This window comes from Pseudarthrobacter sp. CC4, from assembly GCF_048957775.1.
In the GTDB taxonomy this organism is placed as follows: Bacteria; Actinomycetota; Actinomycetes; order Actinomycetales; family Micrococcaceae; genus Arthrobacter.
Window position 1 is genome coordinate 113,945 of sequence record NZ_JARCCZ010000005.1, and the last position, 57,062, is coordinate 171,006.

A 57,062-nucleotide genomic window follows, 5' to 3' on the forward strand; every position below is an offset into this window, starting at 1 on the left:
GTCGAAGTGCTCCGCCGGCCCGAGCTTGCGGGCAAGGCGGTGATTGTCGGCGGCCGCGGCGATCCCACCGAACGGGCGGTGGTGTCCACGGCATCCTACGAAGCCAGGGCGTACGGCGTCGGCTCGGGGATGCCGCTGCGCATCGCCGCGCGGAAACTGCCCGATGCCGTCATCCTGCCGGTCGACCATGAAGCCTACCTGGAGGCGTCCGAACAGGTCATGGCGGTGCTGCGCTCGCAGCCGGGCGCTACCGTCCAGGTGCTCGGCTGGGACGAGGCGTTTGTTGGCGTGCAGACGGATGATCCGGACGCCTACGCCCGGCAACTGCAGCAGGCCGTGCTCGGGGCGACCCGGCTGCACTGCAGCGTGGGTATCGGCGACACCCTTCTGCGCGCCAAGGTGGCGACGACGTTCGGCAAGCCGGCCGGCGTCTTCCGGCTCACGGCAGGCAATTGGCTGGACGTCATGGGGAGCCGGCCCACCATCGAGCTGTGGGGCGTGGGAACGAAAGTGTCCCAGCGGCTCGCCAAGCTTGGCATCCGGACGGTGGCCGAGCTGGCAGCGTCCAACCCTGACGACCTTGTCCCCGAGTTCGGCCCGAAGATGGGTCCCTGGTATGCGCAGCTGGGCCGCGGCGACGGCGGACGGACAGTTGATGACACACCCTGGGTGGCGCGCGGGCACAGCCGTGAAACCACCTTCCAGCGCGACCTGACCGGGCCGGGGCAGATTGACGATGCCGTCAGGGAGCTGGCGGCGCACGTGCTGGAGGATGTCGCGGCAGAGGGCCGGCCGGTGGTCGGGCTGACGCTCAAGGTCCGCTATGCACCGTTCATCACCAAGACGTATGCCCGGAAGATCCCCGAGACCTCGGACCCGGCGGAAGTGCTCGCCCGGGTCCTGGACCTGGTGGCGAAGATCGAGCCGGGCCGCCCCATCAGGCTCCTCGGGCTGCGGGCCGAAATGACGATGCCGGACGACTCCCGGCCGGGGCACACCCCCACCCGCAGCGGCTGGTGACGGGCCCCCGATCCCTCAAGTACCGCGCAAACAGGACGGCGGCGGATCCCGTAGGATCCACCGCCGTGTCGCTCTGTTGCAGCCGCCCGGTCCGGCCGGGCCTGCCCCAGGCAGGGGCTAGTCGCGCTTGAACTCGTCCTTGACGCTTTCGCCGACCTTCTTGGCGTCAGCCTTGACCTGGTCCGCCTGGCCTTCAGCCTTCAGGCGGTCATTGTCGGTGGCGTTGCCGGCCGCTTCCTTGGCCTTGCCGCCCATGTCTTCCGCTGCGTTACTGATCTTGTCTCCGAGGCCCATGGTGTGTGGCCTCCTTTCGTTTCCGTTGACCAAAACAATGCATTTTCACACTAACACGAAGCATGCTTACTACTTCAAGCCTTTGGGCGCCTGCTGCGGGCAGCGCCTGTTGATTCTCCGTACCCGCCGCTAGGCTCGAAACCATGGACCACAGCCTCAGCCTCACCCAGCACATCCAGGCGCCACCCGAGAAAGTCTGGTCCGTCATCACGGACATCCCGGGCTCCGCGGCCACCCTCTCCGGAGTGGACTCGATCCAGCTCCTGACAGATAGCCCCTACGGTGAGGGGACCCGCTGGAAGGAGACCCGGAAGATGCTGGGCAAAGCGGAAACGGTGGAGATGTGGGTGGCCGAGGCTGAGCGGAACCGCAGCACCACCGTCAAGGCAGTCCAGGGCGGGGCGGACTACACCACGCGGTTCAGCCTGGCCCCGCGCGACGGCGGAACGGACCTCACCCTCACCTTCGGGGCCGAGGTCATCAAGCCCACCCTGGCCAGCAGGATCATGATGCTGCTGTTCGGCAGGATGGGCATGGCTGCCACCCGCAAAGCCCTGGCCAAGGACCTCACGGAAATAGCGGCGAAGGCGGAAACGCTGTAGTGGCCGCGCGCATCCCGCGGAAGGGCGGCCCCGACGCGGCTGCGCCGCGGCTCACTCCCGTGCGGCTCGAGAACCTCACGGACGTCGCCGTGCCGGACTTCCGGCGCGGCGGGAGGTACGACGGCGAGCGGTACAGCCGCGTGGCTGCCGACGGGCTGGAGCTGGGCGGCACCGACTTTGCCGGATGCGAGTTCAGCGGCGCGTCATTCAATGAGGCACAGCTCCGCGGCTCCACCTTCCGTGACTGCATCCTCGCGGAGCTGTACGCCCCGGTTTTCCGGGCGGCGCGGTCAACCTGGCGGGAGGTGGAGATCCGCAATCCCCGGCTGGGGTCCGCCGAACTGCATGAGAGCGGCTGGCAGTCGGTCCACATCGACGGCGGCAAGCTGGATTTCCTCAACCTGCGGGGCGCAAAGCTCACGGACGTCCTGATCACCGGCTGCATCATCAACGAGCTGGACCTGGGCTCGGCCGCCGCAACCCGGGTGGCGCTGAAGGACTGCACCATCGGATCCCTGGATGTCAGCGGGGCCAGGCTGAAGGACTTTGACGTTCGCGGCACGGAATTCCGGAGCATCAGCGGACTCGGCAGCGTGGCCGGCATGGTCATAGATGAGTACCAGCTGGGCCTCCTCGCGCCGCTGCTGGCAGCCCATCTGGGCCTCACTGTCCGCTAGGCCTTATCCGGTATCCACGGATCAGCCCTCCCGTGTACTATTTACAGAACGAACGGTCGGTAAGTGGGGGAGCTGCCGGCTGCAGATGACAGTGCCGTTTATCGCGTGAAGGGTGTTTCCATGGCTGCAACCGCAGGTCCGCAGGCTTTCCTTGTTGGCGGGGTCCGAACGCCGGTGGGCAGATACGGCGGGGCGCTCTCGTCGGTCCGCCCCGATGACCTGGCAGCCCTGGTTCTCCGGGAGGCGGTGGCCCGGGCGGGACTGGATCCGGACAGCATTGACGAGGTCATCCTGGGCAATGCCAACGGGGCCGGCGAAGAGAACCGCAACGTGGCCCGCATGGCAACCCTGCTGGCCGGACTTCCCCTCCACATCCCCGGGATCACAGTGAACCGGCTCTGCGCCTCCGGCCTGAGCGCCATCATCCAGGCCAGCCACATGATCAAGGCCGGAGCCGCGGATATCGTGATCGCCGGCGGCGTGGAATCGATGAGCCGGGCGCCGTGGGTCCAGGAAAAGCCCACCGCCGCCTTCGCGAAGCCCGGGCAGATTTTCGACACCTCCATCGGCTGGCGCTTCACCAACCCGCTGTTCCACAAGGGCGGGCTGTCCCGGGACGGCAAGATGACCTACTCCATGCCGGAGACTGCCGAAGAGGTGGCCCGTGTGGACAACATTTCCCGTGAGGACGCCGACGCCTTCGCCGTCCGCTCCCACCAGCGGGCCCTGGACGCCATCGCAGCCGGGCGGTTCAAGGACGAAATCGTTCCCGTCACCGTCAGGACCCGCAAGTCCGAGAACGTCGTGGACACCGATGAAGGGCCCCGTGAGGGCACCACCCTGGACGTCCTCGCAGGACTGAAACCGGTAACCCACGGCGGGTCCGTGGTCACTGCAGGCAATTCCTCCTCCCTCAACGACGGCGCCTCAGCGATCATCGTCGCCTCGGAAGCAGCCATCGAGCGGCTGGGCCTGACGCCCCGCGCGCGGATCATCGACGGCGCCTCCGCAGGCTGTGAACCCGAGATCATGGGCATCGGCCCGGTGCCGGCCACGCAGAAGGTCCTCAAGCGCAGCGGACTCAGCGTAGGCGACCTTGCCGCCGTCGAACTTAACGAGGCCTTTGCCACGCAGTCCCTTGCCTGCATCCGGCGCCTTGGCCTGGAACAGGACATTGTGAACAACGACGGCGGCGCGATCGCCCTGGGGCACCCGCTCGGTTCCAGCGGGGCACGGATCGCCATCACCCTTCTGGGGCGCATGGAGCGCGAGGACGCCAGGATCGGCCTGGCCACCATGTGCATTGGCGTGGGCCAGGGCACTGCGATGCTGCTGGAGAAGGTCTGATGCCCGCGGCTGTGGACCTGGCCGCGGAGAAGTTCCACGCCCTCCTGGTGGAGGAACGCGGCGACCGGGTGGTGGTGCTGCTCAACCGGCCCGAGGTGCGCAACGCCATCGACCAGCAGATGGTGGACGAGCTGCATGTGGTCTGCACGGCGCTGGAACAGAACCCCAAGGTGCTGATCATTGCCGGCGTGGACGGGGTGTTTGCCTCCGGCGCGGACATCGGCCAGCTGCGCGAGCGGCGCCGGGTCGATGCCCTGCAGGGCATCAACTCCACCATCTTCGTCCGGATCGCCAAGCTGCCCATGCCGGTCATCGCGGCACTTGACGGCTACTGCCTGGGCGGCGGGGCGGAACTCGCGTACGCCGCCGACTTCCGGATCGGAACCCCCGGTGTCCGCATCGGCAACCCCGAAACCGGGCTGGGAATCCTCGCCGCTGCTGGCGCCAGCTGGCGGCTGAAGGAACTGGTGGGCGAACCGGTGGCCAAGCAGATCCTCCTGGCGGGCAGGATCCTGGGCGCCGACGAAGCCCTGGCCGTGAACCTCATTACCGAGGTCCACGAGCCGGCGGTGCTCCTGGACGCCGCGCACAACCTGGCGGACAGGATCGGACGGCAGGATCCGCTGGCCGTGCGCATCACCAAGTCCGTGTTCCACGCCCCTGCGGAAGCACACCCCCTGATCGACCAGCTGGCCCAGGGCATCCTCTTCGAATCCGAGGCCAAGTTCGACCGGATGCAGAAGTTCCTGGACAAGAACGCAGCCAAGAAGGCCCGGAAGACCGATAAGAACGCAGCCGGGAGCGCCGCTGCCGAGACCGGAGAAAAGAACTGATGAACACATCGCAACCTGCCCCCGGCCTGCCATCTGGTCTTCCCGTCTTCGTCGGTGTCCTGGGCGGCGGCCGCATGGGCGCCGGCATTGCCCATGCCTTCCTGGTCAAGGGTGCCGACGTGCTGGTGGTGGAGCGCGACGACGAGTCCGCGGAGGCTGCCCGGGAGCGGGTGGAATCTGCCGCTGTCAAGAGCATCGAGCGGGGCATGACGGACGCGAACCTCGATGAGATGGCGTCCCGGCTCACCGTGGGCGTGGACTACGACGCGTTCGCGGACCGGCAGCTGGTGGTGGAAGCCGTTCCCGAGGACTGGGACCTGAAAGTCACCTCACTGCGCGGAATCGAAGAGCGGCTGGCCGATGACGCCTATCTCGCCTCCAACACGTCATCGCTTTCCGTCAACGGACTGGCCGGTGAACTGAAGCGGCCAGGGAACTTCCTGGGCCTCCACTTCTTCAACCCGGTCCCGGCGTCCACCCTCATCGAAGTGGTGCTGGGGGAGCGCACGTCCCCCGAACTTGCCGCCGCCGCGAAAAGGTGGGTCGAGGCACTCGGCAAGACCGCCGTCGTGGTCAATGACGCCCCGGGATTCGCGTCCTCACGGCTGGGCGTGGCCATCGCCCTCGAGGCGATGCGCATGGTGGAGGAGGGCGTTGCCAGCGCCGAGGACATCGACAACGCCATGGTCCTGGGCTACAAGCACCCCACCGGACCGCTGCGGACCACGGACATCGTGGGGCTGGATGTCCGGCTGGGCATCGCCGAGTACCTGCACTCCACGCTCGGTGAGCGCTTCGCCCCGCCCCGGATCCTTATGGAGAAGGTGGCCCGGGGGGAGCTGGGACGGAAGTCCGGCAAGGGTTTCTTTGACTGGCCCAACCAGGGGACCGCGGGTTAGTCGAAAAGCCCGACGATATAGCCGATGAAGAACAGGAGGAACAGCAGCACGCCGGCTCCGATGGCTCCAAGCCAGAAGACCTGCTGTCCCTTCCCGGACCCCTTCTGCCGGGGCTCCTGGGTGCCTGCCACCGACCCTTCACCGGGAGGCGTTTCGCCCGGCGGCACGCCACCGCCGGGCTCCAGGCCTGTGATCTTGTCGTCCTCCGGGTCCGGATTGGTTCCTGACACGTAAACTCCCTTGCTCGCCGTCCTGGGTGTTTCCCCAGCGTAACCGTGGCGTGGTGGTTGCACCTAGGCTGGTGCCGTGACTTTCCTGGAACCCCTTACCCTCACTGGCAGGTATGTAACCCTGGAACCCTTGTCCGGGGATCACCACGACGGCCTGGTGGACGCGGCCCGGGACGGTGAGCTGTGGCGGCTCTGGTACACCTCGGTGCCGTCGCCGGAGCAGATGGCCGAGGAGATCGAGCGGCGGCTCGCCCTGCAGGAGCAGGGCTCCATGCTGCCCTTCACCACCCGGCTGACCGATCCGGCCACCGGAGGCCCCGGGCGGATCATCGGCATGACCACCTACATGAATATCGACGCCGGTACTCCCCGCGTGGAGATCGGCTCCACCTGGAACGCCGCGTCCGTCCACGGCACCGGCACGAACCCCGAGTCCAAGCTGTTGCTCCTGCGGCACGCGTTCGAGGCTGTTGGCTGCCCTGCCGTGGAGTTCCGGACGCACTGGCTCAACCACCAGTCGCGGGAGGCCATCGCCCGGCTCGGGGCCAAGCAGGACGGCGTGCTCCGCAGCCATTCCCGGACCCGCGACGGGCTCCTCCGTGACACGGTGGTGTACTCCATCCTGGAGCACGAATGGCCCATGGTCCGGGCCGGCCTCGAGTACAGGCTGGCCCAGCGTGGGCAGGGGCTTGGCTGAACTACGTTATGACGTGCGTCTCATGTGGCCAGTGTGATTAACTTTGCCAATGAGGAAACCGGGCGGATCCATGGACTGGCATGGTGCTGTCAACGCGTGGCATGTGGCCGGCGGGGTGTACCGGATGGGGCGGCGGGAATGGCTCACGGAAGCGGGCTGGCAGCAGGCGTACGACGACGGCATCCGCACCGTGATCGATCTCCGCAACGCTGCGGAGGCACGGCGCCGCAGCACGGACCCGGTGGTGGGCGGAGCGGCCTGGTCCGGCATGACAGTCGTTTCGGCGCCCACGGAGGAGCCGAACCATCCGCAGTTCACCGCGGTGGCCGGGCCCTACCTCAACGATCCTGCCCACTACGCGGAGAACGCCCGGCTCTTTCCGGGCAAGCTGGTGGGCGTCTTCAAGGAGCTGGCCGCCGCCTCCGTCCGGGGCGGCGCGGTGCTGCACTGCGCGGCCGGGCGTGACCGCAGCGGCATGGTGGCCGCCATGGTCCAGGACCTCGCGGGGGACTCCTGCCAGGACATTGCCGACGGCTACCGGCGCGCAGCCCGCGGCATCAACGAGCGCTACCGCACCCATGGGCCGCCCCATGCACGGGAACGCTATTTGCCCGAGGATGAACTTGGCCCCCTCCTCCAGTCGCGCGGAGAAGCCGTGGCCCACTTCGTGCGGACCCTGGACACGCGCGCTTTCCTGCTGGCCAACGGATTGAGTGTCCCCGAGCTGGATGCGGTGCTGTCCCTCTGCGGAGCCGCCCGCGTCAAGGAACCACAATGAGAACCGGTGCAGCGTTCCGCCGGGGAAAACGCGGTGTTGCCCTGGGCGCCGCCGCCGGCGTCCTCGCCGCATCCGTCCTGGGTTACGCTCCCGGCTGGGCCATGACGGAGGCGGAGGACGCGGCGCCGCCGGCTCCGGCTGCAACGTCCGGCCCTGCTGCCACTGCACCCGCCGCGGAAACGGGGAGCGCCGGGCTTTCGGAGGAGGGCCTCGCCGACGCGGTCCGGCGGGACCTGGGCCTCACCCCTGAGCAGTTCAATGCGGCAGGGGAGCTGGGCAGCCGGGCAGCTGCTGCCGCCAGCCGGCTGCGCGTCGTTCCCGGCTATACAGGCATCAGGCTGCAGGACAACAGAATCATCGTGAGTGGTACGGGGGCCGAGCTGCAGTCGGCCGTCGACCGGCTGTCCGGCAGCCTGGCTGGCCTCAACCTTGAAGCGCCCGGCAGTTCAGCGTCGCAGCCCGCACCTGCTCCGGTTCCTGCGGCGACGGCCGCTCCCGGATCCCAAATCGCCGTGAGCACCGAACAGCTGTTCCAGGCCTATCTGCGCGAGGTCGGAACCGCCGGCCTGCAGGCAGTGGTCTATTCCGGCGGCAAATTCGTCATCCGGACGGGCAGCATCGCCGCAGCCCAGGCAACGCAGGGCACGGGCGGGGCGCCCTCCACCCCGCCTGGCACGCTGGAAACCACTGCCGCCCCCGGCAAGATATCGCCGTCGGAATTCGTCGCGAGGTACGCCAACGTAGTGCTCGACGGCGGCGCGCCCCTTAAGCCTGAGGCGGACGTCCCGGGCGGGGTGGGTTACCAAACGGACAAAGGCGTCATCTGCTCCACGGGATTTTCCGCGTTTGATCCCTCGGGCCTGCCCGCGGTCCTCACGGCCGGGCACTGCACAGGTGACGGCGCGGCCACGACCGCGGACCTGTTGCTTCAGGGCGTGCCTGCCGGGCCCTTGGGTGCCTTCGAATTCAGCCAGCTGGGCGGGCCCGGCAACTCGAGGGTGCTGGACCCCAACATTCCCACGGACCAGGACGGCGTGGCACTCGAGGACCCCGGCAACGTGGGAACCGACATTGCGGTCGTCGGAGCGCTCAGCCCTGACCAGGACCCGGTGCCGGCCGCCAGCACGCATGGTGACACGCTGCAGCCGGGACCGGACGTCAAAATCATCGGCACCGCCAGTCCGGTGGTTGGCATGGAGGTCTGCCGTTCGGGCTGGCGGACGGGATGGTCCTGCGGAACCGTGAGCGCCGTGGGGATCTTTTTGGTGGGAGGACCCGCCTATCCCGCGGACCCTGCCGATGTCCGCGCCTTCAACGGTTTCCTGTCCTACGACGTGCAATCCAGCGGCGGTGACTCCGGCGGTCCGTGGATCAGCGGAAACTACGCGGTAGGGACGCACAGCGCCGGCGACGACCCCCAGCCCAACGAACCCCCGCCGCCCAACTTCGCCGTCGCGGCTACCTTGGAGGAATCCCTGAAGGTCCTGCCCGGCTACCAACTGGAGCTCTTCCTCAACAAGCCGCTGGTTTCCTCGCCCGCGCCCGGCGGCGCCTATGAACCCGGACAGGTCGTCAGCGGAACCGTTCCCGCCGCCCCGGCCTCGGCCGTTGCTGCCGGGTCCGCCGTGCGGATTACCCTCCAGGGGCAGGAGCCGTTCGAGGTCCCGGTGAATGCTGACGGAAGCTGGAGTTTTACGGCACCGGACGGCGGGCAGACGCTCCAGTTCACGGCGGAGACGGTCAACGGCTTCAGCGTCTCGGGCGCCGCGGATTTCGAGTTTGCCCCTGTTGCGCCGGCCCAACCCGCGCCGGCCCAACCCGCTCCGGCAGAACCCGTTCCGGCAGCGCCTGCCGACCCGGCTCCCGTCCCGGAGCCTCCGGCAGCCGCTGGTCCGGTACCGGCCGAACCTGCCCCTGCAAATCCAGTCCCGGCAAATCCAGCCCCGGCAAACCCGGCCCCGTCCCCAACAGCTCCAGCCGCGGCGGACGACGGCGCCGCCGTCGTCCCCGGTCCGGCGTCCACCCCTCCTGCTGGCCTGGCGGACACGGGCGGCAGCGCCAGGGACGCGGCGGACGGGGGCAACCTCGCCTATACCGGCGCCAATGCCCTCCCGGCGGCGGGCGCGGCCGCGGCGGCCATCGCGGCCGGCGCGGTGCTCATGCTGCTGGTCCGGCGCCGGAGGCAGCGCACCCGGGACTAGGCTTCGGCGGCGGGCTTCTTGTGCCGCCTCATCAGCAGGTTGGTGATGCGCAGGGTGCAGAGCCGCTGGCCGGCCTCGTTGGTGATCAGTACCTCGTGGGTGGTGAGCGTGCCGCCCAGGTGGATGGGCGTGGCGGTGATGGTGATCTGCCCCTCGCGTGCGGAGCGGTGGTGGGTGGCCGAGACGTCCACGCCCACCGCGGTCTTGCCCAGGGTGCTCGCGTGGATCACGGCCGCCCAGGACCCGACGGCCTCGCCCACGGCAAGGGAGGCGCCGCCGTGGAGCAGTCCGAACGACTGCCGGTTGCCCTCCACAGGCATGGTGGCCACCACGCGCTGGACGGACTCCTCGACGATCTTCACGCCCATCTTCTCGTCCAGCTCCCCGAGCGTGATCTTCCACAGCTCGTGCGCGGAGGGCTGGTTCTCGGCAGCATCCATGGGTGACGGGGCGCTCATACATTCTCCTTTGGGTGGCCGGATTCAGTCCCGGCCTTCTAGTGTGCAGCACGGCACTTCATGTATGGTGAATATATTACCGAACGGACGGTCAGTAATCATTGGCCGATTCTGCCTGCCCCCTTGTTGGAAGGACCCGTCAACGATGACCACCACCGCCACAGCTCCCCAGGCCACGGTCGACACCGTGGAGACAGTGCCCAGCTTCATCATGGATTCCTGGTGGACTCCCGACGCCGGATCGGCCGGGTCCGCGACGCCCGTCAGGGACGCGAGCACGGGGGAGATCCTGGCCAAGGTGAGCACTGAGGGGCTGGACCTGGCTGCGGTCGTGGGCTACGGCCGCACAACAGGCCAGCAGGAGCTCGGCCGGTTCACCTTCCACCAGCGTGCCCTGAAGCTGAAGGAGCTCGCCCAGTACCTCAATGCCCGGCGCGAGCACTTCTACACGTTCTCGGCCCAGACGGGCGCCACCAAGGTGGACTCCATGATCGATATCGACGGCGGCATCGGCGTGCTCTTCACGTTCGGTTCCAAGGGCCGGCGCGAACTGCCCAACTCGCAGGTGGTGGTGGACGGCCCCATGGAGGTCCTGTCCAAGGACGGCTCCTTCGCCGGCGAACACATCTACACCCGCATCCCCGGCGTCGCCGTGCAGATCAACGCCTTCAACTTCCCGGTCTGGGGCATGCTGGAAAAGTTCGCCCCGGCCTTCCTCGCCGGCGTCCCCACCATCGTCAAGCCCGCAACGCCCACCGGCTACGTGGCGGCCGCAGTGGTCAAGGCCATCGTCGAATCGAACATCCTGCCCAAGGGCTCGCTGCAGCTGATCTCCGGCTCCGTCCGCGGGCTGCTGGACGTCCTGGACTACCGCGACCTGGTGGCCTTCACCGGCTCCGCATCCACCGCGCTTTCCCTGAAGGCCCACCCCAATGTGGTCCAGGGCGGGGTCCGCTTCACTTCCGAAACGGACTCCCTGAACGCCGCCATCCTCGGCCCGGACGCGGTGGAAGGGACGCCTGAATTCGATGCCTTCGTAAAATCGGTGGTCACGGAAATGACGGCGAAGGCAGGGCAGAAGTGCACCGCCATCCGCCGCGCCATCGTGCCGCAGGAGCTGGTTGCCGCAGTCTCAGCGGCCATCGGCACGCGGATCTCCGAGCGCGTTGTCCTGGGCGATCCCCGGGCCGACGGCGTCACCATGGGTGCCCTCGCCTCGGTGGAGCAGCTGAACGATGTGCGCGCGGCCGTGCAGTCCATGCTCGACGCCGGCGGTGAGCTTGCGTACGGAACCCTCGATTCGCCGTCGGTCACTTCCGCCGACGGAACCACCGGCGTGGTGGACGGCGGGGCATTCATGGCGCCCGTCGTCTTGAACTGGCAGGACCCCGAGGCCGAGGAAGTGCACTCGCTCGAGGCGTTCGGTCCCGTTTCGTCCGTGATCGGGTACAAGGACATTCCCGACGCCGTCCGCCTCGCCGCCCGCGGCGGCGGCTCCCTGGTGGCCTCGGTGTGCACCAACGATCCGTCCGTGGCCCGCGAACTTGTCACCGGGATCGCGGCTCACCACGGACGTGTCCTGATGCTCAACCGCGAGGACGCACGTTCGTCAACGGGCCACGGTTCGCCCGTGCCGCACCTGGTCCACGGTGGTCCCGGCCGTGCGGGCGGCGGCGAGGAACTGGGCGGCATCCGGTCGGTGATGCACCACATGCAGCGCACGGCCATCCAGGGCTCGCCGAACATGCTCACCGCCGTCACCGGACTGTGGCACGCCGGCGCGGACCGCAACTTCACCCTGGAAACCGAGGGGACCCACCCGTTCCGGAAGTCGCTGGAGACGCTGCGGATCGGTGACGCCGTCCGCTCGGACCTGCGCCAGGTCACGCTGGAGGACATCACCGCGTTTGCCAACTCCACCGGCGACACGTTCTACGCCCACACCAACCAGGAGGCCGCGGAAGCCAACCCGTTCTTCCCGGGCATCGTGGCCCACGGCTACCTCCTGCTTGCCTGGGGCGCCGGACTGTTCGTGGAGCCTGCCCCGGGCCCGGTCCTGGCCAACTACGGACTGGAGAACCTGCGCTTCATCACCCCTGTGGCCGCAGGTGATTCGATCCGGGTGACCCTCACGGCCAAGAAGATCACCCCCCGCGAAACCGACGAATACGGCGAGGTGGCCTGGGACGCCGTGCTCACCAACCAGGACGACGAGATCGTGGCCACCTACGACGTCCTCACCCTCGTCGCCAAGTAGCCCACGCCCCCCGGACGCTCTATCACTTAACGCGGGTTTCCCCCGGACGCTCTATCACTTAACGCGGGTTTCCTCCGGACGCTCTATCACCTGCCGGCGACAGGTGATAGAGCGTTGGCGCTTAAGCCGCATTAAGTGAGAGAGGGTGTGGGTCTTCCTGCGGGAAGTGAGGGAGCGCGGGGATCTTTTTGGCTGGCGGAAGCGTAAAATTCTGCCCGTAGGAGGTGGCCCTTATGAGCCTAAGAATGAACACAGCCACGACGGTCCTGCCAGTCGACGATCCAGCACGCGCCCGTAGGTTCTACACCGAAAAGCTCGGACTCCCGCTCCGCGGCAAGGCAGACGATGGAAGCGAATTGCTCGGCAGCGACGGCGGCCCGATGCTGCAGTTGTTGCCGGTTTCGGACGGTAAGCACTCCGAGCACACCGCCCTGAGCTTTGAGGTGACGGACATCGAGAGGACAGTCCGGGACATGGAGGCCAGGGGCGTCAGGTTCCAGGATTATGACCTGCCGAACCTGAGGACCGAGAACCATATCTGCACAACCGACTCAGAAAAATGTGCCTGGTTCATGGACACCGAGCACAACATCCTCTGCGTCCACGAGAAGCTGGGCGTCCAGGCCGAGTACGAGCTCTAGCGGCACAGCGAACGCCCCCAAAACACAGAAGGGCGCCCCGGGTTTCCGGGGCGCCCTGCTGCCGTTTCGGCAGGAAGCGGGGTCAGGATTCGGCGCCGCCATGCAGGCCGTCGTCGCTGCTGTCATCCTCGCGGCCGGTGCCGTGCCCGCTTTCGCTTTGATCGGAAAGGTCCATGTTGCCCCGGGCCTCCGCCATAGTGGGGCCGCCGGAGGGGACGCTGTAGGTGTCCGGGCGGATGCCGTGGGACTGTTCCTCGATCAGTGCCTGCTCTTCGCTGAAGCGGATGGCGTTGGCTTCGTCTCCGGCGTCGCCGGTTAGGTCTTCGCGGATCTTTGAGGGGTCCGGAATGATGTATCCGGCCTCTGCGTCGTCCTTGGGGTGGCTCATGTTCTTACCTTCCTATCGGGTGTTACTTGTGGGCCGGGCGATGAGGTCCGCCTTGACGTCAAGGCTCTGACCTCCCCGCTTGACCTTGAAGCCTACGGTATCGCCGGGGTTGCGGCCGCGGAGTTCCGCCAGGAGCTTCTCCGGTGCGTTCAGTTCCACGCCTTCCATCGACTCCAGCACGTCGCCCGGCCGGATGCCCGCACGTGCCGCCGGACCGCCGTCGTCCACTGCCAGGACCACGACGCCGGTACTGGCGTCAATGCCCAGCTGCTCGGCGATCTGGGCCGTAAGTTCGCCGGGCGTGAGGCCCAGGTAGGCGTGCTCGGCAGTGCCGTCCGCCAGCAGCTCCTCGGCCACCTCCACGGCCGTCGCGGCGGGAATGGCGAATCCCAAAGCCACGGCGCCTGCAGACGGCGGGATGTAGGCCTCGCTGATGCCAATGATTTCGCCGCGCATGTTGATGACGGCGCCGCCGGAGTTGCCGGGGCTGATGGGGGCATCGGTCTGGATCAGGTCCACGAGGGACAGGCTGTTGGAGGCGGAGCCCGGGATGGAGCGGTGCAGTCCCGAGATGATGCCGGCCGTGGCGGTGTTCTCGAAGCCCAGGGGAGAGCCCAGCACCACGGCCACCTCACCAACGCGCGGCAGGTTGGCCTGGTAGACGGGTTTGGGCAGGCCGGTGCGCTTTGCCTGCACCAGGGCGAGGTCGGTGACAGGATCCGTGGCCTTGACCGTTCCCTCCACCCGCTGGCCGTCGGCAAAGGCAACTTCCACCGTGGTGTTGCCCCGGATCACGTGTTCGTTCGTGAGGATGAGGCCGTCCTCGGAATAGACAACGCCGCTGCCCAGGCCGCCCTCGGTGAAGATGGTCACCACGGACGGCGCGAGGTTCTCCACGAGCTGGGGGATGTCGCCTGCCGCGGCCGGTGCCGGGGCCGGCGAAGAGCTGCCCGGCGTGGCGGTGGAGGTGGAAGTGGGAGTGGCGGTTGTGGTGTCGCTGGGCGCCGGGGGACTTGGCGTCCCGGTGCAGCCGCTGAGGGCCAGTGCGGCCGCGAGGGCGGTGGTTCCAAGTACTGTCCGCAGGCGGCCTGTACGCTGCGGACCGCTGGCTTGGCTCATTGGTACCTCCCTGCGGATGCTGGTTTTCTACCACGGTAGCCGGGGAGCGGGCCAAATACCAAGCACGCTTATTATCCGCGTTCCGTCGCGTGCGGCGGCGCGCGGATAACGTCACCGGCGAGACGGGGCCGGGCCGGAGCCGGCGGATGCGGGGCTGCCCGGAAGGCACTGCCGAAGGGCCCTAGCTGCCCTCCTGGGGCGGTGCTAGCCTTCGGGCATCCAGCCCGGCCGGGAGGGACAATTAATCGGAAGAAGAGGCGCTTCATGCGTACTGCAAACTCAAATCCAAGAACCCGCATCGCAGCGATAGCGGGCCTGGCAGCTGCTTTGGGAAGCGCCTTGGTCGCAGCACCACCAGCACAGGCCGCTGACGTCTTCAGGATGCAGTACACCTCCGAGTACGCGCAGGCCTATACAAGCACAATGTCTGAGGACGGATGCGCCTTCAGCTCCATATCGGCTGCCGCGGGAACCGCATTCGGCGGCGGCACCACCATGTTCTACTCTTCGTCCAGCTTCAACGTCTGCACCGGGGAGGGCTACTCAGTCTACGGCGAAGCCCCGACAGAGGTGTTCACTTTCGAACGCACTTCGGTACATGCCACCGCCACAGTGCCGCTTTCCGACGGGACCGACATCGGCTTGGACCTCACGTGGCAGGGTACGGGAACGATCGAACGCGGCGGCAGCACGTCGAGGGACATCCTGCCCGGACAGTTCGTGCAGCGAACCACCAACCACGGCACTATCCAGGAGGCAGTGGTCAGCGGGACGCTCTCGTTCGAGAACGCCTACATCTCAGCCTCGAAGGGCTCTTCGATGACGGTGGTCATCGCCGGCCAGTGAGGGGGCGGCGTCGGCCGGTGCCGCGAGACCCGTACTGCAGGCTGCTAGGGTTCCGCGTGCAGGCCGTCGAACGCCATGGTGATCACGTCGTCCGCCAGCCGTTCGGGCGAGAGGGAGCCGCCCGGCTTGTACCACTCAACGATGGAGTTGATCATGCCGAACAGCAGGCGGGTGACGGTTCGCGGATCGATGTCCTGGCGCAGCGAGCCTTCGTCCCGGGCGGCGGAGATCAGCCCGGCAACCTTGTGGTCGAACGCGCGACGGCGTTCCAGGGCGTCCCGCTCTATCTCGGTGTTGCCGCGCAGGCGCAGGAGCAGCGTGACGAACGGCAGCCGGTCCACCAGCACCGCCACGGTTTGCCGCAGCACAAACTCCAGGCGCGCATCCGCCGCGCCGGACACCGCCGCGGGTTCTTCCAGGATGGCCTCGAGCCCGCCGAGCGCGTGGTCCAGTGCGAGTTTGAGGAGGTCGCCCTTGGAGGGGACGTGGTGGTAGATGGCAGACTTTGAAATGCCGAGGTTGTCCGCCAGGATCCCCATTGAGGTGGCGTCGTAGCCGTGCCGGTTGAAGACGTCGACGGCGATGCGGAGCACCGATTGCTGGTCGTACCCCGGGCGGCCGCGCTTGGTGGGTGCATCAGTTGTGGACATACCGGCCATTTTCTCATGAACGTTCGGTTATTTAGACCGTTATCGGCGAGGGACCTTGGACCCTGTGGCGGTTTGTGCGGGAGGACCACGCTGGTAGGGCAGGCAAACCAGCCGCATTACTCCAGGAAGGCGCACAGGCATGAGGCCCAGCACACCCCAGCCCACCGCCGTCGCGGACGGCGTGTACCAGCTGCCCACCGGGAGCGGCCGGTTCGCCTCCCACGTCTATTTTGTCCGCTCCGGGCAGGGCTGGGTGCTGGTGGATGCCGGCTGGCCGAAGGCGGACGACGCGATTGCGGCCGCTGCAGAGTCCCTCTTTGGAAAAGGCAGCCCGCCCGCAGCGATTATCCTGACGCATATCCACCCGGACCACACCGGCGCCGTCCCCGGCCTGGCCCGCCGATGGGACGTGCCGGTCTTCGTTCATCCGGATGAACTGCCGCAGGCGTCCGGGAAGCTGCTGGATGAATACGCCAACCCCCTCGACCGCCGGGTGTTGCGTCCACTGCAGCGGGTCCTGCCGCAGGGGACCATGCCCGCGACGGACCTGACCGCCGTCGTGCGTCCTTTCGATCCGGCAGCCGGCGTCCCGGGGCTGCCGGACTGGAGGTGCGTGCCCACCCCGGGGCACACACCCGGGCACATCGCCTTCTTTCGGGAGGCCGACGGCGTGCTGCTCACCGGCGACGCGGTGCTGACCACTGACGTGAACTCGCTGCGCGGCCTCCTGGGCCGGACGCACAGGGTCAGCGGCCCGCCCCGGATTGCCACCTGGGACTGGCCGACGGCGGAGGCTTCCATCGGTACGCTGGCCCGGCTTCGGCCGCGGGTCCTGGCCAGCGGGCACGGGCGTGCGGTTTCCGGGCCGGCGGCATCCCGCCAGTTGGATGAGCTGGCCGCCAGGGCCGGTGCTGCAGGCAATGCCGCAGCTTCAACCGCGGCGCCGGAGGCGCCTTTGGAGTACCGCTGCGTGGCCGCTGTCCGGATGGGCGGGCCGGAAGTGCTGGAGGTTGTACGACGGCGGCTGCGGACGCCGCGACGGGACGAGGCCAGGGTGCGGGTTGAGGCGTGCAGCGTGAGCGCCGTTGACGTGCAGGCCCGCAGCGGGCTCTCCACCTACCCGCCGACGTTCCCCTTTGTGCCCGGCTACGCCGTGGTGGGCGTGGTGGATGCGACGGGGGCGGGCGTCACCGCGGTTGCGCCGGGGACCGGGTGGTGGTGATGACCGAGAAGGGCGGGTACGCCGAGTACATCTTCGCCAGCTCGCACCCCATGATGCGGATTCCCGATGAACTGGACGCGGGCGAGGTGGTGGTTGTTGCGCTGAACTACCTGGTGGCCCACCAGGCCCTCTCCCGGGTGGCCCGGATCAGGCGGGGGCAGGCCATCCTTGTCACCGGCGCCGCCGGCGGGATCGGTACGGCGATCGTCCAGCTCGGCCGGTTGCTGCGGCTCAGGATGTACGGCGTGGACAGCCCGGCCAAACACCGCTGGCTCGTTGAGCACGGGGTGGTGCCCCTGGACACGCAGCGGGACGACGTGGTCAAGGCCCTCCGCAGGCTGGAGCCCGCCGGCGTCGATGCAGTCCTGGACGGGGCGGGCGGGGAGTGGGCCGATGCCGGCCTTGCCGTGCTGCGGCCCGGCGGGGTGCTGGTGGAGTATGCCAACCCCGGCAGCCCGGCCTCCACCCTGCGCCTCCTGGCCCGGGCCGCAGGGCAGGACCTGATCCCGAAGGGCAAGAGGATCCGGCTGTACGGGACGACGTCCTGGCGGCTGGACCGCCGGCCGCTGATGGAGGCGTGGGCCACGCTTTATGGACTGCTCGGGGCGCGGAAAATAGCCCCGGTGATCGCGGACCGGTTCCCGCTGGCTGAGGCGCGGCAGGCGCACGCCCGGCTGGAGCGCGGGGACATTGCGGGAAACCTCGTCCTCATGGTGCCGGGAGAAGACCGGCGCTGAGCACCGCTGCTACCCCTTGGGCTGCTACCCCTTGGGGCGCAGGTCGTAGATCCTCCGCAGCTTGCCGTTGGACCGCTCAAGCGAGCCCGGCTCCACCACGTCAACCGCGCAGGAGGAACCCACGTGGATCTTGATCTGTTCCTTCAAGGTGCGTGCCGCCGTCGTGCTCTGCTCGAAGGTGACGCTCTCCCGGCGTTCGATCTTGACCGTCATCTGGTCCATCCGCTGCCCCTCGGGGCGGGTGAGCTCCAGCTGGAAGTGCGGGCTGAGCTCGGGGATCCGGAGGGCGATTTCCTCGATCTGGGACGGGAACACGTTCACGCCGCGGAGGATGATCATGTCGTCGCTGCGGCCGGTGATGCGCCCCATCCGGCGGTGCGCGGGGCGGGCCGTGCCGGGGAGCAGGCGGGTAAGGTCCTTGGTGCGGTAACGGATGATGGGCAGCGCTTCCTTGGTCAGCGAGGTGAACACCAGTTCGCCGTGCTCGCCGTCGCCCAGGACGTTTTCCTTGCCCACCACCGGGTTGAAGGCGTCGATGATTTCGGGGCGGAAGTGGTCCTCCCAGATGTGGCTGCCGTCCTGTGTTTCCACCGCTTCGCCGGCCACGCCCGGGCCCATCACCTCGGACAGCCCGTAGATGTCGCAGGCCTTGAGGTTCATGGTGACCTCAAGCTCGTGCCGCATCTCTTCGGTCCACGGCTCGGCGCCCAGCACCGCATACTTCAGCGACGTGGAGGCGGGGTCGATGCCCATGTGGGCCATGGCGTCGGCGATGGTCAGCAGGTACGTGGGCGTGGCCAGGATGGCGTCGGGCTTGAAGTCCTGGATCAGCTGGATCTGGCGTTCGGTCTGGCCGCCGGAGATGGGGATGACGGTGCAGCCCAGGGCTTCGGCGCCGGCGTGCGCGCCCAGGCCTCCGGTGAACAGGCCGTACCCGTAGGCGTTGTGGACTTTCATGCCCGGGCGGATGCCGGAGGCGCGGAAGCTGCGGGCCACGAGTTTTGCCCAGTCCGCCAGGTCCTGCTTGGTGTAGCCGACGACGGTGGGCCTGCCCGTGGTGCCCGAGCTGGCATGGATGCGGGCTACTTCGTGCTGCGGCACCGCGAACATGCCGAACGGGTATTCCTCGCGCAGATCGTCCTTGGTGGTGAACGGGAAGTTGCCCAGGTCGCTCAGTTCACGCAGGTCGTTGGGGTGGATGCCGGCGTCGTCGAACTTGCGCTTGTACAGGGGCACGCGCTCGTAGGCGTAGGCAACGGTGTGCTGCAGCCGGCTGAGCTGGAGGGCCTCGAGCTCGTCGCGGGAGATGGTCTCCTCGCGGTCCAGTCCGGCTGCTGTGGTGGCTGCGGGGGATTCGGGGGCATGCAGGGTCATGGTTTCCTACTTCTTGGGGATGGTGCGGCTGCGTCCGCGGAACTCGGCAATGAGCTCGCCTGGCTGGTTCGGGGTGGGCTCGCCCGGCTGGCCGGCGTCGGCGGGCGGGGCGTCGGCGGCGAAAATCTGGATGTCGTACAGGCCGCTGCGTCCGGCGCTGGAGCGGCGGTCCGCCACCGCGGTGAGCACCTGGCCGCGGAAGGCGGGCTTGAGGAAATTGATGTCGACGCCGGAGGCCACGGTGATGCTGTTTTCCTCGCCGGGTGCCGGCACGGCGGGGTTGCACGCGAGGGCGAACGCCGTATCCCCGAAGGCGAAGATCATTCCGCCGTGGGCCATGCCGAAGCCGTTGAGCATTTCCTGCCGGAGGGTCATCCGGATGGTGGCGTGCCCGTCGCTGATGGCGAGGACCTGGATGCCCATCCACTCGGAGGCATAGTCGTTCTCCAGGATCTGGTGCGTGGGCCCGGAAAGGGCTGTCTCAGCCATGCGTCATTGCCTCCAGCTTTATTTACCGAATGTTCATTAGGTAATCCCATCGAGGGGTCCTGTGTCAAGGGGAGGGCGGCCGGACCAGCCCAGTTTTGGAGGGTCCAGGCCAGCAGTCTGTGGGGGCAGTCCAGGGAGGCGTTCGAAAACTGGGCTGGAAGGGACGACGGCGGCCGGCAACTGGGCGGGAACGTACAGCGGCGGCGCGGGAGGGTTGGAAGTGCAAGGATGGAGGGACCGGCACCAGCACAGCAAAGGGCGGACCATGGCCAAAGGCATTTACGTCAGCGCAACCACCCCCGGCTCGGGCAAGTCACTTGTTGCCCTGGGCCTGGCGGACACCCTGCACCGGCACGCGGACAGGATCGGCTTCTTCAAACCCGTGGTCCACGGCCCGGATGCCACGGCCGATCCGATGGTGGCGCTGATGAAATCCCGCTTCGCGCTGGAGGACGAGCGGTGCCGCGGCGGCCTGACCTACACCGAAGTCCGTGATCTGCTGGCGGAAGGCAACCGTGCCGAGATCGATGCCCGCTGCGTGGAAATTTTCGCGGACATTTCGCGGCACTGCGACGTGGTGATCGTGGAGGGAACCGACCTGGTGGGCCAGGACTCCGCCGTCGAATTCGACCTCAACGCCCGCCTGGCGAACAACCTGGCCACGCCCGTGGTGGCCGTGGTGGGCGCCAAGGGGCGGACCGTTGCAGAAGCCGTGGCCGCCGTCGAGGTTGCCCGGAAGGAACTTGCCGCAGAACGGTGCGCGCTCCTGGCCATCCTGGTGAACCGTGCGGACCCGGAGGACGTGGAAGCGATCGGGGCGGCGGTCAAGCCCGGCGCGTCCAAGCGGCCCGTGTACGTCCTGCCGGAACTGGAGGAGATAGCCCGGCCCACCACCGGTGAAGTGGCCACGGCGCTCGGGGTCCGGCAGATCGCCGGCCGGCGGGACATGGAGCGCGACGTCAAGGACATCAAGGTGGCGGCCATGAACGTGGGCAACTTCCTCAACGTGCTGGACGAGGGCGCGCTGGTGATCGTTCCCGGGGACCGCGCCGACGTGATGGTGGCCTGCCTGGCCTCATCCTTCTCGCCGGAATTTCCGGTGGCATCCGCGCTCATCCTCACCGGCGGGCTCGCACCGGACGCCAACATCTACCCGCTCCTGGCGCAGGCGCCGTTCCCCGTGTTCGCCACGAAGGAGGACACCTACACCACCGCGCGCCGGGTCTCCGAAGTCCGCAGCGAGATCTGGTCCGGGCACCGCCGCAAGGTTGCCTCCGCCCTGGGGCTGTGGTCCCGCCGGGTGGACGAAACCGAACTTGTGGAGCGCCTGCACCTGCCAAGGGCCGAGCGGATGACGCCGCTGCGCTTCCTGCACGACCTCATCGAACGCGCCCGCTCGCAGCGCCGGCACGTGGTGCTGCCGGAAGGAACGGACGTGAGGATCCTGCGCGCGGCGGAGATCCTGCACCGGCGCGACGTCTGCGACCTCACCGTGCTTGGGCCGGAGCCTGACGTCCGCGAACTGGCCGCAGCGAACGGCATCGACCTCACCGGCATCAGCATCGTGGACCCCGCCACCTCGGACCTCCGGCAGAAGTTTGCCGAGAAGTACGCCGAGCTGAGGGCGCACAAGGGCGTGGACCTGGCCAAGGCGCTGGAGATCATGCAGGACGTCAGCTACTTCGGCACCATGATGGTCCAGCTGGGCGTGGTGGACGGCATGGTGTCCGGGGCCGCGCACACCACGGCCCACACCATCCGGCCGGCCCTGGAGTTCGTGAAGACGCGCCCGGGCGTGAAGATCGTGTCCTCGGTGTTCCTCATGCTCATGCCGGACCGGGTTCTGGTGTACGGCGACTGCGCGGTGAACCCTGACCCGAACGTGGAGCAGCTGGCGGACATTGCGCTGGCTTCGGCGGAGACCGCCGCCCAGTTCGGGGTGGAGCCGCGGGTGGCCATGCTGTCCTACTCAACGGGCGGCTCCGGCTCCGGGGAGGCGGTGGACGAGGTGCGGCAGGCCACCGAGCTGGTCCGTGAGCGCCGGCCGGACCTCGCCGTCGAAGGCCCCATCCAGTACGACGCCGCGGTGGACGCCTCCATCGCCGAGTCCAAGATGCCGGGGTCCTCGGTTGCCGGGCAGGCCACCGTGTTCATCTTCCCGGACCTCAACACCGGCAACAACACGTACAAGGCGGTGCAGCAGAGCTCGGGGGCGGTCGCCGTCGGGCCTGTCCTGCAGGGGCTCCGGAAGCCTGTCAACGACCTCTCCCGCGGCTGCACCGTGGAGGACATCGTCAACACCGTAGCCATCACGGCCATCCAGGCCCAGGCGCAGGCGTGAACAGGTAGGGTAGCGGAAAATACTCCTGGTCCGGCCTGCGCCGGGCCAGACGCCCCGGGGGGAGGCCACGATGAAGGTTTCGGTTATTGGCTGCGGTTATCTCGGTGCGGTCCATTCGGCCGCGCTGGCCCGGCTCGGGCATGACGTCGTGGGCATCGATGTCGACGCCGGGAAGGTGCAGGCTTTGGCCGCTGGCCGGCCTTCCTTCTTCGAACCCGGCCTGCCGGAGCTCCTGGCCGCCGGCGCCGAGGCCGGCACCTTGCACTATTCCACCAACATCGCCGACGCGGCAGGGTGCGCCGTCCACTTCATCACGGTCGGAACTCCGCAGCAGCCGAACGGGTATGCGGCTGACCTCAGGTACGTCCATGCAGCTGTTGCTGCGCTCATTCCGCATCTCAGGCCAGGCGACGTCGTGGCTGGGAAGTCCACTGTTCCTGTGGGGACGGCGCGGCAGATCGCCGCGACACTCAGCACCGGAGCTGCCGGATCCCTGCTGGTGTGGAATCCCGAATTCCTCCGCGAGGGCCACGCCGTGCAGGACACGCTGTCTCCGGATCGGCTGGTTTACGGCCTGCCCGGCCCTGCGGGCTGCGACGGCCTGGGGGCCGCGGACGGGCAGGTGCCCCATCCCCAGCGTGTGCTGGACGAGGTGTACCGGCAGCTTTTGGCGGACGGGTGCCCCCGCCTGGTCATGGATTATGAGACGGCGGAGATGGTCAAGGTCTCGGCGAATGCCTTCCTGGCCACCAAGATCTCCTTCATTAACGCGATTTCCGATGTCTGTGAGGCTGCCGGGGCGGACGTTGCCATGCTGGCGGACGCCATTGGCTACGACGCCCGGATCGGCCGGAGCTTCCTCAACGCGGGCCTGGGGTTCGGTGGTGGCTGTCTCCCGAAGGATATCCGGGCATTCATGGCCCGTGCCGGGGAACTGGGCGCCAGCCAGGCTCAGGCGCTCCTGCGGGAGGTTGATGCCATCAACGCGGGCCGCCGCTCCAGGATGGTGGACCTCGCCAGTGAGGTGTGCGGCGGTTCGCTTGCGGGTCAACGGGTGGCTGTCCTTGGCCTGGCGTTCAAGCCCCAGTCCGACGACGTCAGGGAGTCGCCCGCCATCAGCGTCGCTGCAGAACTGCAGGACAAGGGTGCGATCGTGACGGCGACCGATCCCCAGGCGGTCCGTAACGCGGCGCTGATTCTGCCGGCGCTGAACTGCGTGGAGACCGTGGAGGAGGCAGTCCAGGGCTCGCATGCCGTGCTGGTCCTGACTGACTGGGACGAATACCGGTCCCTGGATCCAACCTGGCTGGCCGGGCTGGTCTCGGGCATGGCGGTGGTAGACGGGCGCAGCTGCCTTGACGCAGATGCCTGGCGCGCAGCGGGCTGGACCTATCGGGCTCTCGGACGGCCCGGACTCCCTGCGGCCGTGCCGGCCACCGTCTAGGCGAAGTCCGCCAGCCGGGAATGCCCGCCCCGCTGCCCCAGCCTTCCCAAAATGTGCGCAAACCAGTCATGGGCGAGGGGCCGGTACGGGGGCCGGAACGCGTAGACGCAGGCAATCCTGACGGCGGCAGCCACGCGGTAGGCCTGCAGCCGGGCCGGGTCCACGCACAGGCTGTCCGCGGCCTCAAGTATCCGCTCTTCAGCGTGGGTTGCAGCGGCCCGAAGGAGCAGCCCCTGCCAGTACCGGAACTCCACATGTGCCAGCAGGTTTCCAAGGTCCAGTGCGGGTTCTGCCGTGGAGAGTGTGTCGAAGTCGATCAGCCCGAGGCCCCCTTCCCGGGAGCCGACGAGAATCTGTTTGTCGTGAAGGTCACGGTGGCACAGGACAGGAGCCTGCGCGGGCGTGGCCAGCAGCATCAGGTTCACCCTTTCGACGGCGTCTCCAAGAGACGTGCCCGCGGCCTGTAGGGCGCCATGTGCGTCTGCGTGTCCAGCCCATTGCGCCACCGTCCGGCACTCGTCTTCCGCCGTATGGAACGGCAGTGCCCCTCGGGGCGCTTCGGCGAAGTGCGGCCACGTCCCCGGGAACAGCCGCCAAGCGGCTTCCCAGCCGGCCTGCGCGGCACTGCCGGTCCCGGGCATGTCCGCAGCAGCGGCGCGGCCAAGGCGGTGCAGGTCCGTGCCGGGAACAGCGGAAAGCGTCATGCTGCCCGAATCCTGCCGCAGGAGCCGGGGAACGGTGATACCCGTCGTTTCCGGGAGTTTTTCCGCGAGGCTGTGCGTTCGGGCCAGGGCCGGGGCCTTGCCCTGGCGCACCACCTTGGTGAAAGTGGACTGCCCGTCCGGGTGCACGTGCCGGAGCACCGCCCGCCGCCCGTATCGGTGGATCAGCAATTGGCTGCCGCGTGCAGCGTCCCGGAGGCTTTCCAGGGCGGGGTCACACCCGTACGGCGCGGCCCGGATGCAACCATCACCGGATACGCTGCCGGCGCGGATGCGTCCCGTGTCGGTTTCCCTGGCCTCAAATGTCAGGCTGCCGTTGGCACCGGGCCAGACCTTCCGGACGGTCACGCCGGTTCCCATGGCCCGCGGGACCGCGGGCCCGTGCAGCACAGCCAGGGCGGAGGAGATCCCGCCCGTCACAGGATCTGCTCTATTGTTGCCAGCCGGTCTGCCATTTCCTGATGCCAGTGGTCCCTGCAGTTTCGGAACGGCTCATGCAGCCTGCCCAGCAGGTGGAAGGCTGTCCAGGCAACCACCTCGGCGTCGCTGACCGGCTGGCCCGTTGACCGGTAGCCCTCCAGCAGGGCCGCAGTGAGGGACGGCCTGCCCGCACCGGCAGCCGCAGCAAGGAGTTCAACGGCCGCGAAGCTCCCCAGGTCCGATGCTCCACGGCCGTGGGAGCAGCGGTCAAAGTCGATCAGGCGGATCCGGGTCCCGTCCACGAGCACCTGGTCCGCGGAGAAGTCACCGTGGATGAGGGTCTGGCCTGAGTTGATGTCCACCACCGGTTGCAGTCTTCCATGTATCCGGTCCAGCCGGGCGGCCAGTGCCGGGGCAAGCCTCGCATGGTGCCGCACCATGGCGGAAAGCCTCGCCGCCGGGCTGCCCTGCATTGCCTGTGCCCCGGGCAGCGGTCCCAGCGAGTGAAGCCGTGCCAGTGCCCTTCCGGTTTCATGGGTCAGTTCAGTGAGCCGCGTCGCCGTGCTTTCTCCGGGGGAGCCGAGGTGGCCCATGCCGAACCACGGGTAGTAGCGAAGGCTCCGCGAGCGGGGAATGCCCGGGGGCAGGGCCTCCGGGAGGCATTCCGGCACCACCGGGACGCCGGCGCCGCCCAGCCGGACCAGCAGGGCTGCCGTTCCGGGGAAAGGCGTGGACGTGGCCTTGCAGACGAGCTCCCCCGTATCAGTCCCCACCGTGAATACGACTCGCCGAAACGGGTTGTAGTTCAGGATCCGGCTCCCGGCCATGCCGCCGGGTAAGCCGGAACGGGTGAAGCGGGCCAGGGGTTTGTGCAGCTTCCCGTCCATCTGCAGGGGCCCCGTAAGCACCTGGTACCCCGGAAAGCCTGGCATTCCTATCTGCACCACGCGGGAGGCCCCGGAGGACGATTGCCTGCTTCGGTGCAGGATCTTTTCGGCCTTCTCGACGGCGGACGGGTGGTACGCGGCAATCCATTGCCGCGTGTCCTGCCCGTCCTGGAGCCGCGCCACCGCCGAGACGCCCGGCTTATGCCGCATGCGGTCCGCCCGGGCCGGCCGTCCCAAGGCGTGGCTCAGGCGGGAGGCATCGAAGAAGAGGTCGAGAACGGGCAGGCCCTTGTCCACGGGAGGCCCGGCAGGCCGGGCAGCGGTGCCGGGGAAAGTCCCTCTGTTGCTCATGCTGTCTCCGTCCTTGCCGGGGCCTCGCGGGCGGCTGCGAGCTGCTGCGCGAGCCAGGCGGCGAACAGCGGATAGCCGACGAGCTCATCGGGCGGCCCGTCCAGCAGAACCTGCCCGTCCTGCAGCCAGACCACCCTGTCACAGGCCAGGGCCACCGAGGCCTCGTGGGTGATCCACACCGTGGTGCGCCCCCTGGTCAAGGTGTCCAGGCCCGCCATCACCTCGGCACGGGATGCCTGGTCCAGTCCGGTGGTCACCTCATCGAGAACCACCACCGGTGAATCCCGGAGCAGGGCCCGTGCAATTGACAGGCGCTGCCGCTGGCCGCCCGAAAGAGTGCCGCCCCGCTCGCCGACCACGGTGTCGTAGCCTTCCGGCAACGCTGCGATGAACCCGTGGGCATGGGCGAGGCGGGCCGCCTGCTCCACCTCGCGGTCAGAGGCGTCCAGCCGGCCGTAGCGGATATTTTCCCTTATGGTTCCTGCGAACAGCACCGCCTCCTGCAGGACGACACCCAGGGCCGAGCGGACCGAACCCAACGTGGCGTCCCTGAGGTCCCGCCCGTCGATCCGCACCGAACCCTCCACCGGGTCGAGCATGCGCGCCAGCAGGGACACGAGCGTGGACTTCCCGGATCCGGATGGTCCGATGATGGCGGTCTTGCGACCCGCCGGGATGCTGAGGTCCACCCCGCGCAGCACTGGCCTGTCAGCGATGTAGGCGGCGGTAACTCCCCGGAATTCAATCGCTCCGCGCACTGTGCCAAGGGGAGTGGCGCCGGGTGCATCAGTGATCTCCACGTGTTCCTCGAGGAGTTCAGCCACCCGCTCCCCGGATGCCGCGGCGCGGGCTATGCGCCCGGTATATTTTGCCAGGTCCCGCAGGGGCTTCATCGCCGTCTTGAGGTACATGAGGAACAACACCAGGTCCCCCGGAGTCATGGCGCCTTGAGTCACGCGCCAGCCCCCGACCGTCAAGACCACCGCGCCCGCCAGGCCGACTATGACATCGGTTCGGCGCTCCAGTGCGGCGGCAAGGCGCCGGGACTGCACCCCGTCCTTCAGCGTCCTGGCGTTGCTGCCTTTGAAGCGGACTGCGAGCGCGCTTTCCAAACCGTACGCCTGGACGACACGGATGGCTCCCAGGCTCTCCTGCGCGGTATTGGCGAGTGAGCTTTCACCCTTGCGGGTGCGGCGGGCCGCCGTCGTTATTCTTCCCGTGCTCCTCCTGGAGACGGCCACGAATGCTGCACAGGCGGCGAGCACGGTGAGAGCCAGCAGCGGGTCCAGCCAGAACATGACCCCGGCCATCGCCACGAGCGTGATGCAGTTCGCCAGCAGGGGCAGGCCGGCGCTGACGGCAACTTCCTGGAGCCGGCCCACGTCGCCCACGAGCCGCTGCACCGTGTCACCGGTCCGTGATGTCGCGTGGTAGCGGGCAGAGAGGGACTGGACATGGTCGAAAACGCGTGCCCTCAGCTCCGTGGCGACGCGTGAACCGGCCAAGGCAAACGCCACAGTGGCCAGGAAATTGCTGAGTGCGCGCAATACCGTGATCAGCAGCACCGCAGCCCCGCAAGCCAGGAGAAGACCCGGACCTGCCGCAGGCACGGGACCGCCAAGGTCCGCGCCAAGGCTCCGGGTGACCGCGTCCACCACAAATTTCACCGGCCAAGGTTCCAGGATCCGGAAGGCCACCTCGAAGAGCAGCGCCGTCACACCTCCGGCCATCAACCACTTGTGCCCGGCAAGGTGGGGACGCACCATGGCGAGCGTGCGCCGCAATGGCCGTTCCCGCGGTCTGCTCACAGGGCTGCGCCTTCTGTGATGCGCGCCAGCACACTGTCCCAGCTGTGCCGCTCCAGGACAACGCGCCGGGCGGCTGCCGACATCGCAGCCCGGGTGTCTGGAGCCTCAACGAGGGAATCGATGGCACCTGCCAGCCGGCCGGCATTGGAAGGGTCCACGAGCAGGCCGGTGACCCCGTGTTCGATGATTCCGGGAACCTGGCCCACCCGTGAGGCCACGACCGGAAGGCCGGCCGCGCAGTACTCGTAGATCTTCAAAGGAGAAAAGTAGTGTTCCGCGTCGTCGTCCAGGGCCGGATAGGGGGCCACCCCGATTGCACAGCCGGCCAGGGCGGCGGGGATATCGTCCGGCGGAACAGCACCGGTGAACTCGACGTCCAGCTCCAGGTCCGCAGCGAGGGCGCGCAGCGCTGGCCCCTCGGGTCCGTCGCCTACGATCTTCAGTGCCCAAGCGCGTGAGGCAGCAGCCTGGGCTTCCAGCAGCGTCCGCACACCGTGCCATGGCTTCAGTGTCCCGACAAACACCACAACCGGCCTGCCCGCGGTCTCGGGTGACGGCCTGATGCGGTGGCCGTTCACACCGTTCGGGGTGACGATCACGTGCCGCGCGCCAGGGCCGGTACGGTCCAGCACCCAGTCACGGACGGGTGCCGAAACGCAGGCAACCGTGCTGGCGGCCCGGACCTGGCCGCGCAGGCAGTCAAGGGCTGCTTCCTCGTCGTGGATCTCCCGGTACTTGCGCTGTTCGTCAATGAGCGGTGCGTTGACCTCCAGGAAGCCGGGAATCCGCAATGCCTCCGTGACGCGCTGGAGTGCGTCGCTGAACAGGGAGTAGCGCTCGTAGACGGCATCGGCGCCATCCCGAATCACCTGCGCAGCAAGGCTTTCCGCAGCCCGCACCTGTGCCCGCTCACGATTCCCGCCTGTGGCGGCCTTGATGGGGTGCACCACGACAGGGACGTCTGCCAGGTCGGGAGGAACGTCCGTCCCGCTCCGTGTGCAGTAGATCGTCACCTCGGCCCCGCGGTTGCGCCAGCTGCGGACAATTTCCTGGACGTGGACGGACGCGCCTTTGCTCCCGAACACAGGAACGCCGGGATCGACGGAAAGATAAGCCACCCGTCTTCCAGCCATTGCCGCCACCCCCGCTGATACCCCGCCGGCCATTGCTCAGCGGCCTGCGGATTGTGTCAGGACAGGGCTCATGGCCGCATCAGCTGGTGCGAAGTCCACAGGGGTGGCCCGCCCGGGCTGAGACCTGGAATGGACTGCGGTGTTCTGGTACTGCAGATCCCTCAGGGCCGCTGACTGGATGGCCGCATCGAAGTTCCGTTCCACGAGCCTCCTGGCGGCGCCAGCCATGCCGATCCGGTCGAAACCCGGCCGGGTGACCTCCTGCAAGGCGGCGACGAGCTCGCCGGTGCTGCCCGGGACCGTAAGAATACCGGTCTGTCTCCCGCCGTCGTCGTGCCCCACCACCTCGGGGATGCCGGTGACGGCGCTGGCCACCACCGGGACCCCCAAAGCCATGGCTTCGAGCAGTACGGTGGGAAGCCCGTCGGTGTTGCCGTCAGCACCCACAACACAGGGCGCCACGAACACATCGGCCCACCGCAGCAGCTCGATCACCTCGTTCTGCGTGCGGGGTCCCAGCAGTTCCACGCTGCGTTCAAGCCCGAGCCGCGCAATCCGGCCTGCCAGGTCTTCCTCCAGTTCTCCGCCGCCCGCGATCCGCGTCACGGTGCTGACCCCCGCGGCCTGCAGGGCAGCCACTGCATCAATGAGGTGCCGGAAGCCCTTTTTCTCCACCAGGCGGCCCACGGCCGCAATCCGCAGGGGTGAATGCAGGGCGGACGGCGGCAGGTAGGGAAACCGTCCCAGTTCGAGGCCGTTGTAGATGCGCCGCACTTTGCCGGCGGAGTCCGGCGCAATGGCCCGCAGGAAGCCGGCATTGAAGTCGCTGACGGTCACCACGTGCGAGGCCGATGCCATCAGTGACCGCAGGACGTCCTCGTCAACAGCTTCATGGAAGAGATCCTTGGCATGGGCCGTGAACGAAAAACGTATGCCGGCCAGTGCAGCGGCGATCGCCGCCGTCCGGGCAGCGAGGCTCCCAAAGTGCGCGTGCAGGTGCGTGATTCCCCGGCGGGTTGCCTGAACCGCCAATTCAATGCCTTGGTGCACTTCCCCTGCATCTGCCCTGGCAAGCCCGGGCAGCATGCGGGCGAAGGATGCGCCGAACCCGGGAACAGTCCTCTCCGCCTCGGCGATGACCATCCATCCTTCTGCGAGCCTGGCGGGCCTGCCGAGGTATGTCACGGGGGCCTGCACGCGGGCGAGTTCCGGGTGGAAACGGGGATCCGAGGCCTGGCGGAGCGAAAAAATGTGGATGTCTTCCCCCGCCGCTTCCCTTGCAAGGATCTCGGTAACGATAAAGGTCTCCGAAAACCTGGGGTAAACCTTCAGCACGTATCCGGTGCGGACCTGCTCAGACAGCTGCACGGTTCCTCCAGTCCGAGCGGATCCCAGGGTGCTGGATTACTGCCGGGGCCGATCTCCGGCGTGTTACCGGACTGGCGAGCAGCCCGGCAGCAAGGCCGCACACCGTCTCCAGCCCGCTCAGCGAAATGCCGGTGCGGGTGGTGGAGGAGCCCGCTGCAGAACGGAACCATGCACCCAAGGCCTCGGGGGTGAACGCTTCGGGCCGGCAAAGATCAATGAGCCCCCGGTCGGCCAGGGCCTTGGCCCGTATCAGCTGCTCCCGGCGGGGACTGGTGCGGGGGACAATCAGCGCCGGGGTTGTGGTGCTCATGATCTCGCAGACGCTGTTGTACCCTCCCATGGAGACCACCGCAGCCGCGTCCCTGATCTCCGGCAGGGCGTCCCGCACTGAGCCTACGACTGTCACGGAGGCGCCGGCAGCGCGCTCCACTTCGGCCCGGTGTCCCATCGGCATGTTCGGCCCGGTCACCACCAGGTGCTCGTAGCCGGCCGGTACTTCCGCTCGGGCGGCCGTGAGCGTAACCTCCAGGCCGTCGGAGCCCCCGCCTGCGAGCGTCAGCACGTAGGGGCTGCGGGACTCGGGGCCTGGCTGGGCTGAGTGCCGGTTCGCGGCGAGGTAGCCGGTAAACCGGACGAGGTCCTCCAGTTCCTGCGGCACCTCCCCGGTGCTCAGGGGATCGTGGACGGCCGGGTCCCCATAGACCCAGACTTCATCAAAGGCCTCACGCACCCGCGAAAGATCGCCCAAAGCCCGCCATTCCCGCCGGGCGGCAGAGGGAGAGTCCAGGACTTCCCGAAGGCCAAGCACCACCCGGCAGTTGGGCTTTGCCGTCCGGAGCCGGCCGAGGGCACGGGCCAGTTCGTTGTCAACACCGAAGGCGTGCCGGTCCACGATGACCAGATGCGGCTTGAACTGTTTGGTGACGGCGGCCAGGATCCGCGAACGGATCCGCACGAGTTTGGGCTGTCCAACCTGGAGGTGGCGGGGCTCGTAGCCGTTCGGACCCTTCTGGATTCCGGGCAGCAGGACCCAGTCCCAGCCAACGGGCGCGCAGAAACGCGGGGCGTTCGGCTCGCCCGTGATCAGCAGGCCGCTCACGGGACGGCCGGTCAGCCCCGGCAACCCGCGCGAGAGCGCATGCGCCAAGGCCAGGTTGCGGCGGCTATGGCCAAGGCCCTGCGAATCGTGGGAGTAAAGCACCACCCTCAGCGGCTTCGGTGTCTTGGCGGCCTTCATTTTTCCGGAAATTTCATTCAAGCCGGTTGTCACACTCCCTGAGCTGACGTTACAAGCCCAGTATTGCCCGTGACCGCACGGGTAGCAACATATTCAGGGATAAAACGACGGCGGCACCCGCCAGGGTGCCGCCGTCGCCATTGCTGCCAGCCGTCGAGCGGCCCGGCCATGAGGTGCTGTTCAGCTGTTGTCCGGCTTGGCCAGGCTTTCCTGGTCCTCCTGCTTGGCGGGTTCGTCCGACAGGCCCTGCGGGGTGAGGTCCAGGTCCTCCGTGTTCTCCGGAGCCTCGGGGGCTTCGCCCGTCTCGGCGGCCTTGAGGTTGCCGGTGTCGTCCAGGGCCGGGTTGGCGCCCTCCACCACCGTGGGGTCCTTCTTTCCGGAGCCCGGCCGGGCATCCGAATCCGCCTGGGCATTCAGGGGAGCGGTGCTGCTGGATCCCGTGTTGGTGGGATCATTCTCGTCAATCGACGCGGGTTCGTTCGTCATGGAAGTGTCCTCTCGGGCGTGGTCCAGCCTGTCCGCCCCGACTCTAGGCGCAGCCGGGCCCATCCGCAAGGAATCGGCCGCCGCGCCCACCTATAGTGGGGTTTGAACCGCAGAAGCAAGGCTCAGGAGGCCCCTCATGCTCGTGCTCGTCATCAACTCCGGATCGTCGTCGCTCAAATACCAGGTGCGCGATGTCGCGGCCGGGAGCGTCCTGACCGAGGGGCTGATCGAGAAGATCGGCATGGGCAACGGCGGTGACGGGGACGGGGAAATCGAGGGCCCGCGGGACCATGCCGAGGCACTGGAACAGGTGGACGCCGCCATCCACCAGGAACTCGGCGGCCTGGAGCTGGCGGCAGTGGGCCACCGGGTGGTGCACGGCGGCGAGCGGTTCGCCGAACCCGTGCTGATTGACAACGAGATCACCCGCGCCATCGAGCGCCTGAACCCGCTGGCACCGCTGCACAACCCGGCCAACGTGCTGGGAATCCGCGCCATCACCAGGAAGTGGCCGGACATGCCGCAGGTTGCCGTGTTCGACACCGCCTTCCACCGCACCCTCCCGGAGCACGCCTGGCGCTACGCTGTCCCGGATGAGCTGTACACCAACCACGGCATCCGCCGCTACGGCTTCCACGGCACCTCCCACGAGTACGTGGCGCGGCGCGCGGCAGCGCTGCTGGACCTGCCCATGGAAGAGTTCGACGGCGTGATTGCCCACCTGGGCAACGGCGCCTCCGTCACCGCCATCCGGGGCGGCCATTCCGTGGACACGTCCATGGGCTTCACGCCCCTGGAAGGCCTGGTGATGGGGACCCGCTCGGGCGACCTGGACCCGTCCATCCTGGTGTTCCTGGGCCGGGCAGGCTGGACGCCGGAGGACCTGGACACCATGCTCAACCGGGAATCCGGGTTGAAAGGCCTGGCCGGCAACAACGACATGCGCTCCGTGGTGGAGGCCTCGGAATCCGGCGACGCGCGGGCTGCGACGGCGCTCGCCGTCACCTCCTACCGGCTGGCCAAGTACATCGGCGGGTACCACGTCGCCGTGGGCGGGGCGAAGGCACTGGTGTTCACTGCAGGGATCGGCGAGAACTCCCACCAGTTCCGTGCCCTGGTGGCGGACAGGCTGGGCGCGCTGGGCATAGAGCTCGACGCCGGCCTGAACGCCGAGCGGTCAAAGGAGCCGCGCGTCATTTCCACGGCGCGGTCCGCCATTCCCGTCCTGGTGGTTCCCACGGACGAGGAGCGGGCCATCGCGGAGGCGACTGCCGCCGTCGTGACTTCCGCGGCCGGGTAACCGACGCTCTCTCACTTAACGCGGGGTTTCCCCGGACCCTCTCTCACTTAACGCGGGGTTTCCCCGGACGCTCTCTCACTTAAGCCCTGCCCTTGAGGATCAGGTTCCAGTAGACCTGCGGGAAGATGTCCCGGTCCACCACCCAGGACAGCCTGCTCTCGTTCCAGGTTGGCACCCGGGGAATGGTGGGCATGGCCCGGTACCGGTCGTCGAACTCGGCGAACACCACGGTGTCGCGTGACACCGTGAAGGGGCACACCGAGTAGCCGTTGTACTTTGCCCGCAGGGCCTTGCCTTTCCGCGCGGCCACCAGGTTTTTGGCCAGGACCTTCGTCTGCTTCCGCAGGGCGCCCCCCGACTTGGAATTGGTGGTTCCGGCCGCGTCCCCCAGCGACCAGACGTTCTGGAACCGGATGTGCCGGAGCGTCTGCCGGTCCACCTCCACGAAGCCGCCGGCGTCACCGGCTGCAGGCAGGTCGGTCGCCTTGAGCCAGTCCGGGGCGGACTGCGGCGGAACGGCGTTGAGGACGTCGTAGTGCAGGTTTTCCTCGGTACCGGCGGCCAGGTCCCGGATGGTGGCCGTCTGGCCGGCCGCGTCCACGGCAACCAGTTCGCTGTTGGTCCGCAGCTCGATGCCGTACTCGGCGATCTTGCGGTCAAGCTCCCGGTCCACCTCCGGGACGCCGAACACGGTGGGGTAGGGCTGCACCATCACCACGCGGATCCGGTCCAGGACACCCTGTTCCCGCCAGTAGTCGCAGGCCAAGTACATGGGTTTCTGGCTTGCGCCGCCGCATTTGACGGGACCGGCGGGCATGGTGAAGACGGCCGTGCCGGACGTCAGGCCGCTCAACAGGGTCCAGGCCTTGGACGCCAGTTCGAACTCGTAGTGCGAGGCGCCGGCGGGCGAGTGCACGGCCTCGGCCAGGCCGGGCACGGCATCCCAGTCATACTGCAGGCCGGGGCACACCACCAGCTGTCCGTAGGACACAGTGGAACCGGACGCCAGGGTGACGGTGTTCGCGTCCGTGTCCACACCGGCGGCGGCGTCGTGGATCCACGTCACGCCCTGGGGGATCACGGACTCCTGCGACCGGACGGCCTCCGTGGCCTGCGCCCGGCCGCCGGCGATGTGGGAGAACAGCGGCTGGTAGAAGTGGTGGTCCTTGGGCTCCACGACGGCCACGTCCTTGACCCCGTAGCGCTCCAGGCGGGCGGCCAGTGACACGCCGGCGTTGCCGCCGCCGATGATGACCACCTCGTGCTGCGCGGCCACCGTGCTACTTCTTTTCGGTCAGGGCGGAAGCCTTGTGCGCGGCCCGGGCTCCGGTCTTGGCCGACTCCACCACATACTGCGGCTCGTCCTCGCTGGCACGGTGGGTGTTCCCGTCCAGTTCAAAGTCACTGGTCTTCTTTTCCACGATCCTGCCGTGCGTCTTGCCCTGCGGGGTGTTCCATTCCACGGACGTTCCCTTGCCCAATGACATCTGTGCTCCTAGGTGGGGTTTGTGGTGGGAAGCGGCTCGGCTGCGGGAGCCGTGCCCCCAGTATCCGCCGTTGGGAGCGGTGTCTCAACGGGGGCGTACGACGGCGGCGCGTCGCCTGGCGCCGGCTGGGTCGCCGGGGCGGTGGCGGGCGCTGTCCCTGCCGGAGCGGTTGCGCCGGTGCCCGTGCCGGATGAGGCCGGGGCCGTTGGTGCCTGGGCTGGGCCTGGTTCCCCGGAAGGAGCAGGAGTGGCTTCCTGGGCGGAACTTTGTGTGGCGCTGGGATCCGCCTGGACGATGGCCATGATCTGTGCCTTGTAGGAGGACAGGGTGGCCTGGATTTCCGAAAGCGGCACGTTCTGGATATTCCGGCCGTACTCGGCGATTTCTGCCCACAGCGCCTGGAGGGAGGCCATGCCCGCTTCGCTAAGCGGGCCATCCAAGGTGAGGACCAGCTGGCTGGCCAGTGCATAGGTAAGGCACTCTAAGCAGTTGTAGTTCGCCGCGGCGGAGAGGTTCTCCGGCACCACAACGTCGGCCTGGCCCACGATGAGGACCACCTGGAAGCCCACGGCCACGGCGGCGCACCCGCTGCAGCTGGCAAAGGCGTAGGCCTCATTCCTGGTATCAACGGGTTCGCCGTCCTCGGCCCACACCAGAGCGAAGGCGACGCTGTAGGTCACGGACCCGTCGGTGGTGTTGACGGCCAGGGCCTGGTTGCCGCCCTCCTCGGGAGCTGCCGGTCTGTCAAAGGGGAACACCCAGGACGGAGCCTCTGAACTGGCGGTTCCTGCCGGACCAGCCCCCGCGGAAGCGTCCACCGGCACCAGCACCATGCTCAACTGAGGGTTCTCCCGGGTGGGCTTTGCGGCGCCTTCGGGCCACAGGGCCACGGTCCGTCCGCTGCCGCCTTCCCGCAGCGCTGTGCCCGAGGCAGGCAGGACCGAAGCCGTCGCATCGGCCAACGTCCCGCGTTCGTACGGCTGCACCGGACGGTACGTGCCTCCGTCGGGCCACCACGCCCACGCAAGCCCCGCCAGCAGTGCCGCCACTGCGCCCATCGCGGCAGTCCGCCGAAGTGCGTGTCCGCTCGTTTTCCGCCAGAGGCCGGTGACCAGCTGCCGCAGCAGCCGCACCAGGATGTAAAGCATGCCAACCATGGGAAGGGCCACGGCCGCAATGGCCAGGATGCGCACGGCGGCGCCGGCCAGGTCGCCGGCGCCGAGGCTCCCGGCGAGCAGCTCCTGCTGTTTGGCCGCACTGCTCCAGGCGGTGGCCAGGAGCCGGGGCAGGGCGAGCACCATCATGGCAAGGCTGAACAGCAGCAGCGGCACGGTGACCAGCACCCACAGGGTCACGACGGCGCGCGCCCACGGCTTGAGGACCCGGTTTTCCGGCCGGCCCCAGCGCCAGGGAAGCAGGCCCAGCAGGACGGGCCTGATGCGCTGGAAGAGGTCCGGCACGCCGGTAGCGTCGGCCAAAATGTGGTACCCGTCAAAGCGGACCAGAGGCAGCAGCTGCCTGACCATCTGCAGGATCTGGGTGACCACCACCAGCAGCAGGGCATCGAAGCCGGTAGCCCACCACAGCCCCATGATGCCTACGGCAACAACGGCGTTGAAGTACAGGCCGCCAAGGTCCGTGCGGATTCTGCCGCCGCGGCCCAGCCGGTAGGAATCCGTGACGTCCGTGAAGAACGCCGGCCAGACAAGGTACAGGCCTGCACCCATGGCGCCGGGCGTGGCCCCGCCCCTGCGGGCAGCGGCGGCGTGCCCGAATTCGTGGAACCCCGCGGAAAGGATGGTGACGGCAAAAATCAACAGGAGCAGGACCGGGTTCTCAAACGCCTCGTGGGTGGCAGATCCCAGGCCCTTGACCATCAGCACCCACCAACAGGCAGCCAGGAATGCCAGGGTCACCAATACGACCACCAGCGGGTTGAACAGAACCGTGAAGGGTGCCGTGATTCTGCGGGTGCGTTCCGGATCGGTCACTGTGTAGCGGAAGCGCATGCCCAGCAGCGGATCAGCCTTCCGGACCGCGGGCTGGGATCCGTCCGCAAGCCGCAGCAGTCCCAGCGGCAGCAGCTGTGAGTCCATCAATGTGCGGACATTGTCCGCGCTGATCAGCCTTCCGGACGCCTCGCTGGCGTGCCGGGCAACCTCCTCCTCCGTCCGTGTCCCGTCCACTGCCTCCAGCACCGCGAACAACAGCGGCGTCAGTTGCAGGGTCTGGCCGTCGGCGCGGCGGACCAGCGATGGCGGCTCCCGGTAGCCGGATCCCTCGGAAGGCCCGATGAGCTGGACGCCGTCGGCCCGGGCGGGAGTGTGCAGCGGGTGGTCGGCGGTGGGCGCAGCGGACGACGGCGGGCCCGCCTGGGTGCGTGGCCCGCCGCTTGTGTGGGTCATGGGTGCTTACTGCCGGAGGTCGGACTGCTGGTCGGCAGTGGCGTTGGCTTCGCCCTCGATGTGCTGGGAGATGATGGCATCCTGTTCGGCCACGGCGTATGCCTGGCTGTCGATGGAGCCGATGTTCGCGGCAACCGCGGCATCGATGGGCGCGGCCACGTTGGCGTTGGCGGCCACTGCGCCGTTGATCGGGGCCGCGATGTCCGCGTCGGCGGCAAGGTCCACGTTGACGTTGAGCAGGTCGCCGTCGAGTGCGGCGGCCGGGTCCACCGGCAGCGCGCCGACGTCCGGCAGGGCGGTGCCGGCCTCCGTAGTCCCGGTGCCCGCCGCGCCGTCCTCCACCGTGCCGTCGCCGACGGTGTCGTCCGACTGGTCGATGGTGCTGTCCTGGGCGGAAGCCGCATTGGCGTCAGCCACAATGCCCTGCTCGATCATCACCCCCTGGTCGGCCAGCGCCTGGGCATCGGAGCCGTAGGAGAGGATGTTGGCGGACGCCGCGGCGTCGATCGGCGCGGCCACGTTGGCATTGGCGGCCACGGCGAGATCGATGGGTGCCGCCGCATCGATGCCAAGATCCAGGTCCGCATTCAGGTCAAGGACAGAGGCAACTTCCTTGTCCGGCAAAGCGGTTCCCTGTTCCGCCATTAGTTCGTCGTCGGTCAGGGGACGCATTTCTTCCATGCTCACAGAAACCTCCACGTACGGCGCTGGTTGGCCTGCCCCCAGCGGGCAGCCAGCGCCAGACAATAGTAAGCATGATTAGTGTTATTGGATACATCCGTGTCCAGCGCCGCCCATGGTGCGGCTTGGCGCAAGGTGACGGGCGACGGCGGAGGAGGGCCGCCGTCGTCCGCTCACGTCCGTGCGCGCAAACGCTGGGCGGCGCCGGCAACCCTGTTGCACAAGGCCCAGTAGGCCACGCCTGCCGCCAGGGAGGCGGCCAGTGCGAGCGGAAGGCCCAGGCCCGCCAGCGGCGGGTAGACCAGCCAGTGGACGAGGTAGATGTGCATGGAGGCGCTGGCCAGCAGGACCGTCACGCGGCCCAGGGCCCGCGGCATGGGGAGGGCGGGCAGCCAGGCAAGCAGCAGGATGCCGGCAATCACCGTGACGTCGCGGTTGGCGTCCTCGAAGAACCCCGGAACCGTGAGGACGGCCAGGGCGGAGACAATGCAGCGCTGGGCGAGGTTGCGGGACCGGGCCACCGCCCATCCGAGCGCGAAGAGCCAGAGGGCCGGAACGGTGTACGGCACACCCGGCTCCACGAGTTCGTACCGGGTCAGGAGGCCGCCGCCGAACAGGATGAGCGGGAAAATGAACGGGAATCGGCGTTCCGCGCGGTGCAGCCACGGGATGGAGAGCAGGGCCGTCATGGCCAGCAGGATGTAGACGATCACCTCGATGAACCAGAAATGCCACTGCGTGGTCACCTGCTCCGGCCCCAGGATGGCGTTGAGGAGCACGATGTTGACCAGGCCGTAGTGGTCGGTGACCAGGTAGGCGAAGGCGATGAACACCATGCTGGGCACGGCGATCCGGGCCACGCTGGTGAGCTGCCGGCGCAGGCGGGGCAGCCTTTCGCCGGAGAGCTGGAAGCGTGCGAAGTTGAACCCGGCCGCGGCAATCAGCACGTGGGCCATGCCCTGCCAGTTGAACAGGCCGATGTGCGTGCCGGCGATCAGGAAGATTCCCACGGCCCGGAGGACCAGGCTGGTGTCCGTGGGGGCAAAGAGCCGTGCGAGCCGGGTCCGGGCGGGCCGGCCCGGCCGGCGCGGTTCCAGGTCGCGGACCGGCGTGACATGCCAGTCCGGGGGCAGGTGGCCGAGGGCCTGCTCGAGCCGGACCGAGGCCGCCACGAAGGACAGGGAGTCGCCGCCGAGCGAGACGAACGTGTCCGTGTCCGCGATGTCCGTCTGCTCCAGCGTGTCCTCGTAGATGCGCCTGACGGTGTCCGGCCCGGCCGCGGTGCCCTGCGGCTCCTGCGGGGAGCGACTGTCCGGGGTGCGGTTGTGCGGGGCCGCTTTGTCCGGGGCTGTTGCCGGGGCAGCCGCGTTGCCCGCGGCTTTTGCGGAGAGCGCTGCCACTGCCGGGTAGTCCACCTTGCCGGTGGCCAGGCGGGGAAGTTCCGCCACTGCATGGATGTCGACGGCGGCGCGCGGCAGGCCGAGGCCCTGCGCGAGGACTTTGGTGAGCAGCCGGGTGTCGTGGGTGCCCTCCACAGCGACGACGAGCCCCTGGTCCGTTCCGGCGCTCGCCGCGTGCACGCCGAGGTCCGCCAGGAGGCGTTCCACCTGGCCCAGGTCAACGCGCAGTCCCACGATCTTGACGAACCGGCTGCGCCGCCCGCGCACCTCGTAGAGGCCCGCGGCGTTCTTCACCGCGAGGTCGCCGGTGCGGAGCTCGGTGACGGTGCGGCCCTGCGCCAGGTCCTCCGGGGTCTCGGCATATCCCAGCATGACGTTGGGCCCGGTGTACACCAGCTCGCCGTCCGCCAGTCCGGGCACAGGTTCGATGCGGAAGTCTCCGCCGGGGACGGGCACGCCGATGGCGCCGGGATGCGCCGTGGCAAGGTCCGGCGGCAGGTACGCCATCCGGGCCGTGGCCTCCGTCTGGCCGTACATGACGAAGAGCTCCCAGCCCTGCCGGCGGCCCAGTTCCGCGTAGTGCACCACGCTCTCCGGGGCGAGCCGGCCGCCGGCCTGGGTGACGTAGCGCAGGCTGGGCAGGTCCATGTCCGCGAAGCCCACGCGCTCCAGCAGCTCAAAGGTGTAGGGAACGGCGGCGAACGCCGTGGCACCTTCCCGCCGGAACAGCTCCCAGAGGCACGGATCCACCACCGACAGTCCGGTCAGGACCAGGCCGGCGCCGCGCAGCAGATGGCTGTTGATGACCGAGAGGCCGTAGCAGTACGACATCGGCAAGGTAGTGGCGGCCCGGTCTTCAGCCGTGATTCGCAGGTACGTAGCGATGGACTCGGCGTTGGCTTGCAGGTTGGCGTGGGAGAGGCGCACCAGTTTGGGGGAGCCCGTGGAGCCGGACGTGCTGAGCAGGAGGGCAAGGTCCGGATGCAGGGTGTGCCGGGTCCCGGGCCGGCGTTCGTCGAGGACGCACTCGCCGTTCGCGGAGCGGACCACGACGTCGGGGTCGTAGGCCGCCACCAGGGATTCGAGGGCAGCCGGCTTGTCCTCCGGGAGGAGGATCAGCGGGTGGCCGGACGCCAGGGCGGCAAGGTAGGCCACCAGAGATTCGACGTCGTTGGACGCCGCAAGGGCGATGAGGCGCCGTTCAGTGCCCAGCCTCCGGGCAAAGCTGTCGACGCGGGCGGCCAGCTCCCGGTAGGTCAGCGTCAGCCCGTCGGCAAGGATGGCAGGCCGGTTTCCGTAGCGCGCAAGATCGGCAGCGAAAGAAACCCGCGCGAAATCAAGCTGCGTGGTCATCCGGCAATCTTATTAGTACAGCCTTACCTTACTAAAATCGGGCGTTAAGAAAAGCGGATGGAGAAATAAAAGGGGAGTGCCTGCTTCCGCGGAAATGCCCATCGACTGCTCCAATAACGTCGTTCCGGGGGCTCAAAAGGGCTTTATTGGAGCAGTCGATGAACCATGAGGGTGAGCTTTCCGGCAGCGTCTTGACAGCCCAAAGCCGTCGGGCCAAGCTGGCGCTGTGCCTACCTGCCGGCCGAGCCGGGCCGGCACCAGGCCGTTGTCCAAGGAGAATCCAATGCCTGTTGTGGAAGAAACCGTCGTCATTCCCCGGCCGCAGCAGGAGGTCTTTGACTTCCTGTCGAAATTCGAGAACATCGCCGTCTACGATTCCTCGGTCACCTCGTCCGGGCAGATCGGTGACGGCCCGCTGGGCGTGGGTTCACGGGGCCGCGGAACCAGCAAGATCATGGGGCGGCAGTTCGACTGGACCGCCGAAATCACTGAGTTTGATCCGCCCCGGCGCATGGTGTCCCGTTCCGTCGAGGGCAAACTGGACTTCACCATTACCATCACGCTCGAACCGGCCGACGGCGGCACCCGCGTCACCGAGCGGATCGAAGCCGCGTCCGGCCTGGGCGGCATCTTTGGCAAGCTGGCCGACCCGCTGGTGGAACGGGCCCAGGGAAGGACCGTCCGCGCCAATCTCGAAACCTTGGCCGAGTGGCTGGCGGAGCATCCACAGTCCTGAGCGGTTTCCCCATCGATTGCTCCGATATTGCCGTTTTGGAGGCTCTAAACGGCAATATCGGAGCAGTCGATGGCGTACGGCGTCGTCCTACTTCAGGCCGGCGCCGGGCAGCAGCTCGGTGGCGCCAAGGGAATCGGCGATGAAGGCGTAGTCCCAGGCCCGTTCCCGCCACTGCACGTAGCGGCCGGACGCGCCGCCGTGCCCGCCGTCCATCTCGATCTTCATCAGGATGGGCTCGGTGCCGGTGGTTTTGCTCCGCAGCTCCTGCACCCACTTGGCCGGTTCCACGTACAGGACCCGGGTGTCGTTGAAGGAGGTGACGGCGGCGATCTTGGGATACGCCGCCTCCCTGACGTTCTCGTAGGGGGAGTACGACTTCATGTAGGCGTAGGCCGCGGGATCGGTGATGGGGTTGCCCCACTCCTCCCACTCCAGGGCGGAGAGCGGCAGCTCGGGATCGAGGATGCTGGTCAGGGGGTCCACGAACGGCACCTGCGCCACGATCACTGCGTACTTTTCCGGCGCCATGTTCGCCACGGCCCCCATCAGCAGGCCGCCGGCCGATCCGCCCAGGGCGGCGATCCGCGCAGGATCCACCCAGCCGGAACCGGCCAGCCAGTCTGTGGCGTCGATGAAGTCGGTGAACGTGTTCTTCTTGGTGAGCTTCTTGCCGTCCTCGTACCAGTGCCGGCCCAGCTCCCCGCCGCCGCGGATGTGGGCGATTACGAACACCACGCCGCGGTCCAGCAGCGACAGCCGCGCGATCCCGAAGCCCGGATCCATGCTCAGCTCATAGGAGCCGTACCCGTAGACCAGGCCGGCCGCCGTCGAATCCTGCTTCACGGCCTTGTGCCGCAGTACGGAGAGCGGAATCCTGGTGCCGTCCGCGGCGTCTGCCCATTCCCGGGTGGCGACGTAGTCGCTGCCGTCGTAGCCGCCCAGGACCGGGCTTTCCTTCCGCAGCAGCAGCTCACCCGCGGGCTGCTGCGGGGTGGGCAGCACGAAGTCGTACACGCGCGACGGCGTGAAGTAGGACGTGTAGCCCAGCCGGATGACCGGGGCCTCGTAGTCCGACCCGCCTACGCCCGCAGTGTAGAGCTCCTCATCGAAGGCCGGCTCCACGGGTTCTTCCTGGGCGGGCGTCCCCAGCCCTGCCAGCCCGATGAACTGCACGCGCTCGATGGTGTCCTTGCGGATGGAAACGACCAGGTGCGTGGAGGTGACTCCCGCGCCGTTGATGCGGACGTCGTCGGAATGTTCGACGACGGTGAGCCAGGCCTGCTCTGCCAGCGGCTTGGCGAGCTCGGCCGGATCAGCCAGGGAGACCATGGAGTTGACCGCACCGCGGTTGTGCGTCAGCAGGATGCGCTCGCGTTTTTCGCCGTCGGGCCCGGCAAGCAGGAACGGCTCGGCCTCATAGAGCACGCGGTCGTTCCGGGAGATCACGGTGGTGAGTTCCTGGGCGGGGTCGTCAAAGCGGAGCAGGCGGGTTTCGCTGTACTCCGAGCACCCGATGCCCAGGACGAGGTGGCGCCGGTCAGCTGAGAGCTCGAAGCCCAGCCACATGGCGGCGTCGTCCTCCTGGTAGATGACTACATCGTCGGCAACAGGCGTGCCCAGGACGTGCGCCTTCACCTGATACGGGCGCCAGGAATCATCCACCATTGTGTAGAAAATCCGGGTGCCGTCGGGGGAGAAGGCAACGCCGTAGAAGATGTTCTCGATGACGTCCGGCAGCAGCTCGCCGGTGCTGAGGTCCTTGATGCGGAGGGTGAAGCGCTCGTCCCCCGAGTTGTCCACGGCATAGGCGTAGAGGGTGCCGTCCACGGTTACGGCCGAGCCGCCCACCGAGAAGAACGGCTTGCCCTCCGCCTCCACGTTGCCGTCCAGCAGGACTTCCTCGCCGGGGATTTCGACGCCGGGCTGGACGGCGGGCGGGGTCCAGTCGGCAACCTTGTCCCCGGTGTCCGCGGCCCTGACCCGGCACTGGATGCCGTATTCCTTGCCCTCCACGGAGCGGCTGAAGTACCACCAGCCGTCCTTGCGGTGCGGCACGGACAGGTCCGTTTCCTGGGTGCGGCCCTTGATCTCCTGGAAAATGGCCTCGCGCAGCGGCTCCTGGTGTGCGGTGACCGCTTCCTGGTAGGCATTCTCGGCTTTCAGGTGCGCCACCACTTCGGCGGATTCCTTGTCCCGCAGCCACTCGTAGTTATCCACGAAAACGTCCCCGTGGTGGACACGTTCGGACGGGATCTTCTTGGCAACCGGCGGTGTGGGAGCGGCAGTGGCGGCGGAGTCCCGCAGCGGAGTCTGGGTCATTCCTTCAATATATAGATCCGCGCCGACAATTATCCGGCCGTTCGCTACCGGGGGATCGCCGCCTCCCGGCCCGGGAGTAAAGGGCGTCCGACGGCGGTGCGCGCGGCAGCGGTGCGGGGCGGAAAAGGGCCAAAGACCCTAGGGGCGGGGACCGGTGTGCGGGACGGTGGAGGGAGTGGAGGGACAGACCGGACGGACACCAAGGGCGCGGAAGGAGAGCAGCAATGTCCAGCGAGCAAGGTCCGGCCCCAAGGGCCCAGGCCTGGCGGGCGGTGGCCGGGTGTGTGGGCAGGAGCTTCGTGATGCTGGCCCGGCGGCAGGTCCACCTGCCCGGGGAAAACGTGGGACGCGTCCTGCAGTTCGCGGACGGCAGCACGTCGCGGGTGTACCGGGAAACGGCCGTCAGAGCCGCACCCGGGGAGCCGTGCACCCTCGTTGTCGCCTTCAGGCTCAGGCTGGTGCGGGGCAGGGCGCACCGCCTGTTCGAAGCCGAAAGCCTGCTCAACACGCCGCTCTTCGTCGGGTTTCCTGGTTTCGTGTCAAAGCTCTGGTGCGCGCATGACGACCGCGGAGTGTATCGGGGCTTCTACGAATGGGATGGCGCGGAAAGGGCACACCATTACGCGGCATCCCTGTGGCGGGTCCTGGAACTGGTGAGCGTCCCGGGCTCGATCAGGTACAAAGTATTGCCCGGGCTGCGCCGGGATGAGGTGCTCGCAGACCCGGCCCGGATGGAAGCTGCCGCCGCCGGGGCCGGCCCGGCCTGGTGGCGGCTCCTGGGCCACCCATGACCGTCCACAGCGACGTCCTGGTGGTGGGCGCCGGTCCCGCCGGCCTGGCAACTGCGCTCCAGGCGCATGCCCACGGAGCCACCGTACGCATTGTCGACCGGCGGGCGGAACGGGTGCGCCCCTCCCGGGCAATGATGCTCCACGCCCGCGCACTCGAGGGACTCCGGCCGCTGGGTGTCACGGACGAACTGCTCAGCCGGGCGGACACCACCCCGGAGGCACGCATCCACCTCGGCAAGCGGGTGGTGCAGGCCAGGCTTGGCCACGCCGACCTTCCGGACACGGCCTTCCCGCACCTGACGCTGGTCCGTCAGGCCGACGTCGAAGACGTTCTGTGGCGCGCGCTCAAAGCCCGGGACGTGCCGGTGGACTGGGGCGTTGAGTTCCGTGGCCTCGCCGCCTTCCCGGGCAGGGGCGGAGCGTTGCGCGCCGACCTGCGGCTGGCGGACGGCCACTTCCCCGGGGCGAACCGGACCCTTGGCAACCCGCACGAACAGGGCCTGGAGCAGCACGAATGCCGCTTCCTCGCCGGATGCGACGGGCAATCCAGTACCGTGCGCGGGCTCGTCGGTGCCGAGTGGAGCGGGGCGCCGTACCGGGTGGAGGCAGTCCTGGCCGACCTGGAGCTCGATGGCCCGCTGGACCCCGGCCTCCTCCATGTCGCTGTGGGAAGCGCGGGGCTTGCGTTCCTTTTCGCCCTGGGCGAGGGCGCCACGTGGCGGCTGCTCGCCACCCGCACGGCAGACCCGCATGCCGCCGGCCCGTTCGGGCAGCTGGGGCCGGCAGTCCCGGCGGGGGAAGTGGCCCGGCTCGTCCAGGAGTCGGGGCTGGAGGCGACGGTGCGGGACGTGCGGTGGTCCGCGCAGGTCCGCCTGCAGCACCGAGTGGCCAGCAGGTTCCGCAGCGGGAACCTGTTCCTGGCCGGAGACGCCGCGCACGCCCATTCGCCGGCGGGCGGCCAGGGGATGAACAACGGCATCCTTGATGCGCTGAATCTTGGCTGGAAGCTTGGATTCGCTTCCGACGGCGGGACGCACCCGGAACTGCTCGGCTCCTATGACTACGAGCGCCGCCTCGCTGCCCGGCGCGTGCTGGCCCTGACCCACGTCATCTTTTTCGGGGAAGCGTCACCCCACCCCCTTGCGCGCCTGCTCCGCGGCCTCCTTCCGGTTTCCGCGCCGTTGCTGCCGGTGCTGCTGCGCCGGCGGCGCCTCACGTCTGCCGGCATCAGGCTGCTGGCACAGCCTTTTGTCCGCTACCGGAACAGCGGCATCTCGCTGGAGGGCACCCCGCCCGCAGCGCGGTGGCCGCGGCCGGGGGACCGGCTGCCGGACGCGCCGGCAGCCACCGGCGGGCGGCCCGCCCGCCTTCACGAGCTGACGGCCGCGCCGGGCGTCCACATTCTGCTGGAGCATGATGCCGGCTGGGATGCGGCGGGCGCGGAGCTCGCGTTTTCAGGGCGCAAGGTCCATGTGCATCGGCTCAGCAGCCATCCCGGCCGCGGCATCGTTGCGGTGCGCCCGGACGGCCATGTCGGTTTCCGCTGCGGGGAGTCGGACCTGCACCAGTTGCGCGCCTGGCTCCGGCTGGTGGGTGCCGTCCCGGACTGACGGGAACGGCGGGCCGCCGGCCTAGTGGGCTTGAGGCGGCGGGCGTATCCTGTTCACGCCAAGGCACGTCCATCAAACGTGAGAGGGGAACGTCACATGACCATCCCGCCAGTGCACGAGCCCGAGCCGTTCCCGCCGGAACCAGGCCCGGACCAGCCAGATCCAGCCCACCCCGGCCACCCGGGCCCGCCGGCTCCCAATCCGTTCCCCGCACCGGAACCCCCGGGCCCGCTGCCGGTGCCGGATCCGGGCCCGGCACCGCTGCGGCCGGACCCGACGCGGAGCTGACAACCAGCATCTGAGGGGCCTTTCGCGTACCGCGATGGGCCCCTCACCCATGTCCCGCGAGGCCGCAAAAAACTTCAAAAATACCCTTCGGAACCCCTTGCAGACCTGATTCCCCAGTGATAAAAAATCTATATCAGCCAATACAGATCGGCTGATGCGGAAAAGTGTTGGACCGTCTCTTACGAGGAGGGAAGCCATGTTGATGCGAACTGATCCGTTCCGCGAGTTGGACAGGCTGGCCCAGCAGGTCCTCGGCACGGCGGCGCGCCCGGCAGCGATGCCGATGGACGCGTGGCGGGAGGACCAGGAATTTGTCGTCGCCTTTGATCTGCCCGGCGTCGCACTGGATTCTGTGGATCTGGATGTGGAACGGAACGTCCTGACGGTACGGGCCGAGCGCCCCGACACTGCAGGCAAGGACACCGAGTTGATCGCCTCCGAGCGGCCGCGCGGCGTGTTCAGCCGCCAGCTGATCCTTGGGGACACCCTGGATACTGACAACGTAAAGGCTACGTACGACGCCGGTGTCCTGACGCTGCGGATTCCTGTCGCCGAAAAGGCCAAGCCGCGCAAGATTGAAATTGAGACGAAGGGGGCCAAGCAAGAGATTGCCGCCTAGCTTCAACACAGGATCGGAAAGTCGGGGATTTGCTGACTGCCTTTAGGGCGGATTGCACAGTATGCACGCCACAGCGCTTAAAGCGCACCGGCAGCCTACACCCGCACTTCCCGGTATGGCGGCCCCCGGCTTCGGCCGGGGGCCGTCTCATATCCGGAGAAAGCAACGCGGGGTCACCTATCGCGCAAAAAACCCCGTCGGATGGACCGTAAGTGACCCCGCGTTGCTTTTAACCTGGAGGGATCAGGTGTTGAGTTCCAGCATCAGCGCGGGCAGCTCGTCCGCGAGTTCGCGCGCCAGGAAGCCCAGGGGTCCCAGCCGGCTGGCAAGCCTGTCCGCAGCAGCCGCATGAAGATGGGTGCCCCAGCACGCAGCCTGGGCTTCACTGGTTCCCCGGGCGCGAAGGCCGGCGATGGCACCGGCCAGGACATCCCCGCTGCCTGAGGTCCCCAGCCCGCCGTACCCCGTGGTGATTTTCCAGAGCTCCGCCTCTTCCGGAGCATCACCCGGCGGCCTCGCGATCAGGCCCTGGCAGCTCACCACCGCCTGGTACCGTTCGGCAATCTCCGCGACATCAGCCGGCAGGTCCTCCAGCCCGCGGCCAAGCAGGATCTCAGCCTCCTTGGGATTGGGCGTCAGGATCAGGCGCCCCTTCCACGGACCGGACTGGTCCTCCACGTTGGCCAAGGCACCCAAAGCGTAGGCATCGAGGACGACGGCGGGACCTCCGCCGTCGTTCCCTTTCCCGGAGGCGGCCTCCCGCCCGAGCAGCGCCCGGAGCAGCTCCTCGGCCAGGTCCAGGTCATCGAGGCCCGGACCCACCAGCACGGCATCTGCCTTGTCCAGGTACGGGGCAATGAGGTCCAGTCCCTCGGCCGTTACGGACCCGCCGGGGGTTTCCGGCAGGCCCACTGTCCCGCACTCCGGCAGCGCGACGCCCACGTGGACAGCCACCGATTCCGCGACGGCCAGGGTGAGTTTCCCGGCGCCGGCCCGAAGGGCGGCAGCACCGGAGAGCAGGGCGGCACCGGGAGTCGCCCGGGCCCCGCCGACCACCAATACCGATCCGCGGGAGTACTTGTCCTCGCCGGCGGCAGGGAGCGGCCAGTCGCGCAGGAGCGACGGCGTCACCAGGGCTGGCTGCGCGGCCCCGGCCGCGCCCGCCTCACCGCGGGTGGACACTGGCGTCCCCGGCATGTTCGGTCACGGCAACGCCCTGCTCGGTCAGGTGGTCCGCGACATTGAAGCTTTCGAGCGTCCAGCGGCCGGCGCCGGAGGGCCGCACATAGCGGGTCAGGGAGGCATTCAGGACCGAGGTGGTGGCCGCCAGGTCCAGGAGTTCTGCTTCACTCAGCCCTTCAAGCACGTACCGGAAGAGCATGATCACGGCGTCGTGGCACACCAGCATCACCCGATGCCCGGTGCCGAGGTTGTTCAGTTCCGCCAGGACGGAGCGCAGCCGGAGGGCCACGTCCGCCCAGGATTCCCCGCCCGGCGGCCGGTAGTACAGCTTGCCCAGCCATTCGCGGCGTTCCACCTCGTCCGGGTAACGCTGCTCCACGCCCAGCCGGGTGAGCCGGTCCAGGATGCCCAGTTCGCGGTCCCGGAGCCGTTCATCGGTGCGCACCTTCACGGGCCAGCCCGCCACCTCCACGGCGATTTCCGCCGTCTGACGGGCACGTGCATAGGGCGAGGAAACCACGGCGTCCGGCCGGAACTCCTCGGCGGTCCGGGCCAAGGCCGCGCCCAGGGCCTTGGCCTGCTCCTGCCCAATGTCGGACAGGTTCACATCGGCGTCGCGGGCCGGCACGGCGATGACCGCCGCCCCTGCCTCCCGGGCCTCGGTGGCGGCAACGTTGCCTTCACTCTCGCCGTGCCGGACCAGTAGCAGTTCCACCGCCCCGGCTTCCTGCACAGCCTCTGTCAGCCCGTCGTCGTTCAAGAGAATCACCCCGTCTGCGTGCCGTTCCGATTGCAGGAACACTACCAGCGGCGTACCCAGCGGGCGGGGAAAATAACGGGTGACGGCGGCCGGCATCTCGCGCCCGCAACGGAAATCCGCGCCCGATTCGGACACCCGCTCCCGGGGCCCGGGGCGCGGCTGTCCGGATCAGGCGCGGAAATGCCCCTCGGCTTACCGCTCCGGCGTCAGCACCTTGGAGAACACAGTGGCGCCATTGGCATTGCGCAGGCTTGCCGTGAAAGTGTTGTCTTCGCCCAGCTGCACGTGACCGAAGAACTGGTTCTCGCCGTTGCGCGGTGACTCTCCCGCGAACTTGCCCGCCTTGGAGAACACCACCTCGGGCCCGAACGTGCCGTCCATCTTGTTCGGTCCAAATGAACCCGCCGCAATCGGCCCGGCCACGAATTCCCAGAAGGGGTCGAAGTCGGTGAAGGCCGCACGCTCAGGGGAGTAGTGGTGCGCGGCGCAGTAGTGAACGTCGGCGGTCAGCCACACCACGTTCCTAACCTGGTTGCGCTTGAATGCGCTCAATACCCCGGCGATCTCAAGCTCACGGCCCAGGGGTGCACCGGCGTCGCGGTTTGAGACGCTTTCCTGGTTGACCGGCCCGTCGCCCACGATGATGCCCAGCGGCAGGTCGGCAGCGATGACTTTCCAGGTGGCCTTGGACTTGGTCACCTCGCGGATCAGCCAGTCCACCTGCTCCTGGCCCAGGATCGAGGTGGCGTATGGCTCCTTGCCGTCCGTGTTGGGGGACTTGAACGTCCGCATGTCCAGGCAGAAGATGTCCAGCTGCGGGCCGCGGCTGATCTTCCGGTAGATGCGGGCGGGCTGGTACTGGCCGGCGTCGTCGAACGTACCCGGCCGCCACAGGGCCGAGGAATCGGCGATGGGCATGTTCTCCTGCCACGCTTGCCGGCCCCGTGCTGCCAGGGTGTTGACGTCGCGGACGGTGTAGCGGGGATCGTCCAGGATCTCGCCGGGGTACCAGTTATTAGTGGTCTCGTGGTCGTCCCAGTTGGCGATGACGGGGACGTCAGCGAACATGGCCCGCATGTTGGCGTCCATCTGGTTGTAGCGGTGCCGGCCGCGGAATTCCGTGAGCGTCTCGGCCACCTTGGACACCTCCTCCGTGACCAGGTTCCGCCACACCTGCCCGTCCTTCTCCACCACGGTTTCCGTGATGGGGCCGTCGGCGTAGACGGTGTCGCCGGAGTGGATGAAGAAGTCCGGACGGGTCTGGTGCATGGCGCGGTAGCCGCGCATCCCGCCGATTTCCTCGTTGATGCCCCAGCCCTGGCCGGCGGTGTCGCCCGTCCACACAAAGCTTTGGGCGGACGACGCCGGCACCTCGCCGCCGTTGCTTGTGTCACCGGTGCGGCCGTTGCCGGTATACGTCCCGGCGTCGGGAGCCGTGCGGAAGCTGCCGCTGACAGTCTCGCCGGCCGCGCCGCCGTCGTCCTCGAAGCTGATCTCCAGTGCAAAGCGCGTGTTGGAGGGCAGGTTCCCGGCGTGGATCTTGGCGGTGAAGTCGGAGGCCTGGGTGGCGCGGGGCCCGCGGAGGACGCGCTCAAAGGCGCCGCGGCCGCGGAGGACCTCGCCGCCGTCGTCCACGGCCCGCAGCACCGCGGTCATCCGCCCGGCACCGGAAGAACGTGACCACAGGACGGCGGAATCGGAGGTGACGTCGCCGGTGGCGATGCCGCTGGGCAGGGTGAGCCGGTTCCGGACCAGCGCGACGCCGGCCGGCGACTGCACTGTGGCGGCCTGGGCGGCGGCGGGTGTGGCTGCCAGTGCGGCAGCGAGGACGGATCCCTTGACGATGGTGCGGCGTGAAATGTCAGTCATGCCGTCCAGCCTCCAGGGGCCGGGCGCACAGACGTTTTCCCGCCGGTGAACCCCGGGTGAGCCCCGGTTGAACAGCCAGGTGGGCCCCTTAGCCGGACGAGCGGCCCTCGACCGCAGGAACGGCGTTGCCCGGCACCGCTCATGCGGGGCAGGCCCGCCCGTCCGCCAATGCCCGCGGCCTCAGCCGGCTACGGAACCGCGAACTCCCCGATCCGCCCCTCCCGCAGCGCAGCCCCAACGGCGTTGATCGCCCCGTAATCCGGGAACAGAACCGACTGGCCCGCGATGAATCCGGAGCCCGCCGTGGGCAGGGTCATGGTGCCGATCGCGTTCACGTCCAGGTTCCGCAGGCTGTAGGCAAGGATGGCAGCCTGCACGGGGTCGAAGCCCCGGTCCACGGTCAGGCAGCAGGACGCGAAATCCACCAGACCGCGCACGGCGTTGACGTCGTTCAGGCCGCCCCCGCCGGTCAGGCGGGCCAGGATGGCTTTGAGCAGGATCTGCTGGTTGCGCACGCGCTGGAAGTCGCCGTCGGAAAATGCGTACCGCTCCCGGGCGAACTCCAGCGCGGACTGCCCGTCCAGGTGGTTCACGCCCGGACCGAAGACGTGCCCCGTGTCGTGCGTGGACTGGAACGGAATGGGCACGTTGACGTCGATCCCGCCCAGCCCGTCCACCATGCCCCGGAAGCCGTGGAAGTCCAGCATCACGGTGTGGTCAATGGTGATCCCGAACAGTGACTGCACCGTTTGGGTGGTCATGTCGATGCCGCCGTACTGCAGCCCGGCATTGATCTTTGCGCCGCCGAAGCCCGGGATGTCCACCCACGTATCCCGGTTGATGGAGATGATGTACAGGGTTCTGCGGTCGGCGGGGACGTGGACCAGCATGAGGGTGTCCGACCGGTGGTCCATGGCCTCGCCGGTTGCCGCCGTGTGGGCTGCGGCGTCCCGAGCACTGGCACGGCTGTCGCTGCCGATGACCAGCACGTTCATGGGCGCCGCAGGCAGCTCCGGGATCGGCTCGGGCGGCGGCGGGGGAGCAGGGGCCGGCGGCGGCGTTTCGGAGGGAGTTTCCGAGGGGGTTGCCGACGGGGACGGCGATTCGCTCTGCGTCGCGGCGGGCTGCGCCTCCGTGCCGGAACGGTTGAGGCTGATGACTGCGACGACGGCGGCGGCCACCAGGACCAGCGCCAGCAGTGCGGCTATCCAGCGCCGGCGGCCGTGCGCCACCCAGCTGCCGTTGTGGGGACCGGGGGCGGGCCCGGATGCGTTGGGGCCGGAGGGGTCAGAACCGTCAGGCGTGCTCATTGTGCCTCACCTCTTTGTGAATGGGTGGGATCAGTGTCCGCCAGCCGAGGCCCTGCTGGCTACAAAGTTGTCCAAACTGTCACCTTGCGTCGCCTGACGGGGTCAGACGAATCACGCTTGATTACGACGGCGGCAGCGCGGTCAGGCGGGAACGTCGCCGCCGGGAGAAGTGCCGGGGTCGCCGGAGAGGTGCGGGACCGCCCGAACGCTACGGCGACTCCGCGCCTGTCCCGCGAGCCGGTGCGTTCAGGCGCGCGTGGCGGAGGATGGAGACGATCGCGGGCGCCAGTTCGTCCTCCATCTGCCGGTACACCTCGGGCGCGCGCCGGTAAGGGTCGACGATGTCGTTCTCGGCGGCGTCGGCGGGCAGGGACAGGTGCCGCACCCCTGCGGCCCGTGCCGGGAGGCTCTTCCAGAAGGCGGTGTTGGCGCCCAGCCAGCCGCCGTCGTCGTCATCATCCCTGGCGGGCGCGCTGCCCCCGGATGCTGCGGCGCGCTGGACCAGGACGTCGAGCATGCGGGCGAACTCGCGGATGGTGAACGTCCGTTTGAGGAGGGCGGCGTCCAGCTGCAGCACCTCGCCGCGGTGTGCGGAGGTCATGGTGAGCACCAGGTCCACGCCGCGGAGGATCTTCGGGGTCAGCTGGCGGGCGGCGAAGTTGTCCGGGTTCCCGCCGAAGGTGCGGACGATGTCCGCGGAGAGGGGCTGCATGGGGTCGCCCACCATGGCCCGGGTGCCCGCGCTGGCCACAACGAAACCGCCCGGCACCGCCTGGTCCAGTCCCGCCTGCAGCAGCCGCTCGGCCACCGGCGAGCGGCAGATGTTGCCTGTGCAGACGGTCAGGATTTTTACTGGTTCGGACGTGTCCAAGGGGATTTTCTCTTTCCAGCCGGTGCGCAGACCGTCCAGCCCGCGGATTTCAACTTAACACGCATCACCCGGACCCTCTCTCACTTGATGCGGGTTTTTGGGGAACCCTCTCTCACCTTTCCGGGCAGGAGGCACGATGATATGACCGTGGAGAAAGTTATCGGGCGTGACTGCGTCATTGCCGGCGGCGGACCGGCCGGGATGGTGCTCGGCTACCTGCTGGCACGCGCGGGGCTGCGCGTCACAGTGCTCGAGAAGCATGCCGACTTCTTTCGGGACTTCCGCGGCGACACCGTGCATCCTTCCACCGTGACACTGCTGGGCGAGCTCGGGCTGCGGGAAAAATTCCTGCAGCTGCCGCTCACGCGCCTGCCCGCGATGGACGTCGTCATGGACGGCCGGCGTTTCAGCATCGTGGACTTCAGGACCCTCCCGGAGCCCGACAACTTCCTGGTCCTGGCGCCGCAGTGGGATTTCCTGAACTTCCTGGCCGGCGAGGCGTTGGCGTTTCCCAACTTCGAGCTGCGCATGCTCACCGAAGCCACCGGCCTCATTGTCGAGCAGGACGAGGTTCGCGGCGTACGGGCGGCGACAGAGGACGACGACCTTGAGATCCGTGCGACGCTCACCGTAGCTGCGGACGGGCGGGCGTCCGGGCTGCGCGCCGCGGCCGGGATGACTCCCGACGAGTTTGGCGTGCCCATCGACGTTCTCTGGTTCAGCCTGCCCAAACCGCCGGAACCGCCGCCGGCAACCCTCGGCTACATCTCCCGCCAGGGCATGGTCCTGACCATCGACCGCGGCGACAGGTACCAGTCGGGCATGGTCATCCGGAAGGGCGGGTACGACGAGCTTCGTGCGGCAGGGCTGGAGGCGCTCCGGGCCAGGATCAGCCACGCGGCTCCTGTTCTGCGCCCCGTCGTCACCACCCTCGTGGACTGGGACCAGATCAAGCTCCTTTCGGTCCAGATCAACCGGCTCCGCCGCTGGTACCGTCCGGGCTTCATCGCGATCGGCGACGCCGCCCATGCGATGTCCCCGATGTTCGGCGTTGGCGTGAACTTCGCCATCCAGGATGCCGTTGCGCTGTTCAACGCCATCTCCGGGGACCTTGCAGCCGGGGCCGCGCCGGCCGGAAAGCTCGCGGCGGTGCAGCGGCGCAGGGAGAAGCCGGTGAAGGTGATGCAGTTGCTCCAGCGCAACGGGCACAAGGCCATTGTCCGGGCAACCGCCGGCAACAGTGTCGCGCCGCGCTGGTTCGTCGGGCTCCTCCGGTTCGCCTCGCCCCTGCTGCGCCGGATGACTGCCCGGTTCATCGGCGTCGGAATCCGTCCCGAGCACGTCAGGCCCGGCGCCTGACTGCAACGAGGGCCGGCCCCTGCGTCCCGTCCCAAACCGACGCTCTCTCACTTAATGCGGTTTTCCAGCGGATGCTCTCTCACTTTCGTAAGGAAAGTGAGAGAGCATCGGCCAATTTGGCCCGTTAGGTGAGAGAGCGTCGGCCAAGATGGCCCGTCAAGTGAGAGAGCATCGGCCAATATGGCCCGTCAAGTGAGAGAGCGTCGGCCAAGATGGACCGTTAAGTGAGAGAGGGTCGGGAGGGAGGGGCAGGTTAGAGCGCGGCCAGCATCTCCTTCATCTGGGCGATCTCAGCCTCCTGGGACGTGACGATATCCCGGGAGAGCTGGATGGACCCGGCGTGCTTGCCGGCGGCGATCTCCTGCTTTGCCATGTCGATCGCGCCCTCATGGTGTCCGATCATCTGCTCCAGGAAAAGCCGGACGGCTTCCGTTCCCTGCGCGGCCTTGAGCTTCTCCAGGCCCTGGGAGTCCACCATGCCGCCCATGCCGTGTCCCGAGTGGTCCGACATCATGACGGGCACGTTCCACTCTTTGAGCCAGCCGGTCATCGTCTCGATCTCGGGCGCCTGGGCGTTCTTGATCTTGGTGGCCAGCGCGGTGACCTCCGCGGGCAGGTCCGGCTTGGCGAGCATCATGTCGCTCATCTCCACCGCCTGCGCGTGGTGCGGGATCATCATCTGCGAGAACATGATGTCCGCCTGGTTATGGTCCGCACTGGCGTCCGGCATCATGCTGGCCATGGGGCCGGAGCTGCCGTGGTTCATGGGCATGGTGTTTCCGCCGGAGCTTCCGGAGCCGGCGGCGCACCCGGCAAGGCCGAGCGAGGCCGCCAGGGCAGCGGCGATGGTAAGGGTTTTGAGGTTCGTGTTCATTTTTTGGGGTGTCCTTCAGGGAAGTAATGTGAACTGGGCCAATTCATGCGTGGAGAGCCACGCGGCGCAGTCCGCTTACGTCCGGCTGATGGACAGGTCGCAGGGTGTGGGGCTTGCCGGGATGTACGAGTACCCGACGGCGCCCCGGGCGATGGCTGTGGGCGCGGGCCCGGCGGTGCCGGCCTGGGGCGGGACAACGGCGAGCGAAGCGGTCTTGGCCAGCGGGATGCAGGGCGCGCCGGCTTCCTGCGCGCCCGGGCAGCCGGAACTGCAGGATTCTGCGGCCGAAAAAGTTGGTCTTGCGGCCTGGTATCCGGCAGCGGCGCCGTGAGCCTGTCCTGAGCCCTGTTCGACGGCTGGGTGTTCGACGGCGGGGTGCCCGGCCAGGTGCCCGACGGCGGGGTGCCCGCCTGTGTCCCCGGCGAGGGAATGCACGACGGCGGCGTCCCCGGCGGAGTGCCCGCCGGGGAGTTGTGCAGCGGCAGGTTGTGCCGCCTGGGGTTGGACGACGGCGGCGTGCCCCGCGTGCGACGAGTGGGCGGTCATGACGTGCATTCCGAAGATCCCGGCCACGATGGCCAGGACGGCAGCCAGCAGTCCCGCGCGGAGGAGTGCGGCCGACAGGACGCGGGTGCGTGCGGTCATGCTGCTTCCTCCTTTCTGCGGAACAGGTTGCTGCGGAACAGGTTGCTGCTGGACTGGTTTCTGCCGGACCGGGTCTTCACCAGGGCCGCTCCTGCACGTTCAACGTACCTCGGACGGGTTGAGTTTCACCCGCCGGAGCAGTTGGGCGTTCAAAGCCACCACGATAGTGGATGCGGACATCAGGACCGCGCCCGCGGCCGGGGAGAGGACCACGCCGGCGAACGCCAGGACGCCTGCGGCCAGCGGCACGGACAGGATGTTGTAGCCCGTGGCCCACACCAGGTTCTCCCACATCTTGCGGTAGCTGGCCCGGGACAGGTCCACCATGGACAGCACTGCGCGCGGATCGTTCCCGGCCAGCACCACCCCGGCAGACTCCATGGCGACGTCCGTGCCGGCGCCGATCGCGATGCCCACCTCGGCGCGTGCCAGCGCCGGCGAGTCGTTGACGCCGTCGCCCACCATGGCCACTTTCAGCCCGCGGGCCTGGAGCTCGGCCACCTTCTTGTCCTTGTCCGCCGGCAGGACTTCCGCGAACACCTCATCGATCTTCAGGTCCGCGGCCACGGCCTGCGCCACCTGCCGGGCATCGCCCGTGATCATGCCGACCTTCACACCGCGGTTCTGCAGGGCAGCAACCGCCTGCCGCGACTCCGTCCGCACCGCATCCTCGAGGCTGACGGCCCCCAGCACGCGGCCGCCGTCGTCAATGACATGCAGGACGGCAGCGCCGCGGTCCATCCACCCGCCGGTGGACCGGGCCAGGGCGGTGGGTTCGACGGCGCCAAGCTCGCGCAGGAGCGCGGGCCCGCCCACGTGCACGGTGCGCCCGTCCACAGAGGCCCGGACGCCGCGGCCGGTCAGCGAGGTGAAGCCGGCGGCGGCAGGCAGGGCCAGGTTGCGTTCCCGGGCTGCGCGGACGATGGCCCGGGCCACAGGGTGCTCGCTGTCCGACTCGACCGCGGCGGCCAGGGCCAGCAGCTTGTCTGCCCCCACCCCGTCAGCGGACGCAACGTCCACCAGCTGGGGCTCGCCGGTGGTGAGGGTGCCGGTCTTGTCGAAGAGGACCACGTCGATGGTCCGCATCCGCTCCAGCGCCATCCGGTTCTTGATCAGGACCCCGGCGCGGGCAGCCTGCTCCGTGGAGATGGCTATTACCAGCGGGATGGCCAGGCCCAGTGCATGCGGGCAGGCGATGACCAGGACGGTGACGGTGCGGGTCACGGCTTCCGGGATGCTGCCCATCA

The 57,062-nt window shown here is 68.3% G+C and carries 50 protein-coding genes and 1 pseudogene (2 of these 51 running past the window's edge); 22 read left to right on the top strand and 29 right to left on the bottom strand.

Annotation, left to right across the window (positions count from 1 at the left end; translation table 11 throughout):
* Positions 1–1,020, top strand: partial view of a DNA polymerase IV gene (locus PV768_RS05955; RefSeq protein ID WP_421092566.1) — the 3' portion only. 36 nt of this gene lie to the left of the window's left edge; the window shows 1,020 of its 1,056 coding nt (coding positions 37–1,056); the start codon falls outside the window, past its left edge; its stop codon occupies positions 1,018–1,020.
* Between the two features lie 117 nt (positions 1,021–1,137).
* Here the strand turns inward: PV768_RS05955 and PV768_RS05960 are convergent, their stop codons facing one another.
* Positions 1,138–1,314, bottom strand: coding sequence for a CsbD family protein (locus PV768_RS05960; protein ID WP_104998934.1), 177 nt, complete (start codon positions 1,312–1,314; stop codon positions 1,138–1,140).
* Between the two features lie 143 nt (positions 1,315–1,457).
* Between PV768_RS05960 and PV768_RS05965 the strand changes: the two genes are divergently transcribed.
* From PV768_RS05965 to PV768_RS05985, 5 genes are all read left to right on the top strand, one after another.
* Positions 1,458–1,916 carry an SRPBCC family protein gene (locus PV768_RS05965; RefSeq protein ID WP_421092523.1) on the top strand — a complete coding sequence of 153 codons (459 nt, stop codon included), beginning with the start codon at positions 1,458–1,460 and terminating at the stop codon, positions 1,914–1,916.
* Positions 1,916–2,593, top strand: a complete 678-nt coding sequence (locus tag PV768_RS05970; protein WP_421092524.1) for a pentapeptide repeat-containing protein — start codon at positions 1,916–1,918, stop codon at positions 2,591–2,593. The genes PV768_RS05965 and PV768_RS05970 overlap by 1 nt, the downstream gene beginning before the upstream one ends.
* 120 nt (positions 2,594–2,713) lie before the next feature.
* A complete protein-coding gene (locus tag PV768_RS05975) occupies positions 2,714–3,940 on the top strand; it encodes a thiolase family protein (RefSeq protein WP_157241279.1) in 1,227 nt (408 codons plus the stop codon).
* On the top strand, positions 3,940–4,773 hold the full coding sequence (locus PV768_RS05980) for an enoyl-CoA hydratase/isomerase family protein (protein WP_421092525.1): 834 nt from the start codon (positions 3,940–3,942) through the stop codon (positions 4,771–4,773). Before PV768_RS05975 ends, PV768_RS05980 begins: the two co-directional genes overlap by 1 nt.
* Positions 4,773–5,672, top strand: coding sequence for a 3-hydroxyacyl-CoA dehydrogenase family protein (locus PV768_RS05985; protein ID WP_421092526.1), 900 nt, complete (start codon positions 4,773–4,775; stop codon positions 5,670–5,672). The genes PV768_RS05980 and PV768_RS05985 overlap by 1 nt, the downstream gene beginning before the upstream one ends.
* Here the strand turns inward: PV768_RS05985 and PV768_RS05990 are convergent.
* Positions 5,669–5,902 (bottom strand): DUF6480 family protein, encoded by a 234-nt coding sequence (locus PV768_RS05990; protein ID WP_421092527.1) that lies wholly within the window; start codon positions 5,900–5,902, stop codon positions 5,669–5,671. The genes PV768_RS05985 and PV768_RS05990 overlap by 4 nt on opposite strands.
* Before the next feature lie 76 nt (positions 5,903–5,978).
* On the opposite strand from PV768_RS05990, the gene PV768_RS05995 reads away from it, so the two are divergent.
* The 3 genes from PV768_RS05995 to PV768_RS06005 are packed head-to-tail and all read left to right on the top strand — an operon-like array spanning position 5,979 to position 9,578.
* Positions 5,979–6,599 carry a GNAT family N-acetyltransferase gene (locus tag PV768_RS05995; RefSeq protein ID WP_421092528.1) on the top strand — a complete coding sequence of 207 codons (621 nt, stop codon included), beginning with the start codon at positions 5,979–5,981 and terminating at the stop codon, positions 6,597–6,599.
* 49 nt (positions 6,600–6,648) lie between these two features.
* Complete coding sequence (locus PV768_RS06000) at positions 6,649–7,377, top strand: tyrosine-protein phosphatase (RefSeq protein ID WP_421092529.1); 729 nt, start codon at positions 6,649–6,651, stop codon at positions 7,375–7,377.
* A complete protein-coding gene (locus tag PV768_RS06005; protein ID WP_421092530.1) occupies positions 7,374–9,578 on the top strand; it encodes a S1 family peptidase in 2,205 nt (734 codons plus the stop codon). The genes PV768_RS06000 and PV768_RS06005 overlap by 4 nt, the downstream gene beginning before the upstream one ends.
* Here the strand turns inward: PV768_RS06005 and PV768_RS06010 are convergent.
* A complete protein-coding gene (locus PV768_RS06010) occupies positions 9,575–10,036 on the bottom strand; it encodes a PaaI family thioesterase (protein ID WP_157241285.1) in 462 nt (153 codons plus the stop codon). The genes PV768_RS06005 and PV768_RS06010 overlap by 4 nt on opposite strands.
* 145 nt (positions 10,037–10,181) lie before the next feature.
* On the opposite strand from PV768_RS06010, the gene paaZ reads away from it, so the two are divergent.
* Complete coding sequence (gene paaZ / locus PV768_RS06015; RefSeq protein ID WP_421092531.1) at positions 10,182–12,293, top strand: phenylacetic acid degradation bifunctional protein PaaZ; 2,112 nt, start codon at positions 10,182–10,184, stop codon at positions 12,291–12,293.
* 245 nt (positions 12,294–12,538) lie between these two features.
* Positions 12,539–12,934, top strand: coding sequence for a VOC family protein (locus PV768_RS06020; RefSeq protein WP_231754862.1), 396 nt, complete (start codon positions 12,539–12,541; stop codon positions 12,932–12,934).
* 82 nt (positions 12,935–13,016) lie between these two features.
* Here PV768_RS06020 and PV768_RS06025 read toward each other — a convergent pair whose 3' ends face one another.
* Together PV768_RS06025 and PV768_RS06030 are read right to left on the bottom strand one after the other, a co-directional pair.
* Positions 13,017–13,322, bottom strand: coding sequence for a hypothetical protein (locus PV768_RS06025; protein ID WP_157241291.1), 306 nt, complete (start codon positions 13,320–13,322; stop codon positions 13,017–13,019).
* Between the two features lie 12 nt (positions 13,323–13,334).
* Positions 13,335–14,441: a S1C family serine protease gene (locus PV768_RS06030; protein ID WP_421092532.1), complete on the bottom strand. Its 1,107-nt coding sequence runs from the start codon at positions 14,439–14,441 to the stop codon at positions 13,335–13,337.
* A 264-nt stretch (positions 14,442–14,705) separates the two neighbouring features.
* On the opposite strand from PV768_RS06030, the gene PV768_RS06035 reads away from it, so the two are divergent.
* Positions 14,706–15,287, top strand: a complete 582-nt coding sequence (locus PV768_RS06035; RefSeq protein ID WP_421092533.1) for a hypothetical protein — start codon at positions 14,706–14,708, stop codon at positions 15,285–15,287.
* A 44-nt stretch (positions 15,288–15,331) separates the two neighbouring features.
* Here the strand turns inward: PV768_RS06035 and PV768_RS06040 are convergent, their stop codons facing one another.
* Entirely contained in the window at positions 15,332–15,937 is a 606-nt protein-coding gene (locus PV768_RS06040) for a TetR/AcrR family transcriptional regulator (RefSeq protein WP_157241297.1), read from the bottom strand.
* 139 nt (positions 15,938–16,076) lie between these two features.
* Between PV768_RS06040 and PV768_RS06045 the strand changes: the two genes are divergently transcribed.
* Both PV768_RS06045 and PV768_RS06050 read left to right on the top strand, forming a co-directional pair.
* Positions 16,077–17,159, top strand: coding sequence for an MBL fold metallo-hydrolase (locus PV768_RS06045; protein ID WP_421092534.1), 1,083 nt, complete (start codon positions 16,077–16,079; stop codon positions 17,157–17,159).
* Entirely contained in the window at positions 17,159–17,896 is a 738-nt protein-coding gene (locus tag PV768_RS06050) for a zinc-binding dehydrogenase (RefSeq protein ID WP_421092535.1), read from the top strand. The genes PV768_RS06045 and PV768_RS06050 overlap by 1 nt, the downstream gene beginning before the upstream one ends.
* A gap of 24 nt (positions 17,897–17,920) precedes the next feature.
* On the opposite strand, the gene paaK is transcribed toward PV768_RS06050, so the two are convergent.
* Both paaK and PV768_RS06060 read right to left on the bottom strand, forming a co-directional pair.
* A complete protein-coding gene (gene paaK, locus PV768_RS06055; RefSeq protein WP_323056768.1) occupies positions 17,921–19,270 on the bottom strand; it encodes a phenylacetate--CoA ligase PaaK in 1,350 nt (449 codons plus the stop codon).
* 6 nt (positions 19,271–19,276) lie between these two features.
* Positions 19,277–19,759: a hotdog fold thioesterase gene (locus PV768_RS06060; protein WP_421092536.1), complete on the bottom strand. Its 483-nt coding sequence runs from the start codon at positions 19,757–19,759 to the stop codon at positions 19,277–19,279.
* A 265-nt stretch (positions 19,760–20,024) separates the two neighbouring features.
* Here PV768_RS06060 and pta point away from each other — a divergent pair, with 265 nt between their 5' ends.
* Both pta and PV768_RS06070 read left to right on the top strand, forming a co-directional pair.
* The gene (gene pta / locus PV768_RS06065) at positions 20,025–22,100 is read left to right on the top strand and encodes a phosphate acetyltransferase (RefSeq protein WP_157241305.1); all 2,076 of its coding nucleotides are present in this window, start codon (positions 20,025–20,027) and stop codon (positions 22,098–22,100) included.
* A gap of 70 nt (positions 22,101–22,170) precedes the next feature.
* Positions 22,171–23,544, top strand: a complete 1,374-nt coding sequence (locus tag PV768_RS06070; RefSeq protein WP_421092537.1) for a UDP-glucose dehydrogenase family protein — start codon at positions 22,171–22,173, stop codon at positions 23,542–23,544.
* Here the strand turns inward: PV768_RS06070 and PV768_RS06075 are convergent.
* From PV768_RS06075 to PV768_RS06105, 7 genes are all read right to left on the bottom strand, one after another.
* Positions 23,541–24,686, bottom strand: coding sequence for a phosphotransferase (locus PV768_RS06075; protein ID WP_421092538.1), 1,146 nt, complete (start codon positions 24,684–24,686; stop codon positions 23,541–23,543). The two genes, PV768_RS06070 and PV768_RS06075, sit on opposite strands and share 4 nt — an antisense overlap.
* On the bottom strand, positions 24,683–25,924 hold the full coding sequence (locus PV768_RS06080) for a phosphotransferase (protein ID WP_421092539.1): 1,242 nt from the start codon (positions 25,922–25,924) through the stop codon (positions 24,683–24,685). Before PV768_RS06080 ends, PV768_RS06075 begins: the two co-directional genes overlap by 4 nt.
* Positions 25,921–27,732: an ABC transporter ATP-binding protein gene (locus tag PV768_RS06085; protein WP_421092540.1), complete on the bottom strand. Its 1,812-nt coding sequence runs from the start codon at positions 27,730–27,732 to the stop codon at positions 25,921–25,923. Before PV768_RS06085 ends, PV768_RS06080 begins: the two co-directional genes overlap by 4 nt.
* Positions 27,729–28,850 (bottom strand): glycosyltransferase family 4 protein, encoded by a 1,122-nt coding sequence (locus PV768_RS06090; RefSeq protein ID WP_421092541.1) that lies wholly within the window; start codon positions 28,848–28,850, stop codon positions 27,729–27,731. Before PV768_RS06090 ends, PV768_RS06085 begins: the two co-directional genes overlap by 4 nt.
* Positions 28,851–28,901: 51 nt before the next feature.
* Entirely contained in the window at positions 28,902–30,233 is a 1,332-nt protein-coding gene (locus PV768_RS06095) for a glycosyltransferase family 4 protein (protein WP_421092542.1), read from the bottom strand.
* On the bottom strand, positions 30,220–31,491 hold the full coding sequence (locus tag PV768_RS06100) for a glycosyltransferase family protein (RefSeq protein ID WP_421092543.1): 1,272 nt from the start codon (positions 31,489–31,491) through the stop codon (positions 30,220–30,222). The genes PV768_RS06095 and PV768_RS06100 overlap by 14 nt, the downstream gene beginning before the upstream one ends.
* A 159-nt stretch (positions 31,492–31,650) precedes the next feature.
* Entirely contained in the window at positions 31,651–31,956 is a 306-nt protein-coding gene (locus PV768_RS06105) for a hypothetical protein (protein ID WP_321214299.1), read from the bottom strand.
* Positions 31,957–32,092: 136 nt separating this feature from the next.
* Here PV768_RS06105 and PV768_RS06110 point away from each other — a divergent pair, with 136 nt between their 5' ends.
* Entirely contained in the window at positions 32,093–33,256 is a 1,164-nt protein-coding gene (locus PV768_RS06110) for an acetate kinase (RefSeq protein ID WP_321214298.1), read from the top strand.
* 79 nt (positions 33,257–33,335) lie between these two features.
* Here PV768_RS06110 and PV768_RS06115 read toward each other — a convergent pair whose 3' ends face one another.
* From PV768_RS06115 to PV768_RS06135, 5 genes are all read right to left on the bottom strand, one after another.
* The gene (locus PV768_RS06115) at positions 33,336–34,532 is read right to left on the bottom strand and encodes an FAD/NAD(P)-binding oxidoreductase (RefSeq protein WP_321214297.1); all 1,197 of its coding nucleotides are present in this window, start codon (positions 34,530–34,532) and stop codon (positions 33,336–33,338) included.
* Between the two features lie 4 nt (positions 34,533–34,536).
* Positions 34,537–34,743 (bottom strand): DUF2945 domain-containing protein, encoded by a 207-nt coding sequence (locus PV768_RS06120; protein WP_157241319.1) that lies wholly within the window; start codon positions 34,741–34,743, stop codon positions 34,537–34,539.
* Between the two features lie 8 nt (positions 34,744–34,751).
* Positions 34,752–37,148 carry a hypothetical protein gene (locus PV768_RS06125; RefSeq protein WP_421092544.1) on the bottom strand — a complete coding sequence of 799 codons (2,397 nt, stop codon included), beginning with the start codon at positions 37,146–37,148 and terminating at the stop codon, positions 34,752–34,754.
* Positions 37,149–37,154: 6 nt separating this feature from the next.
* Positions 37,155–37,829, bottom strand: a complete 675-nt coding sequence (locus PV768_RS06130) for a peptidoglycan-binding protein (protein WP_421092567.1) — start codon at positions 37,827–37,829, stop codon at positions 37,155–37,157.
* 173 nt (positions 37,830–38,002) lie between these two features.
* Positions 38,003–40,582: an AMP-binding protein gene (locus tag PV768_RS06135; RefSeq protein WP_421092545.1), complete on the bottom strand. Its 2,580-nt coding sequence runs from the start codon at positions 40,580–40,582 to the stop codon at positions 38,003–38,005.
* A gap of 283 nt (positions 40,583–40,865) precedes the next feature.
* Between PV768_RS06135 and PV768_RS06140 the strand changes: the two genes are divergently transcribed.
* Positions 40,866–41,318 (top strand): SRPBCC family protein, encoded by a 453-nt coding sequence (locus PV768_RS06140; protein WP_157241325.1) that lies wholly within the window; start codon positions 40,866–40,868, stop codon positions 41,316–41,318.
* An 87-nt stretch (positions 41,319–41,405) separates the two neighbouring features.
* On the opposite strand, the gene PV768_RS06145 is transcribed toward PV768_RS06140, so the two are convergent.
* A complete protein-coding gene (locus PV768_RS06145; protein ID WP_421092546.1) occupies positions 41,406–43,637 on the bottom strand; it encodes a S9 family peptidase in 2,232 nt (743 codons plus the stop codon).
* A gap of 224 nt (positions 43,638–43,861) precedes the next feature.
* Here PV768_RS06145 and PV768_RS06150 point away from each other — a divergent pair, with 224 nt between their 5' ends.
* The 3 genes from PV768_RS06150 to PV768_RS06160 all read left to right on the top strand — a co-directional run bounded on the left by PV768_RS06150 (position 43,862) and on the right by PV768_RS06160 (position 46,945).
* The gene (locus PV768_RS06150; RefSeq protein ID WP_321214293.1) at positions 43,862–44,428 is read left to right on the top strand and encodes a hypothetical protein; all 567 of its coding nucleotides are present in this window, start codon (positions 43,862–43,864) and stop codon (positions 44,426–44,428) included.
* Positions 44,425–46,038, top strand: a complete 1,614-nt coding sequence (locus tag PV768_RS06155; RefSeq protein WP_421092547.1) for an FAD-dependent monooxygenase — start codon at positions 44,425–44,427, stop codon at positions 46,036–46,038. Before PV768_RS06150 ends, PV768_RS06155 begins: the two co-directional genes overlap by 4 nt.
* A gap of 484 nt (positions 46,039–46,522) precedes the next feature.
* Positions 46,523–46,945, top strand: a complete 423-nt coding sequence (locus tag PV768_RS06160) for an Hsp20/alpha crystallin family protein (protein WP_157241333.1) — start codon at positions 46,523–46,525, stop codon at positions 46,943–46,945.
* 243 nt (positions 46,946–47,188) lie between these two features.
* On the opposite strand, the gene PV768_RS06165 is transcribed toward PV768_RS06160, so the two are convergent.
* The 5 genes from PV768_RS06165 to PV768_RS06185 all read right to left on the bottom strand — a co-directional run bounded on the left by PV768_RS06165 (position 47,189) and on the right by PV768_RS06185 (position 52,937).
* The gene (locus PV768_RS06165) at positions 47,189–48,127 is read right to left on the bottom strand and encodes an NAD(P)H-hydrate dehydratase (RefSeq protein WP_321214290.1); all 939 of its coding nucleotides are present in this window, start codon (positions 48,125–48,127) and stop codon (positions 47,189–47,191) included.
* On the bottom strand, positions 48,111–48,896 hold the full coding sequence (locus PV768_RS06170; protein ID WP_321216290.1) for a histidine phosphatase family protein: 786 nt from the start codon (positions 48,894–48,896) through the stop codon (positions 48,111–48,113). The genes PV768_RS06165 and PV768_RS06170 overlap by 17 nt, the downstream gene beginning before the upstream one ends.
* A 183-nt stretch (positions 48,897–49,079) precedes the next feature.
* Positions 49,080–50,756, bottom strand: coding sequence for an alkaline phosphatase D family protein (locus PV768_RS06175; protein ID WP_421092548.1), 1,677 nt, complete (start codon positions 50,754–50,756; stop codon positions 49,080–49,082).
* Positions 50,757–50,944: 188 nt separating this feature from the next.
* Complete coding sequence (locus tag PV768_RS06180; RefSeq protein ID WP_157241337.1) at positions 50,945–52,066, bottom strand: LCP family protein; 1,122 nt, start codon at positions 52,064–52,066, stop codon at positions 50,945–50,947.
* 208 nt (positions 52,067–52,274) lie between these two features.
* Positions 52,275–52,937, bottom strand: a complete 663-nt coding sequence (locus PV768_RS06185) for a low molecular weight phosphatase family protein (protein WP_421092549.1) — start codon at positions 52,935–52,937, stop codon at positions 52,275–52,277.
* A gap of 141 nt (positions 52,938–53,078) precedes the next feature.
* Between PV768_RS06185 and PV768_RS06190 the strand changes: the two genes are divergently transcribed.
* Entirely contained in the window at positions 53,079–54,296 is a 1,218-nt protein-coding gene (locus PV768_RS06190; protein WP_421092550.1) for an FAD-dependent oxidoreductase, read from the top strand.
* A 253-nt stretch (positions 54,297–54,549) separates the two neighbouring features.
* Here PV768_RS06190 and PV768_RS06195 read toward each other — a convergent pair whose 3' ends face one another.
* The 3 genes and pseudogenes from PV768_RS06195 to PV768_RS06205 form a co-directional block, all read right to left on the bottom strand.
* Positions 54,550–55,170, bottom strand: coding sequence for a DUF305 domain-containing protein (locus tag PV768_RS06195; RefSeq protein ID WP_157241343.1), 621 nt, complete (start codon positions 55,168–55,170; stop codon positions 54,550–54,552).
* Between the two features lie 75 nt (positions 55,171–55,245).
* Positions 55,246–55,815 carry a hypothetical protein gene (locus PV768_RS06200; RefSeq protein ID WP_421092551.1) on the bottom strand — a complete coding sequence of 190 codons (570 nt, stop codon included), beginning with the start codon at positions 55,813–55,815 and terminating at the stop codon, positions 55,246–55,248.
* 99 nt (positions 55,816–55,914) lie between these two features.
* Positions 55,915–57,062, bottom strand: a pseudogene (locus PV768_RS06205) (heavy metal translocating P-type ATPase) (it continues 1,025 nt past the right edge of the window).

Coding starts and splice junctions, on each gene's coding strand:
- PV768_RS05960 (WP_104998934.1), bottom strand. CDS start 1,314: ATGGGCCTCGGAGACAAGATCAGTAACGCAGCGGAAGACATGGGCGGC.
- PV768_RS05965 (WP_421092523.1), top strand. CDS start 1,458: ATGGACCACAGCCTCAGCCTCACCCAGCACATCCAGGCGCCACCCGAG.
- PV768_RS05975 (WP_157241279.1), top strand. CDS start 2,714: ATGGCTGCAACCGCAGGTCCGCAGGCTTTCCTTGTTGGCGGGGTCCGA.
- PV768_RS05980 (WP_421092525.1), top strand. CDS start 3,940: ATGCCCGCGGCTGTGGACCTGGCCGCGGAGAAGTTCCACGCCCTCCTG.
- PV768_RS05985 (WP_421092526.1), top strand. CDS start 4,773: ATGAACACATCGCAACCTGCCCCCGGCCTGCCATCTGGTCTTCCCGTC.
- PV768_RS06000 (WP_421092529.1), top strand. CDS start 6,649: ATGAGGAAACCGGGCGGATCCATGGACTGGCATGGTGCTGTCAACGCG.
- PV768_RS06005 (WP_421092530.1), top strand. CDS start 7,374: ATGAGAACCGGTGCAGCGTTCCGCCGGGGAAAACGCGGTGTTGCCCTG.
- PV768_RS06010 (WP_157241285.1), bottom strand. CDS start 10,036: ATGAGCGCCCCGTCACCCATGGATGCTGCCGAGAACCAGCCCTCCGCG.
- paaZ (WP_421092531.1), top strand. CDS start 10,182: ATGACCACCACCGCCACAGCTCCCCAGGCCACGGTCGACACCGTGGAG.
- PV768_RS06020 (WP_231754862.1), top strand. CDS start 12,539: ATGAACACAGCCACGACGGTCCTGCCAGTCGACGATCCAGCACGCGCC.
- PV768_RS06025 (WP_157241291.1), bottom strand. CDS start 13,322: ATGAGCCACCCCAAGGACGACGCAGAGGCCGGATACATCATTCCGGAC.
- PV768_RS06030 (WP_421092532.1), bottom strand. CDS start 14,441: ATGAGCCAAGCCAGCGGTCCGCAGCGTACAGGCCGCCTGCGGACAGTA.
- PV768_RS06035 (WP_421092533.1), top strand. CDS start 14,706: ATGCGTACTGCAAACTCAAATCCAAGAACCCGCATCGCAGCGATAGCG.
- PV768_RS06040 (WP_157241297.1), bottom strand. CDS start 15,937: ATGTCCACAACTGATGCACCCACCAAGCGCGGCCGCCCGGGGTACGAC.
- PV768_RS06045 (WP_421092534.1), top strand. CDS start 16,077: ATGAGGCCCAGCACACCCCAGCCCACCGCCGTCGCGGACGGCGTGTAC.
- PV768_RS06050 (WP_421092535.1), top strand. CDS start 17,159: ATGACCGAGAAGGGCGGGTACGCCGAGTACATCTTCGCCAGCTCGCAC.
- paaK (WP_323056768.1), bottom strand. CDS start 19,270: ATGACCCTGCATGCCCCCGAATCCCCCGCAGCCACCACAGCAGCCGGA.
- PV768_RS06060 (WP_421092536.1), bottom strand. CDS start 19,759: ATGGCTGAGACAGCCCTTTCCGGGCCCACGCACCAGATCCTGGAGAAC.
- pta (WP_157241305.1), top strand. CDS start 20,025: ATGGCCAAAGGCATTTACGTCAGCGCAACCACCCCCGGCTCGGGCAAG.
- PV768_RS06070 (WP_421092537.1), top strand. CDS start 22,171: ATGAAGGTTTCGGTTATTGGCTGCGGTTATCTCGGTGCGGTCCATTCG.
- PV768_RS06080 (WP_421092539.1), bottom strand. CDS start 25,924: ATGAGCAACAGAGGGACTTTCCCCGGCACCGCTGCCCGGCCTGCCGGG.
- PV768_RS06105 (WP_321214299.1), bottom strand. CDS start 31,956: ATGACGAACGAACCCGCGTCGATTGACGAGAATGATCCCACCAACACG.
- PV768_RS06110 (WP_321214298.1), top strand. CDS start 32,093: ATGCTCGTGCTCGTCATCAACTCCGGATCGTCGTCGCTCAAATACCAG.
- PV768_RS06120 (WP_157241319.1), bottom strand. CDS start 34,743: ATGTCATTGGGCAAGGGAACGTCCGTGGAATGGAACACCCCGCAGGGC.
- PV768_RS06125 (WP_421092544.1), bottom strand. CDS start 37,148: ATGACCCACACAAGCGGCGGGCCACGCACCCAGGCGGGCCCGCCGTCG.
- PV768_RS06130 (WP_421092567.1), bottom strand. CDS start 37,829: ATGGAAGAAATGCGTCCCCTGACCGACGACGAACTAATGGCGGAACAG.
- PV768_RS06135 (WP_421092545.1), bottom strand. CDS start 40,582: ATGACCACGCAGCTTGATTTCGCGCGGGTTTCTTTCGCTGCCGATCTT.
- PV768_RS06140 (WP_157241325.1), top strand. CDS start 40,866: ATGCCTGTTGTGGAAGAAACCGTCGTCATTCCCCGGCCGCAGCAGGAG.
- PV768_RS06145 (WP_421092546.1), bottom strand. CDS start 43,637: ATGACCCAGACTCCGCTGCGGGACTCCGCCGCCACTGCCGCTCCCACA.
- PV768_RS06150 (WP_321214293.1), top strand. CDS start 43,862: ATGTCCAGCGAGCAAGGTCCGGCCCCAAGGGCCCAGGCCTGGCGGGCG.
- PV768_RS06155 (WP_421092547.1), top strand. CDS start 44,425: ATGACCGTCCACAGCGACGTCCTGGTGGTGGGCGCCGGTCCCGCCGGC.
- PV768_RS06160 (WP_157241333.1), top strand. CDS start 46,523: ATGTTGATGCGAACTGATCCGTTCCGCGAGTTGGACAGGCTGGCCCAG.
- PV768_RS06175 (WP_421092548.1), bottom strand. CDS start 50,756: ATGACTGACATTTCACGCCGCACCATCGTCAAGGGATCCGTCCTCGCT.
- PV768_RS06180 (WP_157241337.1), bottom strand. CDS start 52,066: ATGAGCACGCCTGACGGTTCTGACCCCTCCGGCCCCAACGCATCCGGG.
- PV768_RS06190 (WP_421092550.1), top strand. CDS start 53,079: ATGACCGTGGAGAAAGTTATCGGGCGTGACTGCGTCATTGCCGGCGGC.
- PV768_RS06195 (WP_157241343.1), bottom strand. CDS start 55,170: ATGAACACGAACCTCAAAACCCTTACCATCGCCGCTGCCCTGGCGGCC.
- PV768_RS06200 (WP_421092551.1), bottom strand. CDS start 55,815: ATGACCGCACGCACCCGCGTCCTGTCGGCCGCACTCCTCCGCGCGGGA.